Consider the following 57,671-nt stretch of genomic DNA (forward strand, 5'->3'; position numbering starts at 1 on the left):
CGGGCAGGCTTGGCGGGCGCTTTATCCGCCAGGCCTGCCCGGCTTTGGCCTGCCTGGGGTGCCCGTAAGGGCCCCATGTCAAATCGAGCCGGACTCAACCCGAGCTCACCCACCACCCCCGGCCCGAGCCGCCGCCCCGGCTCCCTCCCCAACCAGCGCCCACTGCCGCTTCCGGTGCGCCATCACGAACCCGAACACCAGCGCCGCCCCGACCGCCACCCCACCCACCGTCACCGCGAAACTCCCGATCGCCCCACCGACGAACGGCAGCACCAGCACCGCGAGCCCGACCACCGCCGCGGTCCACACGTCCGGCTCCACCCACCTCCACCGCTCGGCGCGCTCCAAGCGTTGGCGCAGGTCGTTGGCGAACCCGATCAACTCCGGATGGGGGCTCAACGCGAGGATCTCGTCGGCCAACCCCCGACACTCCACCACCTGCCGGGCATCCGTCACCACCAGCGCGCCCTCTGCCGTCACCCGCCTCACCTCGGCGCTGCGAGCCGCGAGCGCGATGGCCAGGTGCGTGCGCAGCACGTCGTCCGCCCTCGGCTCACCCCCGCCGGCCAGTTCACCACGCACCACCGCCACCGCGAGGTGGCTCTCATCGTCGTGACCGTCCCCCAGCGCGGACGTCAACGCGGTCAGGGCGCGGGCCAAGCGGACACGGTCGCGATCCGAGAATTCGGTGAGGTCGACGCGGATGATGCGGGCCGCGAGCCATTCTCGCAGTTCACTCCACTCGTTCGGCCCATTGACAACCATCGCTGGTTCTCCGATTTACTCGGCGGAGCGTTGACGTCCAGAATATCCCGATGGCGAGGCGTCCGGTGAGTGCGAGGAACCCGATCGGCGCCCTCCCGCTGGCGCTGTCCGCCGCCGCCTTGTACACCCTCATCGCCGGCACCGCGGGCTACCTCGTCCACCTCGCCGACCCCACCCCCACCGGCCCGACCACCGCCGCAGCCGCCATCCCCGTCATCACCACACCCCCACCCACCACACCCCCACCCACCACACCCCCGCCCACCAAAACCCCACTCACCACAACCCCACCGAGCTCCGGCATCACCCCACCCGACCAGCAACGAGTGGAAGCACCCGGCGGCCTGACCACCACCATCCCCGCCAAGTGGACGATCACCACCGGCACGGTCGCCACCACCCTGGTCGCCACCGACCCGACCTCACCCCACCGCGAGGTGAGACTGGGCGGGGCACCGGTCACCGACCCGTCCAAACCCCTGCTGGACCGCATCACCACCGCCGCCACCGACCGCGAACGCGAGGCAGGCCACCGGCGGGTGACCCTCACCGCGACGACGATCCGGAACCACCCGGCGGTCACCTGGGAATTCGACGAGAACGCCACCTCGGGCCCCAAACGGGTGGCCACCGCGTTCTGGGAATCGAAGGGCGTCGAGTACGTCCTCTACTCCTCGGGCCCACCCGACGAATGGGAGCAAACCAAGTCACGCCTCACCCGGATGGTCGACGCCGCAACCCCCTAAACCACCCTCCCCCACACCCTCACGCCTACACCCGACGCCCAACACCCTCACACCCGACGAGCGGTGGCAAACCGCGGCCGCCCAGCCAAATCACGGTGATCCGCGACATCCGTGAGCACGCGCCGCGCCGCGAGCAGGGCGGGCACCGCATCCCCGTGCGTGTCGTCGTGCTCGATCCCCACGTACCCCCCCGGCTTCAACAACCGCGCGGCCAACCCCACCACGTGCCGGATCACGTCCAACCCGTCCGCACCCCCGAACACGGCGTGCCGCGGGTCGTGGTCGGCGACCTCCGGCTGGACCTCCGTCCCGTCCGGCACGTACGGCGGGTTGCACAGCACCAGGTCGACCCGACCCTCCAGTTCGGACAGCCCCGACGGTTCGGACAGCAGGTCCGCCGCCGTCACGTCCCCCGCGTGCAACCTGATCGGGGTATCACCCTCCCCGATCCGCGCCTCCGCGTTGCGACGCGCCCAGGCCAGCGCACCCGGATCCCGCTCGACGGCGTGCACGACCGCCGACGGCACCCGGTGCGCCACCGCCAAGGCCAACGCGCCCGACCCGGTGCACAGGTCGACGACCACCGGGGCCGCCACCGACGAGTCCACACCGGACAGCGTCGACAGTCCCCACTCCACCATCAACTCGGTCTCCGGCCGCGGGATGAACACCCCCGGACCGACCTCCAGGTCCACCCCGCCCAGGTGCGCGCGCCCGGTGATGTGCTGCAACGGCAGCCGCGTCGTGCGCTGCCGCACGACCTTGTGCAGCGCGTCCACCACCGACGGGTCGACCAGCGGGATCAGCGGCAACCGCGACCGCTCCACCCCGAGCACGTGGGCCGCGAGCAGCTCGGCGTCCACGCGCGGACTGTCGACACCCGCCGCGGCGAGCATGCGCTCGGCTTCGATGATGGCCAGCCGCAGCGGGTGTCGGGTCATGCGCTCCAGGGTAGGGGGATCAGAAGTTGATCATGTGCCCGGCCAGGCCGTGGACCGCCTCCTTGACCGCCTCGCTCAGCGTCGGGTGCGCGTGCACGTTGCGCGCCACCTCGTGCACGGTCAGGTCCCACTGCTGCGCCAGCGTGAGCTCCGGCAGCAGCTCGGTCACGTCCGGGCCGATCATGTGCGCGCCGAGCAGCTCACCGTACTTGGCGTCGCTGATCAGCTTGACGAAGCCGTTCGGGTCCGCCAGGCCGTGCGCCTTGCCGTTCGCGGTGAACGGGAACTTCGCCACCCGGACGTCGAAGCCCTTCTCCCGGGCCTGCGCCTCGGTCCACCCGAACGACGCGATCTGCGGCTGGCAGAACGTCGCGCGCGGGATCATCGGGAAGTCCAGCTCCATGGTCTCCGCGCCCGCGATGGTCTCGGCCGCGACGATGCCCATGGACTCGGCCGCGTGCGCGAGCATCAGCTTCGCGGTCACGTCGCCGATGGCGAAGATGTGCGGGACGGTGGTGCGGCCACGCCCGTCGACCGCGATCGCGCCGCGCTCGGTCAGCCCGACGCCGGTGTTCTCCAGGCCGTAGCCCTCCACCCGCGGCTGGAAGCCGATCGCCTGCATGACCTTGTCGGCCTCCAGGACCTCTTCGTTGCCGTCCTTCGACACGGTGACGCGGACCTTCTCGCCGCTGTCGTCGATGGACTCCACGCGGGTGGACGTGCGCACGTCGATGCCCATGCGCTTGTAGCGCTTGGCCAGCTCGGCGGACACCTCCGCGTCCTCCAGCGGCACCACCCGGTCGAGGAACTCGACGATGGTGACCTTCACGCCGTAGTTGTGCAGCACGTAGCCGAACTCGACGCCGATGGCGCCCGCTCCGGCGATGACGATGCTCCCGGGCAGCTCCGCGGACAGGATCTGCTCCTCGTAGGTCACCACCCGCTCGGAGAGCTCCGTGTTCGGCAGCAGCCGGGTCTTCGCGCCCGCGGCGATGATGGCGTGGTCGAACGTGACGGTCTCGCCGTTCACCTCGATGGTGTTGGCGTCGCGGAACGTGCCGAAGCCGTTGTACTCGGTGATGCCGTTCTTCTTCATCAGGAAGTGCACGCCCTTGACGCGCCCGTCCGCGACCTTCCGGCTGCGCTCGTGGGCGACGCCGTAGTCGAACTTCACCGTGCCGTCGACCTGGATGCCGTAGGTCTTCTGCTCGTGGGTGAACAGGTGTGCGAGCTCCGCGTTGCGCAGGAGCGCCTTCGACGGGATGCAGCCCACGTTCAGGCACACCCCGCCCCAGTAACGCTCCTCGATGACCGCCGTCTTCAGCCCCAGCTGGGCCGCCCGGATCGCGGCGACGTACCCGCCTGGCCCCGCACCGAGGACCACGACGTCAAAGTGTGCGCTCATGAGCGACACATTAGGTGCCCAGTTGGTCCGACAAGAACTCAACGGTCCGACGCCACGCGTCGGCCCGTGCGGCGGCGGTGGCGGCAGGCGTGCCGCCCATCGAGAAGTCGACCCCGGGACCGGGCACCACCAGTTCCACCGGCCGGTGGGGTGGCCCCGCGATCACGTGTCCTGCCTCGGGGTACACGACGCGCTCGTGCCGGTGCGCGTGCCCGTGCCCGGTCAGCCGGCGCCAGGCGACCTCGCTCAGCCCCACCGACGGCCACGAGTCGTCCGACCCGGATGAGAGCAGCAACACACCGCCCCCGATCCGCTCGACGGGGATCTCGGTGTCCTCCGGGATGCCGTCGGAGAAGTCGAACGCCGAGCTCAGCCGCACCGGCTTGCCCGCGACCACCCGCTCGCGCAGCTCGTCGGGGATCGAGTACGGCAGGTACGGCAGCGGCCTGCCCTGCCACGTCCACGACGCCGCCTCGTGGTCGAACTTGCGCAGCAACCGGGAACCAGGCCCGATGCACTGCGTGACCACGCCGCTGCCGACCACGCTCACCACGGCCTTGACCTGCGGGAACGTCACACCGAGCAGCAACGCCGCCTCACCGCCGCGGGACCCGCCGACGACGCCCAGCCGCCCCGCCCTCGCGCCGAGCCACTCCAGCGCGGTCCCGAAGTACTCCAGCGGGATCTCCACGAGGTCCTCCGGCACGCCCGGCGCGCCGAAGTACGCCAGCGCCAGCGCCGCGAACCCGTGCCCGGCGAGCAGCGCCGCGTCCAGCTCGTGCAACCCGCCCTCGGACCCGCCCAGCACGACCACGCCGGGGTGGACCTGATCGTCGTCGGGCTCGAACAGCACGCCGACCAGGCCGTTCTCACGCACCTCGGTCCGCTTGACGCCCTCGGGCACGGTCAGCCGGTCCAGCTCCACCTCGCCGACCCCGACGACCTCGACCACCGTCCGGCCGTTCGGCTCACCCGTCCGGCTCATCGACCAGAACAACCCCATCGGGTCGACACCCGAGTAGGAGCCCTTCACCGGGGCGTGCCGGGTCAGGTCGACCACTCCGCGCTCATCGGCCAGGAACACCGCGGACGACGACCAGTCACCGGTCGACGCGCGCACCTCGACCCGCTCGTCCGGCGGCAGGTCGACCACCCGGACGTCCACCACGGCGTCCACCGGGGCGCTCCGCGGGCTCACCAAGATCTCCGCCACCGCAGCGCCCCTCTCGTCGCCGTCGCCTCACCCGCCGGCGAGTCGCTCCGCGCGGTCGGCCGCCGCCAACGCGTCCAGCACCGCGTCCATATCGCCGTCCAGCACTTGATCCAGGTTATGCGCTTTGTACCCGACCCGGTGATCGGAGATGCGTGATTCCGGGAAGTTGTAGGTGCGCACCCGCTCGGAGCGGTCGACCGTGCGGATCTGCACGCGGCGGGCGTCCGACGCCTCCTGCTGCTGCTTCTCCTCGGCCAACGCGGTCAGCCGGGCCTGCAGCACCTGCATGGCCCGCGCCTTGTTCTGCAGCTGGCTGCGCTCGTTCTGGCAGGACACCACGATGCCGGTGGGCAGGTGCGTGATGCGGACGGCCGAGTCGGTCGTGTTGACGCTCTGCCCGCCCTTGCCCGACGAGCGGAACACGTCCACCCGCAGGTCGTTCTCGTCGATCTCGACCTCGACCTCGTCGACCTCCGGGAACACCAGGACACCGGCGGCGGAGGTGTGGATGCGGCCCTGCGACTCGGTCACCGGCACCCGCTGGACGCGGTGTACGCCACCCTCGTACTTCAGCCGCGACCACACGCCGTCCGGGGTGTCGGCGCGGCTCTTGATGGCCACCGTGACGTCCTTGAACCCGCCCAGGTCGGAGTCCGTGCCGTCGAGCACTTCGGCTTTCCACCCGTGGCGTTCGGCGTACCGCAGGTACATCCGCAGCAGGTCGCCCGCGAACAGGGCCGACTCCTCGCCGCCCTCACCGGACTTGATCTCCAGCACCACGTCCGCGCTGTCGTGGGGGTCGCGCGGGAGGAGGAGCTCGGTCAGCTTCGACTCCAGCGCCGGCACGGCCTTGGACAGCTCCTCGGCCTCCTCGGCGAACACCGAGTCCTCGGCGGCCAGCTCACGGGCCGTCTCCAGGTCGGACTTCGCCTGCGCCAGCTCACGGGCGGTCTTCACGATCGGGGTCAGCTCGGCGTAGCGCTTGCCTAGCTTGCGCGCGCCCGCCTGGTCGGCGTGCACCGAGGGGTCGGCGAGCTTGGCTTCCAGCTCGGCGTGCTCGGCCAGCAGGGCGTCCAGCGTCACGATCTTGCTCCGGTCCTGGGTGTCGACGAGTGTCTTCTAGGTGCGGAGACGACAACGGCGCCCACCCGCGGATTCGGGGTGGACGCCGTTCTGGCAGCTACTTGGCGCGCTTGCCGTAGCGGGCCTCGAAGCGCGCGACCCGACCACCGGTGTCCATGATCTTCTGCTTGCCCGTGTAGAACGGGTGGCAGTTGGAGCAGATCTCGACGTGGATGGCGCCGGACGTCTGGGTGCTGCGGGTGGTGAAGGTGTTGCCGCAACCGCAGGTGACCTCGGTCGTCACGTACTCGGGGTGAATGCCGGTCTTCAACGTCTTGTCCCTTTCCTAAGTGGCCGCCGGGTCCTCGTTGGGGATTCTTCGAGGTGAACCGGAGCCGGACTCGACCCGACAGTGTGCCAGATCGGCTGTCTTCGACTGCAACGCGAGGTCCGGCACGCTTGTTCCCGGTGGCCGGCGTCACAACCGCTCGCCGATGGTGGTCGACCATTCGGCGCACGAGGTAACCGCTGGACTACAGAGAGCAGCACTGGGCGTTGCGCGGACGCCACACTGGCCGCGTGTTGTGCACCGGAGGGCGTCCGCTGCCGTTAGCCGCGTGGCTGGCCGTGCCGTTCCTGTTCAGCATCGCCGTCCTGGGTCTCACCGGGCTGGGTGGGCTGCTGGTCGGCGCCCCGGCCTACCTGGCCCTGTCGAGCCCGGTGTTCGGCGCCGGTGTCGCCGTGGGCGTCGCGACCTCGGGCACGGTCCGGTGGACCGCCCGGTGGCAGCGCGTGTGGCTGCGCTGGCCCTACCTCGCGTCCGTGCTGGCGACCGGCGTGCTCCTGGGCGGTGTGCGCGTGCCCGTGGCGGCCGTCGTGGGCCTCGGCGTGCCGGTCATCGCGCTGCTGGTGGCGCAGTACTTCCTCGAACGCCGCCGCACCGCCGCGCTGACCGCGACAGGCGCCACGCCCGCCCCGCCCTGCTGACCCGGTGCCGCCCGGCCGACCCGGTGCCGGCCTGCTGACCCCGGCGCCGGCTTGCTGACCCGTGCCGGCCCGCCCCGGCCCCCGTCGACCCTGCCCCTCTCCCCCACCCCAGGCCGAAGGCCCGCCCGGCTTGCTCGCCGGACGGGCCTTCGGTGATTCCTTCGGTGGTCCGACCCGAGGTGGGTCGGTGCGGTCAGTCGTTGTCCGCACCCGGGGTGGTCTTGGCCACCTGCATCAGGAACTCGATGTTCGTGCGGCTCTTGCGCAGGCGGTCCAGCAGCAGGTCGATGGCCTGCTGGCTGTCCAGGGCGTGCAGCACCCGGCGCAGCTTGTGCATGACCGCCAGCTCGTCCGGCGAGAGCAGCAGGTCTTCCTTGCGGGTACCGGACGAGTCCACGTCCACCGCCGGGAAGGTCCGCTTGTCCGCGATCTTCCGGTCGAGCTTGAGCTCGGCGTTGCCGGTGCCCTTGAACTCCTCGAAGATCACGCTGTCACCGGCGGACCCGGTCTCGACCAGGGCCGTCGCGATGACGGTCAGCGAGCCGCCGCCCTCGATGTTCCGGGCCGCACCCAGGAACCGCTTCGGCGGGTACAGCGCGGTCGAGTCGACACCACCGGACAGGATCCGGCCGCTCGCGGGGGCCGCGAGGTTGTAGGCACGGCCCAGCCGGGTGATCGAGTCCAGCAGCACGACCACGTCGTGACCCATCTCGACCAGGCGCTTCGCCCGCTCGATGGCCAGCTCCGAGATCGTGGTGTGGTCCGACGGCGGGCGGTCGAAGGTGGAGGCGATGACCTCGCCCTTCACCGACCGCTGCATGTCGGTGACCTCTTCGGGCCGCTCGTCCACCAGCACCACCATCAGGTGGCACTCGGGGTTGTTCTTCGTGATCGCGTTCGCGATCGACTGGAGCACCGAGGTCTTGCCCGCCTTCGGCGGCGACACGACCAGGGCTCGCTGGCCCTTGCCGATCGGCATCACCAGGTCGATGACGCGCGTGGTGAGGATGTGCGGTTCCGTCTCGAGGCGCAGGCGCTCGTTCGGGTACAGCGGCGTCAGCTTGGTGAAGTCCGGCCGGTTGCGGGACTCCTCCGGGTCGAGGCCGTTGATCTTGTCCACCCGCACCAGGGGGTTGAACTTCTGGCGCTGCTGCTCGCCGTCGCGCGGCTGCCGCACGGCGCCGATCAGGGCGTCGCCGCGGCGCAGCCCGTACTTGCGGACCAGCGACAACGACACGTACACGTCGTTCGGCCCGGCCAGGTAGCCCGAGGTGCGGACGAACGCGTAGTTCTCCAGCACGTCGAGGATGCCCGCGACGGGCAGCAGGACGTCGTCGTCCCGCACCTCGGTGTCGGTGGCGGGACCGGCCTCGTCGCCACGACCACCGCGACGGCGGCGGTCGCGGAAGCGGCGACCGCGACGGCCGCCCTCTTCGTCGTCGTCGCTCGGACCGCTCTGCTGGCGGTTGCGGTTCTGGTCGCGGTCGCGGCCACCCCGGTCGTCGCGCCCACCGCGGTCACCGCGGTCGTCACGACCACCCCGGTCGTCACGGCCACCCCGGTCCTGCCGGTCGCTGCGGTTGCCGCGCTCGCCCCGGTCCTGGCGCTGCTCGCGCTGCTCGGAGCGGTCCTGCCGGTCACCCCGGTCCTGCCGCTCGGCGCGCTCACCCTGGCGGGTGTCGCCCTGTCGGCCGTCACCCTGGGCACGCTCGCCCTGCTGACGGTCGCCCTGCTGGCGGTCTCCCCGGTCGCCCCGGTCGCCCTGGACGCGGTCGGCCTGCGGCTGGGCCTGCTGCCCGTCCGCGGCCGGTGCCTCGGGGCTGCCCGCGGGCCGGTTGGCGGAACGGCGACGGCGGTTGCCGCGGCGACCGCCCTCCTCCTCCGCCGGCCGGTCGGACACGTCGAGCTGCTGCTGGGTCGGCTTGTCCACCGGGGCCTGAGCGGACGCGGGAGCCGCGGCGGGGGCCTCGGCGGCCTTCTCCGCCACCGGAGCCTTCCCGGCGGCCGCCTTGGGCGCCTCGGCCTTCTTCTCGGCCTTGGGCGGCGTCGCGGCACTGCCCCGACCGGAGGTGCCGCCCTGCCGCTCCTTGATGGCGGCGATCAGGTCGCCCTTGCGGAGGCCGGCCGTGCCGGTGATGCCCAGCTGACCTGCGAGTTCACGGAGTTCGGCCAGCACCATTCCAGAGAGGCCCGCGCGCTTGCGCGGCGTGGCGCTGCCGTTCGAAGGGGTGGTCAGAGCGTTCTCCTCGGCTCCGGAACTGGCAGCGGGGTTGGGAGCAGCAGGAGCTTGGCTGCTCAGTACATCGGTCTTGGTCACACATGTCCTTCCTGACCGGAGCGCGCCTCCTACGCGTTCCAGCGGACCTGCCGTCCGACGGAATGCGGTGCGGCAGTTTCGTCCCGGTTCGGGCGGACCTGGCGACGGCGCGGAACGCGCACGAAAGCGGAGTCCACCGGTGCGGGACTTCGGTCACACGGCGAGCGGGTGCCTTCCAGCGTCGGCCCCGTCCATACGGCACAGAGCCAAGTCACTGGAGGAATGCGATCCGGAACGAACGTCCGGGCACCACACCGGCGCCCGTGCGCGCGGTGACTGATGGCCCCGAGGGTAGACGCCGGTCCGGCCGGGTGCAACAACCGGGGCACGGCGCGTCGCATCACTCAACCGAGTGGCGCAACCCGGACACCGGCCAGGTCGACCGGCACCCGACGCGCCTCGAAGCCGGTCAGGTCCACCCCGGACGGCAGCACGCCGTCCACCGGGAGGGCCAGGACCGTGGGCCCGGCACCGGACACCGCAGCCGGCACCCCGGCCTCCCGCAGCGACCGCACCAGGCGTGTCGTCGCAGGCCAGGCGGGTTCCCGGTACGGCTCGTGCAGGCGGTCGTCCAACGCCTCCAGCAGCAGCGAGGGGTCCGTGGCGAGCGCGTGCACGGCCAGCGCGGACCGGCCCGCGGCGAACGCCGCGTCCTCGTGCGGCACCTTCGAGGGCAGCAGCCCCCTGGTCGTCTTGGTCGACGACTCCACCTCGGGCACCAGCACGACCGGCGCTACACCCGGGTGCGGGTCCACACGGACCGCTCGGTAGCGGTCACCCTGCGTCCACGCGATCGCCACGCCGCCGAACATCGCCGCCGCCGCGTTGTCGGCGTGGCCCTCGAACTCCGAGGCGAGTTGCAACGCGCTCGTGTCCGACTCGCGACCGGCCAGGGCGAACCCGGCCGCCACGCCGGCCACGACGGCCGCCGCCGAGGAGCCGAGACCCCGCGCGTGCGGGATGGCGTTGCGGCACGTCAGCCGCAGCCCTGGCACGTCGACGCCGACCAGCTCGCAGGCCGCCCGGAACGCCCGCACGACCAGGTGTCCCCCGTCGGTGGGCACGCCGCCGGCGCCCTCGCCGGAGACCTCCACGACCAGGCCGCCGTCGGTCACCGCGAACTCCAGCTCGTCGTGCAGGCCCAACGCCATGCCCAGCGCGTCGAAGCCCGAGCCGAGGTTCGCCGTGGACGCCGGCACGGTGACGCGCACACCAGGGGCGGCCAAGCCCGTCACGCCAGCTCCAGCGCGTGCGCCACGGCGCCGGGGTCCACCGGCACCGGCTCCACCTCGCTCATGCCCAGCAGCGCGGTGTCGGGGTCCTTCAGGCCGTGGCCGGTGACCGTGCAGACGACCGTCGAGCCCTTCGGCAGCCGACCGTCGGCGGCGGTGGCCAGCAGGCCGGCCACGCTGGTCGCGGACGCGGGCTCGACGAAGATGCCCTCGGTCGAGGCCAGCAGCCGGTAGGCCTCCAGGATCTTCTCGTCCGTCACCGCCTCGAACAGGCCGCCGGACTCCTCCTTGGCCGCCACCGCGCCGGTCCACGACGCCGGGCTGCCCACCCGGATGGCGGTCGCGATGGTCTCCGGGTTCGCCACCGGCGCACCGTGCACCAGCGGCGCGGAGCCCGCGGCCTGGAAGCCGAACATGCGCGGCGTCGAGGGGACCACCCCGTCGGCGGCGTAGTCGGAGTAACCGCGCCAGTACGCGGTGATGTTGCCCGCGTTGCCGACCGGCAGGCAGTGGATGTCGGGCGCGCGGCCGAGCACGTCGCAGATCTCCCACGCGGCGGTCTTCTGGCCGATCAGCCGCACCGGGTTGACCGAGTTGACCAGCGTGATCGGGTACTCGATCGACGTCTTGGAGGCGAGCTCCAGGCAGTCGTCGAAGTTGCCGTCGATCTGCAGGATCTTCGCGCCGTGGGCGACCGCCTGGGCGAGCTTGCCCAGCGCGATCTTGCCGCGCGGCACGAGCACCGCCGCGGTCAGGCCCGCCTTGGCCGCGTACGCCGCCGCGCTGGCGGAGGTGTTGCCGGTCGACGCGCAGATCACCGCGCGGATGCCGCTGGCCAGGGCGTGCGTCATCGCCACGGTCATGCCGCGGTCCTTGAACGAGCCGGTCGGGTTCGCGCCCTCGACCTTGATGTGCACCTCGCACCCGGTCACCTCGGACAGGTGCTCGGCGAACACCAGCGGCGTGCCGCCTTCGTGGAGGGTGACGACCCTGGCACCCTCGGGGAGCGGGATCCGGTCCGCGTAGGCGCGGATGATGCCGGGCCACCCCGGCCTCACCGCGCTCCCACCCGTGGCTCCACCGGCTGAAGCCCGATCGTCGGCTCCACCGGCTGAAGCCCGATCGTCGGCTCCACCGGCTGAAGCCCGATCGTCGGCTCCACCGGCCGCTGTCCGATTGTCGACTCCGCCGAGGGCTGCTTGGGCCGCCATCATTCTTCGCCTTCCACCCGCATCACGCTGACCACTTCCCGAACCACGGGCAGCCCGCCGATTTTGTCCACGGTCGACCGCAGTGCCGCGTCGGTAGCGGCGTGGGTGACGATCACCAGGCTGGCGTCGTCGACCCGACCCTCCTGCCGCACGGCCGCGATGCTCACGTCGTGCTCCGCGAACACCGCCGCCACCTGCGACAACACGCCCGCCCGGTCGGCGACGTCGAGGCTGATGTGATAACGCGTGGGCGTCTGGCCCATCGGTCGCACGGGCAGCGCCGCGTAGGCCGACTCACGCGGGCCGCGGCCCCGGTGCACCCGGTTGCGGGCCACCGCGACGAGGTCGCCGAGGACCGCGCTGGCGGTCGGGGCGCCACCCGCGCCCTGGCCGTAGAACATCATCTCGCCGGCCGCGTCGGCCTCCACGAACACCGCGTTGAACGCGCCGTGCACGCCGGCCAGCGGGTGGGAGGTCGGGATCATCGCCGGGTGCACGCGCACCGAGATGCTCTCGCCGTCCTCCTGCGTGACCCGCTCGCAGATGGCGAGCAGCTTCACCGTGCGGCCCAGGGCCTTGGCGGCGGCGATGTCGGCGGCGCTGACCTGCGCGATGCCCTCGCGGTGCACGTCGGCGGCCGTGACCCGGCTGTGGAAGGCCAGGGACGCCAGGATCGCGGCCTTGGACGCGGCGTCGAAGCCGTCCACGTCCGCCGTCGGGTCCGCCTCGGCGTACCCGAGCCGGGTCGCCTCCTCCAGGGTCTCGCCGTAACTCGCCCCGGTGGAGTCCATGCCCGAGAGGATGAAGTTCGTGGTGCCGTTGACGATGCCCATCACCCGGGTGATGCGGTCGCCGGCCAGGGACTCGCGCAGCGGGCGCAGCAGCGGGATCGCGCCCGCCACCGCCGCCTCGAAGTACAGGTCCGCACCGGAGGAGTCGGAGGCTTCGAACAGCTCCGCCGAGTGCTCGGCCAGCAGCGCCTTGTTGGCCGTCACCACGGACTTGCCCGCGCGCAACGCGGCGAGCAGCAGGGTGCGGGCGGGCTCGATGCCGCCGATGACCTCCACGACCACGTCCACGCCGTCGGAGGTGACCAGCGCCTCGGCGTCGGTCGTCAGCAGGTGCGCGGGCACCTCGCGGTGCTTGTTGGGCCTGCGCACGGCGATGCCGGCCAGCTCGACCGGCGCGCCGACCCGCGCGGTGAGGTCGGCCGCCTGGTCGGTGAGCAGCCGGACCACCTCGGTGCCGACGGTGCCGCAGCCCAGCAGCGCGACCCTGATCGGTTTGCCCTCGTGGCTTGCCACTTCTCATACCTCCAGGCGGAACAGGTCTTCCTCGGTCTCCCGGCGCAGCAGCAACCGGGCCCGGCCGTCCGCGACCGCGGCGAGCGCGGGTCGGGGCAGTCGGTTGTAGCCGCTGGCCATGGAGTAGCAGTACGCGCCGGTGGCGGCGACCGCGATCAGGTCGCCGGGGGCGAGGTCGTCGGGCAGCCAGCAGTCGCGCACGACCACGTCACCCGACTCGCAGTGCTTGCCGACGACGCGGCACAGCACGGCGTGGGCGTCCTCGCCTGCGGCGCGTGAGACCAGCTTGCAGTCGTAGACCGCGTCGTAGAGCGCGGTGCGGATGTTGTCGCTCATGCCGCCGTCCACGCTCACGTACCGGCGGACGACGCCCGCGTCGAGCTGGACGTCCTTGATGGTGCCCACCTCGTACAGCGTCACCGTGCCGGGGCCGACGATGGCTCGGCCCGGCTCGACCGCGATCTTCGGCGTGGGCAGCCCGGCGTGCTCGCACTCCTTGCCCACGATGTTGCGCAGCTGCCTGGCCAGCTCGGCGGGCGGCGGCGGGTCGTCGTCCGGGGTGTAGGCGATGCCGAGGCCGCCACCGAGGTCGACGGTCGTGACGTGGTCGAGGATCCCGGCGCCGTGCTCGTCGCGCAGGTCCGCGAGCAGCCCGATGACCCGGCGCGCGGCGACCTCGAAGCCGCTGGCGTCGAAGATCTGCGAGCCGATGTGGCTGTGCAGGCCGATCAGCCGCAGCCCCTCGGACTTCAGCACCCGCCGCGCGGCCTCGGCCGCGTCGCCGGAGGACAGCGAGAAGCCGAACTTCTGGTCCTCGTGCGCGGTGGCGATGAACTCGTGCGTGTGCGCCTCGACGCCGACCGTGACCCGGATCATCACCGGCTGCACCCGGCCGCGCTCACGGGCGACCTGGTCGAGCCGGGCGATCTCGAAGAACGAGTCCAGCACGACCGCGCCGACACCGGCCTCGACCGCGGCGGTCAGCTCGGCGACGGACTTGTTGTTGCCGTGCAGCGCGATCCGCTCCGGCGGGAACTCCGCGCGCAGCGCGACGGCCAGCTCGCCGCCGCTGGCCACGTCGATGCTCAGGCCCTCCTCGGCGACCCACCGGGCCACCGCGACGGACAGGAACGCCTTGGACGCGTAGTGGACCCCGGTGGGGTCGCCGAACGCCTCGGCGTGCTCGCGGCAGCGGGCGCGGAAGTCGGCCTCGTCCATCACGAACAGCGGGGTGCCGTGCTCCTGGGCGAGCTGCCGCACGTCGACGCCCGCCAGGCGCACCGCGCCGTCGTCGCCGCGTTCGGCGTTGCGCGGCCACACCTGCGGGTGCAGCGGGTCCAGGTCGGCGGCCGTGGCCGGGCGGTTGCCCGCCGTGTTGGACGGGATCATGACGTCGGCGTGCCGCGGACCGGCCGGGTGCGCGCGCATCACATGCGCTCCGGCGCGGTCACGCCCAGCAGCGCGAGGCCGTTGGCGAACACCTGGCGGGTGGCGGCGCACAGGCTCAGCCGGGCCCGGTGCAGCTCGGTCGTCTCCTCGTCGCCGCGCGGCAGCACCCGGCACGCCTCGTAGAACCGGTGGTAGGTGCCCGCGAGCTCCTCCAGGTACCGCGCGACGCGGTGCGGTTCGCGCAGCTCACCGGCGGTGGCGACGACGCGCGGGAACTCACCGACGGTGCGGATCAGGTCGCCCTCGCGCTCGTGGGTGAGCAGGTCGACCGCGTCACCGGGCGTGACGCCCAGGTCGGCGGCGTTGCGCTGCACCGAGCACAGCCGCGCGTGCGCGTACTGCACGTAGAACACCGGGTTGTCGTTGCTGCGCTTGCGCAGCAGGTCGAGGTCGACGTCCAGGGACGAGTCGACCGAGGACCGGCTCATGGCGTACCGGGCGGCGTCCACGCCGACCGCGTCCACCAGGTCCTGCATGGTGATCACGGTGCCCGCGCGCTTGCTCATCCGCACCGGCTTGCCCTCGCTGACCAGGTTCACCATCTGCCCGATCAGCACCTCCACCGACGCCGGGTCGTCGCCCAGCGCCGAGGCGGCGGCCTTGAGCCTGCCGATGTAGCCGTGGTGGTCCGCGCCGAGCATGTAGATGCACAGGTCGAAGCCGCGCGACCGCTTGTCCGCCAGGTACGCGATGTCACCGGCGATGTACGCGGGGTCACCGTCGCTCTTGATGACCACGCGGTCCTTGTCGTCGCCGAACTCGGTGGACCGCAGCCACCACGCACCGTTGTCGAAGTACAGCGCGCCGGAGCCCTTGAGCTGGTCGACGGCCTTGGTCACCGCGCCGGAGCGGTGCAGCGAGTCCTCGTGGAAGTAGACGTCGAAGTCCGTGCCGAAGTCGTGCAGGTCCTTCTTGATCTCCTCGAACATGAGGTTCACGCCGATGCGGCGGAACACCTCGTGCGAGTCCTCGGCGGTGCCGGTCCCCCCGGCGAGCGCGCTCGGCTCCTGCCGCAGCACCTCGGCGGCGATGTCGCCGATGTAACCGCCCGCGTAGCCGTCCTCCGGCGCGGGCTCGCCCTTCGCGGCGGCGATCAGGGACCGGACGAACCGGTCGATCTGCGCGCCAGCGTCGTTGAAGTAGTACTCGCGGGTGACGTCGCCGCCGTTGGCCGCGAGGATCCGGCCCAGCGCGTCGCCGACCGCGGCCCAGCGGGTGCCGCCCAGGTGGATGGGGCCGGTCGGGTTCGCCGAGACGAACTCCAGGTTGATCCGGGTGCCGGCGAACTGGTCGCCGCGGCCGAAGGCCTCTCCGGCTTCGAGCACGTCGCGCACGATCGCGCCCTGGGCGTCGGCGGCGAGGCGGAGGTTGAGGAAGCCGGGGCCCGCGACCTCGACCGAGGAGATGGCATCGGTGCCGGTCAGCGCGTCGGCGAGCCAGCCGGCCAGGTCGCGGGACGTCACGCCGACCTTCTTGGCGGTCTGGAGGGCCACGTTGGTGGCGTAGTCGCCGTGCTCGGGGTTGCGGGGGCGCTCGATCGTGACCGCTGTGGGCAGGGCGGCGGGGTCGAGGCCGCGGGCGGACAGCACGTCCACGGCCGTCGCACGGACCAGTTCAGCGAGCGCAGCGGGAGTCACCCGGCAAGTCTAGGGAAGCGTTCCCGCTGGTCTCGACCGGGATGCGCGTCCCGCGAAGTGGGAATGGCAACTGTTGACGGCCACCGGCTGTGACGGGCAGTTGACGGTGATCAGACACGGTGTCCCTACACTGGCCCGCGGCATGGGCGTATGACGAGACTGAGGCGGACATGACCAGCGGCAAGAAGACGAAGGCCGCGCGCTCCAGCGTAGCGGCGGCGCGCTCCTCGGTGGTGGCGAAGAAGCCGAAGCCGTGGGGGACCATCATCGCGGTGGTGGCCGTACTGGCCTTGGCCGGCACCGTGTTCGGTTACGCGTACCAGCAGATCGCCGACCGGGACGCGAAAGAGGCGGCGCTCGCCAAGTGGAACCCGTCCGAGGAGAACAAGGACCCCTCGGACCAGATCCAGGGCGTGGTGAAGGTCGAGTACGAGCCGAGCAAGCACGTCGACGCCACCCAGCGGGTCGCCTACGACCACTCGCCGCCCTTCGGTGGTCCGCACGACAACGTGTGGGCCGACTGCACCGGCACGGTCTACGCGACCGCGGTCCGCAACGAGAACATGGTCCACCCGCTGGAGCACGGCGCCGTGTGGATCGCGTACAACCCGGACCAGATCACCGGTGAGGCGCTGGACAAGCTGAAGGCGCGCGCCGAGGGCCAGCCGTTCACCATGCTGTCGCCGTACCCGGGCCTGGACAAGCCGATCTCGCTGCAGTCGTGGGGCCACCAGCTGAAGCTGGAGAGCGCCGACGACGAGCGCATCGACCAGTTCATCCAGTCGCTGCGGCGCAACCAGTTCGCCTACCCCGAGGTCGGCGCGTCCTGCGAGTCCCCGACCTTCGACGTGGCCAACCCGCCGCCGTTCGTGGCGGAGGCCCCCGGTGCGGACGCCGTGCCGATGGACGGCGGCACGAAGGACACCGCCGAGACCGGTGCCCCGCAGGGCACCGACGCGCCCGCGGCCACCACCACGTCGGGCAGCTGACCTGTGGCCGACGTCGAGCAGGAGGGCCCCGCCCCCGCCCGCGGGGTGACCGCGACCAGGACGGTCGTCGTGTCGATCGCGGTCGTGGCCGTCCTCCTGCTCGGCGCGGCCGTCGGCCTGCTGATCAAGCTCCCCGGCTCGGACACCAGCTCCACGCCCGCGCGCGACTCGGTCGACGTCGGGTTCAGCCAGGACATGTCGGCGCACCACCTCCAGGGTGTGCAGATGGCCAACATCGCGCGGGACAAGACGGCCGACCCCGCCATCGAGCAGCTCGCGTTCGACATCGCCTCGACGCAGCTGGAGCAGGTCGGCCGGATGAAGGGCTGGCTGTTCCTCTGGGGTTACCCGGAGCAGTCGGTCGACGGCAGGCACATGTGGTGGATGACGTCGGCCACCCACGGCCACTCCGGGTCCGGCGCGGACGGTGACGGGAAGATGCCCGGCATGGCGACCGCGGAGGAGATCGCGAAGCTGCGCACGCTGACCGGTGTCGACTTCGACGTGTACTTCCTGCAACTCATGCTCCGGCACCACCGGGGCGGCGCCCCGATGGCCGAGTACGCCACCACCCACGCCGGCCAGCCGGTCGTGAGGACGCTCGCGGACAACATGCTCAAGTCCCAGACCAGCGAGGGCACCTACATGGGCCAGCTGCTCACCGAGCGCGCCGCCGCGCCCCTGCCGAGCTGACCGGCCCCGCCCGTCGCGTGACCGGCCGGGCACCGCCGGTAACGGTGCTCCCACCTGGTGTTTCACCTGGCATGATCCTCGCGGACGTGCCGAACCCCGGGGGGAACACACCATGACACCACGTCGAAGATCCGTGCGCGCGGCGGCGGCGATCGCGCTGCTGGGCGTCGCCCTCACCACCGCGGCGCCGGCCTCGGCCTACCAGGACCCGCACGGCGACGTGCCCGTCCGCGCCGTGGGCGACAGCGCCGGCCGGAACGGCGCCGGCGAGAACGGCTCGCCCGCGACACCGACCGGACACCAGGTGTGGCCGGACCTCGGCTGCGCACCGACCGCCCCCGGCACCCACCTCAACCCCGCGACGCTGAACGACGCGCAACGGATGTCGTTCGCCGCGACCCTGACCGACCCGGACGCCGGTGACGCGCTGACGGCCGAGTTCGCGCACTGGCCCGTCGCCGACCCTCCCGCCCGCGAGACGCTCCGGCGGCCCGCCGACGCGGACGGCCGGGTGGTCGCCCGGGCCGACGAGTGGCTGTTCCCGCAGGACGGTACGCACGCCTGGACGGTCCGCGCGCTGGACGCCACGTCGGCGTCCCCGGAGACCGCGCCCTGCTACTTCACCATCGACCGGACCGCGCCCTCGTCCCCGACCGTCTTCTCGAAGGTCTACCCGACCGGGGGGACGAAGGGCGGCGGCTACGGCGTGCCCGGTGACTTCACCTTCAGCACGACCTCGGACGACGTCGTCGCGTACGAGTACCGGTTCTTCGGCCAGGAGGACTGGTCGACGGTCACCCCGGCCACGCCCGCCGGGCCGGCGACGGTCACCTACACGCCCCCGGTCCCGACTTCCACCGGTGTCGCGGTGCGGACGGTCGATCGCGCGGACAACCGCTCGCCGCAGACGTGGTACTCGTTCACCGTTCTGGAGGACCGCCCGTTCGTGTGGTCCGACCTGTACGACGTCCACGGCAGCCCCAACGGTGGCGTCGGCGTGCCCGGTCGGTTCGACTTCTCCTCGTGGGTGACCGACGTGGTGAGCTACACCTTCCGCGTCGACGACGGCCCGGAGACGACGGCGGCCGCCGACGCGGAGCGCAAGGCGAGCGTCATGTACGCGCCGACCCACAGCGGGCTCAACGAGCTCAGGGTCCGCAGCACGTCGTCGACCGGCGTGTCGTCGCCCGAGCGCTTGTACCGGTTCGTGCTGGACGACGCGCCGGTCGTCACCCAGCGCGGCGGCGCGATCGTCGGGTCGTCGGTGGAGTTCGCGCTCCAGCCCCGCCAGTCCGGCGCGGTGTCCTACAGCTACTGGTTCCTGCGCTCCGACGGCACGACCACCGCCCGGGTGGCGGTGCCCGCGGCGGAGGACGGCACCGCCCGCTTCACGTGGGCGCCACTGATCACCGACCTGGACCTGCGGTCGGTGCGGGTGCGCAGCGTCGACGGGGCGGGCCGGGTGTCCGTGACCCGGGTCGTGGACCTGCGGGTGGACGGCGCCGCGCCGGCCATCGCCATCGCCGGTGCGTCGCCCGCCCGGCCGGCCGCGTTCACCTTCACCACCACGATGGTCGCGCCCGTCGAGTACGAGTACTGGTTCGACCACGAGCCCGCGGTGAAGCGCACCGCGCCCGCAGACCCGGACGGCACGACCACCGTCGGGCACACCGCCGACCGCGTCGGCGCGCTGGTGCTGCGCGCCCGCGTCCGCACCGCCGACGGCACGTGGTCGGCCGAGGGCAGCGCCGACTGGTCGGTGGGCGACAACCCGGCCGTCGTGTCGCCGGAGTTCCCCGCCGGGTCGAGCGGCCCGGAGAGGGCGGGGTCCTTCACGTTCACCACCAACCAGGCCGGCGCGACGGCGTTCGAGTACACCGCCGACGGTGTGACGACCACCGTCCCCGTCGGCCCGGACGGCACCGCGACCATCCGCTGGACCCCGGCGCACAGCGGCGACCAGCACCTCCGGGTGCTCAGCCGCACCGCGGCGGGCGTGCCGTCGACGCACACCGACCACCGGTTCCGGATCGCCTCGACCCACGTCGGCCGGGGCCCGGTGCCGGAGTGGAAGGACCCGACGCGACGCCGTTGACAGGAGCCACCAGAGGCTCCGCTGAAGGGTGGGCCGTCCGGCACGGGCGGCCACCTGCGGTTTCCCGTCACCCGGTTAGGGCTACCCGCCGGTAGTAACGTGGAACACCCGCCCGCGAGGTCGCGTCGGCCCAGCCGCCGCCTCCGGAGCAGCGGCAACCCGACCCGGAGGTCAGCGATGACCGCAGTGGATCCCGACCGGCACGTAGACGAGCGCACCGCCCGCAAGGTCGCCGAACAGGCCCGCGAGACGCGGTGGCGCCACCCCAGCTTCGGCCGCGAGCTCTTCCTCGGCCACTTCCGCCTCGACCTCATCCACCCGCACCCCGCGGGCTCCACCGAGGACCGCGAACGCGGCGAGTTGTTCCTCTCCGCACTCCGCGAGTACTGCGAGAGCACCGTCGACGGCGCGGTCATCGAGCGTGACGCCCTCATCCCCGACCACGTGCTGACGGGCCTCAAGCAGCTCGGCGCGTTCGGCATGAAGATCAAACCGGAGTACGGCGGCCTCGGCCTGTCCCAGGTCTACTACAACCGGGCGTTGATGATGGTCGGGTCGGTCAGCCCCGCGCTGGCCGCGATGCTGTCCGCGCACCAGTCCATCGGCGTGCCGCAGCCGCTGGCGCTGTTCGGCACCGACGAGCAGAAGCGCGAGTACCTGCCCCGCTGCGCGACCGGCGCGATCAGCGCGTTCCTGCTCACCGAGCCGGACGTGGGCAGCGACCCGGCGCGCCTGGGCACCACGGCCACGCCCACCGACGACGGTTACGTCCTCGACGGCGTGAAGCTGTGGACGACCAACGGCGTGGTGGCCGACCTGCTGGTGGTGATGGCCCAGGTGCCCGGCAAGGGCATCAGCGCGTTCGTGGTCGAGGGCGACTCGCCCGGCATCACGGTGGAGAACCGCAACGAGTTCATGGGCCTGCGCGGCCTGGAGAACGGCGTCACCCGGTTCCACCAGGTCCACGTGCCCCGGGCGAACCTGATCGGCAAGGAGGGCGCGGGGCTCAAGATCGCGCTCACCACGCTGAACACCGGCCGGCTGTCGTTGCCCGCCCTGTGCGCGGGCGCGGCGAAGTGGTGCCTGAAGATCGCCCGCGAGTGGTCCGCCGCCCGAGTGCAGTGGGGCCTGCCGATCGGCCGGCACGAGGCCATCGCGGGCAAGATCGCCTACATCGCGGCCACCGCCTACGCGCTGGAGGCCGTGCTCGACCTGTCCAGCGAGCTGGCCGACGCGGGTGGGCACGACATCCGCATCGAGGCCGCGCTGGCCAAGCTCTACGGCTCGGAGATGGCCTGGCTGGTCGCGGACGAGCTGGTGCAGCTGCGCGGCGGGCGCGGCTACGAGACCGCGGCGTCCATGGCGGCCCGCGGCGAGCGCGGCGTGCCCGCCGAGCAGGTGCTGCGGGACCTGCGGATCAACCGGATCTTCGAGGGCTCGACCGAGATCATGCACCTGCTGATCGCGCGGGAGGCGGTGGACGCGCACCTCGCCGTGGCCGGGGACATCATCGACCCGGAGGCCGACGCGAAGCGCAAGGCGCAGGCGTTCGCCAAGGCGGGCGGGTTCTACGCGAAGTGGCTGCCGACGCTGGTGGTCGGCAAGGGCCAGGTGCCGCGCGCGTACGCGGAGTTCGGGCCGCTGGCCGGGCACCTGCGGTTCGTCGAGCGGTCCAGCCGCAAGCTGGCCAGGCAGACGTTCTACGCGATGTCGCGCTGGCAGGGCCGGATGGAGCGCAAGCAGCGGTTCCTGGCACGGGTCGTGGACATCGGCGCGGAGCTGTTCGCGATCAGCGCGGTCTGCGTGCGGGCGGTGTCGGACGGCGACCGGGCACTGGGGTTGGCCGACGCGTTCGCCGCGCAGGCGCGGGTGCGGGTGGAGGAGCTGTTCGACCGGTTGTGGCGCAACTCCGACGACTCGGACCTGACGCTGGCGCGGCACGTGCTGGACGGGCGGCTCACCTGGTTGGAGGAAGGGGTGCTCGACCCGTCGAGCCCGGGACCGTGGATCGCCGACTCGACGCACCGGGCCTCGACCGCGACCGACGCCCACCGCAAGACGCCGTAGTCGGCGCGGTCGCCGGACCGCACGGTCCGCCGGACCTCGGGAGTCACTCGGACACCGTTGTACACGGGGCAGGTGTTTACGGGCGCGGCACCTGCCCCGTGGCACGGTCGAAAGGGGACCACGTCCCCCGTACTCCCCTTTCGACTCCCCTTGCTAACAACGGAAGGACACACACCCTCCAGGAGGAGGTAGCCGTGACGCTACGTCATTACTGACGAGTTGAGACCTACGACTTTCGAGTGAATCGCCAGGTGAGAACCACTCGACTACTCTCAGAGAGTCACAGCACCGCGGCGGTCGAACACCAGCTCGCGCGCCGAGCGCAACCCGATCGCGATGGCGCCGCTGAGCACCGCCCCGTCACCCAGCTCACCCGCCACGATCCGCGGCACGAGCGGCGTCATCCGCCGCAGCGCGGCCTCCATCGGCTCCTGGAGCAGATCGGTGTTGCTGCCGATGCCGCCGCCGAGCACCACCAGCTCGGGGTCGATCACCGCGACCACCGACGCCACCACGAACGCCAGCCGCTCCGCCTCGTCACGCACCGCCAGCAGCGCCCGCTCGTCACCGGACTTCGCCGCCGCGAACACCTCGCGGGCCGACCGCGCCACCAGACCGCGCTGCTTCGCCAGCGCCACCACGGACTCCGCCGCCGTCGCGGCCTCGGCCTGGCCGCGCTGCCGTCCGTCCTCTTCGGACTGACCGGTGTAGGGCAGGTAGCCGACCTCGCCCGCCGCGCCGTGGGCGCCGCGGAACAACCGGCCGTCCACCACGATCCCCATGCCGATCCCGGTGCCGACGGTGACGCACACGAACACGTCCACGTCCCGCGCCGCCCCGTACGCCCGCTCGCCGACGGCGGCCAGGTTCGCGTCGTTCTCCACCACCAGGCCGGCGCCCAGCTCGGCCTCCAGGTCGTCCAGCAGACCGGGGCGTTCCCAGCCGGGCAGGTTGGGCGCGTGGTGCAGGGTCCGGTCGCGCGGGTCGGGCACGCCGGGCGTGCCGACCACCTTCACCACCAGGTCGGCGGGCGACAGGCCGGCCTCGGACACCGTCCGCTCCACCAGCTCCCGCACCGTGCGGACCAGCGCCGTCGCCGAGCGGCACCGGTTGCGCTCGTCCACCCGGGCGATCACCGAACCGGCGAGGTCGGCCACGGCCACCCGGATCCGCTGCCTGCCGATGTCGACGCCGAGCACGTGCCCCGCCGCCGGGTTCGGCTCGTAGACCATCGCCGACCGGCCCGGCCCCGCCGTCGTGCGGCCGACGGGTCGCACCAGGCCGTGCTGCTCCAGGTCGAGCAACGCCTGGCCCACGGTCGGTTTCGACAGCCCGGTGTCCTTGGCGATCTGCGGCCTGGTCGCCGGACCGCCCGCCCGCAGCCGGTCGAGCACCGCGCGCTGGTTGAGCACGCGCATCCCCGCGGGGGTGCCCACCGGGGGCGGGTTCCGGGCCGTCACAGCGAGTGAGTGTAGATCGATCGGAGCAGCATCCGGACAGGCTTGCGGACAACTTGCCCGGCTCCACTTGACAACGATGTCACCTACCCCTTTGCTTCGCTAAAGATCGGGTCGGTACGGCGAAGGGCGTGCGCAATGGGGCTCATGCGGGGTAGGAGATCGCTGGTGGTCGTCTCGACCGTCGCACTGGCGATGGGAGGCGTGGGAGGCTGGTCCTCCGCGACCGCCGCACCGGGGGAGCCAGCAGTGAGCGAGACGCTCTTCGCCACCTCGTTCGAGGACGGCCAGCCGCAACCGACCTGGTCCAGCACCGTGGAAACGGGCCCGGACGGCACGCCCAGGACGTCGGGCGTCAACGGCTCGGACTCGACCGGCATCCCCGGCAACGTCACCGACCGCGTGGTCGACGTGGCGGCCAACTCGGAGAACTCCGGGTCGGGCGAGGTCAAGGAGAACCTGGTCGACGGCAACGTGTCGTCCAAGTGGCTCACCTTCACGTCGACCGGCTGGGTGCGGTTCACCTTCGCCGAGCCGGTCGCGGTCAGGCGCTACGCGATGTCCTCGGCCAACGACGCGCCCGAGCGCGACCCGAAGGACTGGACGCTGCGCGGTTCCCACGACGGCACGACGTGGACGCCGGTCGACGCCCGCACCGGCGAGGTGTTCACCGAGCGGTTCCAGACCAAGACCTACGACACCGCCAACACCGAGGCGTTCAAGCACTACCAGCTCGACATCTCCGCGAACGCGGGCGGTGTGAACCTCGTCCAGCTCGCCGAGGTGCAGTTCTCCGACGGCTCCACCACCCCGCCCGCGCAGAACATGCGCACCACCGTGGGCAAGGGCGCCAACGGCGGGTACAACGCCAAGGCGGGCGCGGGGTTCACCGGCGTGAAGGCGTTGCGGTACCAGGGAACGCACGTGGCCGCCGAGCGCGGTTACTCGTACAACAAGGTCTTCGAGGTCGACATCCCGGTCACGCCGACCACCGAGCTGTCCTACCTGATCTTCCCGTCGTTCATCACCGACGACCTGAACTACCCCTCGACGTTCGTGTCGCTCGACCTCGCGTTCTCCGACGGCACCTACCTCAGCGACCTCGGCGCGCGCGACCAGCACGGGTTCGAGCTGTCACCGCGCGGCCAGGGCGCGGCGAAGTCGCTCTACACCAACCAGTGGAACCGGATCGCGTCGGTCGTCGGCGCGGTCGCGGCGGGCAAGACGATCAAGCGGATCCTGGTCGCCTACGACAACCCCGACGGGCCGGCCGGGTTCAACGGCTGGATCGACGACATCGCGGTCAAGTCCGCGCCCGCGGTGGTCGAGCGCCCGCGGCCGTCGGACTGGGTGCTGACCAACCGCGGCACGAACTCCAGCGGCTCGTTCTCGCGGGGCAACAACTTCCCGGCCACGGCGGTGCCGCACGGCTTCAACTTCTGGTCGCCCATGACCAACGCGGGCTCGATCAGCTGGCTGTACGAGTACGCGAAGAACAACAACCGGGACAACCTGCCGACGTTGCAGGCGTTCACCGCGAGCCACGAGCCGAGCCCGTGGATGGGTGACCGGCAGACGTTCCAGGTGATGCCGTCCACCGGCACGCCGACCGCCGACCGGGCCGTGCGCGCGCTGCCGTTCAAGCACGAGAACGAGACCGCGCAGGCGCACTACTACGGGGTGAAGTTCGAGAACGGGATGCGCACCGAGATCGCGCCGACCGACCACGCCGCGCTGTTCCGCTTCACGTTCGTCGACGACACGTCCAACCTGGTGTTCGACAACGTCAACAACAGCGGCGGGCTGACCCTGGACCCGGCCACGGGTGTGGTGACGGGCTTCTCCGACGTCAAGAGCGGCCTGTCGACCGGCGCCACCCGGCTGTTCGTGTACGGCGTGGTGGACAAGCCGGTGCGGTCGAGCGGTCGGCTGACCGGCGTGGGCCGGGACGACGTGGCGGGCTTCTTCCAGTTCGACACCTCGGGCGACAAGACGGTGACGATGAAGATCGCCACGTCGTTGCTGGGCGTCGACCAGGCGAAGCGCAACCTGGAGCTGGAGGTGTCCGCTTCGGACACGTTCGAGTCGGTGCGCGACCGCGCGCAGCAGGCGTGGGACCGGGTCCTGGGCATGGTCGAGGTGGAGGGCGCCTCGGAGGACCAGCTGACCACCCTGTACTCGAACCTCTACCGGCTCTACCTCTACCCGAACTCGGGCTTCGAGAACACCGGCACCGCCGACGCGCCCAAGCACCAGTACGCCTCCCCCGTGCAGGCGGCCGGGCCGTCCACGCCGACGCGGACCGGCGCGAAGGTCGTGGACGGCAGGATCTACGTCAACAACGGGTTCTGGGACACCTACCGGACCACCTGGCCCGCCTACAGCCTGTTCACGCCCGAGCGCGCGGCCGAGCTCGCCGACGGGTTCGTGCAGCAGTACCGGGACGGCGGGTGGATCTCGCGCTGGTCGTCACCCGGTTACGCGAACCTGATGACCGGCACGAGCTCCGACGTGGCGTTCGCGGACGCGTTCGTGAAGGGCGTGCCGCTGCCCGACGCCAAGGCCGCCTACGACGCGGCGGTGAAGAACGCGACGGTCGCACCGCCGAACGCGGGCGTCGGCCGCAAGGGCCTGGACACCTCGATCTTCACCGGTTACACGTCCACCGCCACCGGCGAGGGCATGTCGTGGGCGATCGAGGGCTACGTCAACGACTACGGCATCGCGAACATGGCGCAGGCGCTGCACGAGCGGACCGGGGACGCGCAGTACCAGGCGTCGTACGAGTACTTCTCGAACCGGGCGCAGAACTACATCCACATGTTCGACCCCTCGACGGGCTTCTTCCAGGGCCGCAACCCCGACGGCACGTGGCGGGCGCCCACCGACGAGTACGACCCGCGCGAGTGGGGCCACGACTACACCGAGACCGACGGCTGGAACATGGCGTTCTCCGTGCCGCACGACGGGCAGGGCCTGGCCAACCTGTACGGCGGTCGCGAAGGGTTGGCGAAGAAGCTGGACGAGTTCTTCGCCACGCCGGAGACGGCGAAGTTCCCCGGCTCGTACGGCGGCGTCATCCACGAGATGACCGAGGCGCGTGACGTGCGGATGGGACAGCTGGGGCACTCCAACCAGGTGTCGCACCACATCACCTACATGTACGACTACGCCGGTCAGCCGTGGAAGACGCAGGAGAAGGTGCGCGAGATCCTGTCCCGGCTCTACCTGGGCAGCGAGATCGGCCAGGGCTACCCCGGTGACGAGGACAACGGCGAGCAGTCGGCGTGGTGGCTGTTCAGCGCGATGGGCTTCTACCCGCTGCAGATGGGCAACGACTCGTACGCGATCGGGTCGCCGCTGTTCAAGAAGTTGACCGTGCACCTGGAGAACGGGCGCGAGCTGGTGGTCAACGCGCCCGCGAACTCGGCGGAGAACATCTACGTGCAGTCGCTGAAGGTCAACGGGAAGAAGTGGGACAAGTCCTACCTGCCGCACGCGGAGATCGCCTCCGGTGGCGTGCTGGACTTCGAGATGGGGTCCGCGCCGTCCCGCTGGGCCACCGGTCCGGACGCCGCGCCGCCGTCGTTGACCAAGGGTGCCGAGGTGCCGGCGCCGCTGCGGGACGTGACGCTGCTCGGGACCGTGACCGGGGCCCCGGCCTCGGTGGTGGACAACACCTCGCAGACGTCCGGTGCGCTGTCGTGGTTGCAGGTGGACCTGCCGTCGAAGAAGGAGAGCGCCACCTACTACACGTTGACCTCCGGCAAGGCGGGCGGCGACCCGGCCGCGTGGGTGCTGAAGGGCTCGTACGACGGTGTCGCCTGGTCGACCGTGGACGAGCGGTCGGGCGAGGCGTTCCCGTGGCGGCAGCAGACCCGGGCGTTCAAGATCGCCCGACCCGGTCACTACCAGCACTACCGGCTGGAGTTCCCGGGATCGGTGACGGTGGCCGAGTTCGAGCTGCTGGCCAAGCCGTTCGTGACGTGCTCGGCCACGGTGACCGGTGAGCACGCCGGGCCGTTGCGCGTGCAGTCGGGCGTCACGTGCGTGGACGGGGCCACGGTGACCGGTCCGGTGACGGTGGCCGCGGGCGCGTCGCTGTACGTCTTCGGCGGGAAGGTGGAGGGCCCGGTGAACGCGACCGGCGCGGCGGCGGTCGTGCTGGTGGGGACGTCGGTCGGCGGGCCGGTGAACGTCACCGGCACCACCGGTGAGGTGTCACTGGAGCAGGTGAACGCCGGCGGGCCGGTGCGGCTGGTGGACAACAAGGGCGGCACGCTCGTCGCCGGCAACACGGTCGGCGGGCCGCTGTCGTGCACGGGCAGCGACCCGGCGCCGGTGGACAACGGCTGGGCGAACACGGTGAGCGGGCCCAAGACCGGTCAGTGCGCCGAGCTGTAGGCATCCCTGGTCCGGCATCCCGGGTCGGGCATTCCGGGTCGGGCATCTCTGGTGGGTCACCAGGAGATTCCGCGGCACCTCTGCGCGGAATCTCCTGGTTCGACCTGGAGCGTGGCGTGCTCGATGCGGTAGCGCTGGGCCAGCAGCGTCTGCGCCGCGCGCAGCACCTCCGCCGGATCGGCGTCGTCGCAGGTCGTCAGGTGCACGGAGGCGACCTCCATGCCGGAGGTGAGCGTCCAGACGTGCAGGTCGTGCGCCTCGGCCACGCCCGGCACGCGGTTCAGGTCGGCCTGCACCTCGGCCACGTCGAGGCGTTCCGGGGCGTGCTGGAAGAGGATGCGCAGCGCGCTCGCGGCCAGCTTGTAGGTGCGCGGGAGGACGAACAGGCCGATCGCGACACCCATGACGGGGTCGGCGTAGCGCCACCCGAAGATCAACGTGACGGCGCCGCTGACGAGCACGCCGACCGACCCGACCAGGTCGGCGAGGACCTCCAGGTACGCGCCGCGGACGTTGATGCTCTCCTTCGCGCCGCCTCGGAGCATCAGGAACGAGACGACGTTCGCGGCCAGGCCGCCCGCGGCGACCAGGACGACGGGCAGGCCGGCCACCTCGGGCGGGTTGCCGAACCGGCCGACGGCCTCGTAGACGACGTACCCGGCGACGCCGAACAGCAGCACGGCGTTGGCCAGCGCGGCCAGCACCTCGGCCCGGTAGAGGCCGAACGTGCGGCTGCCGCCCGTTCTCGCGCGGCGGGCCAGCATGATGGCGGCCAGCGCCATGCCGACGCCGAGGACGTCGGTGAGCATGTGGGCGGCGTCGGAGATCAGGGCCAGCGAGCCGGTGGCGATGCCGACGACGAACTCCGCCGCCATGAACGCCGCGCCGATGGCGAACGCCGTCCACAGCCGGCCGAGGTGCTTGGCGCTCCCGCTCCTCGACGGCACGCCGTGGCCGTGTCCGTGACCCATGGCCGGAACATATAGTCACATGCGCATGAGTGCAACCTGAGTGTCAGAGGCGCCACAACCGTCCCACTGCGCGGACCAGGCCCGGCGCGATCCGGTTGCCCAGGTGCGCCGCTTTCGCCTCCACCGTCACGGGTACCACGGTCTTGCCCTTGTTCACCGCGTCGAGGACCTCGGCCGCGACCTTCTCCGGCCCGAAGCCCCGCAGCCGGTAGGCCTTGGTGGCCCTCTCCCGCTGTTCGTCCTGCTCGGCACCCGTGGTGCCGGCGAACGTGAAGGTCTTGGTGATGTTCGTGCGCACGATGCCGGGGCAGATGGCGCTGACCCGGATGCCGTGCTCCCGCAGTTCGGCGTCCAGGCACTGGGCGAGCATGAGCACGGCGGCCTTCGTCGTCGAGTACGCCGACAGGGCGGCGGTCGGGAAGTAGCCCGCGGCGGACGCCGTGACGACCAGGTGGCCGCCTTCGGCGCGGTCCACCAGCTGCGGCGCGAAGGCCCTCAACGTGTGCACGACGCCCCAGAGGTTGACGTCCACGACCCGCCGCCAGTCCTCCTCGGAGGTCTTGAGGAACGAGCCGGCCACCCCGATGCCCGCGTTGGCCATGACGACGTCGGGCACCCCGTGCCGCGCCTTGATCCGTTCGGCCACCTCTCGTGTCGCCGCCGCGTCCGCCACGTCGAGCCGGTACGCGTGCCCGCCGACCTGCTCCGCCGTCGCCCGGGCGCTCTCCTCGTCCACGTCCAGCGCGACCACCTCGGCGCCCTGCTGCGCGAAGGCCAGCGCCGTCGCCCGCCCGATACCGCTGCCCGCACCCGTGATGACGACCAGCCGCCGTCGTCGCCTGCCGTCGATCGCGTCCTCGATGTGGCGGGCGACCTGCTCGGGGTGCGTCCGCGGCGCCCAGTGGCCGGCGTGCAGCCGACTGCGGGTCAGGTGGGGCGCCCAGGGCTCGGCGGCCTCCAGGTGCTGCCGCACCACGTACGGGTCATTGGTCAACTCGACCTGGTGCACCCGCACCGACACCGCCGCCGGCGGCTGACCGCGTCCCACGTTCGCCCGGTACAACCCCAACCCGTTGACCAACTCCCGCAACCCGGCGTGCAACCTCCTCCGCACCCAGGGCAACCGCCACACCACCTCCGCCGCCCCAGGCACCTGGAAACAGGCGATGTACCACGATCGCCGGAGCACACCGAACACGCGCACCGGCCGCAAACGATTGCGCTTCACCCAGTCACTGACGTGCCCCAGATCCGGCCCGGAAATACTGGTGAACGACAGGAACAAGTCGGGCCGAGCCGCCACCGCCGCCCACCCCTGCGTGGACCCCCAGTCGTGCCCCACCAGGTGAACCGGTCCCCCGACCTCCCCCACCACCGCCGCCAGGTCCTCGACCAACCGCTCAACCCGGTACCCCTCCACCCCCGCCGCCGCGTCCGACCGCCCACTGCCCCGGACGTCGTACCGAACGACCCGGAACCGCCTCCCCAACCTCTCCACGACCCCGTTCCACACGTCGGACGTGTCCGGGAACCCGTGCACCAACACCACGGGAACCCCGCCGTCCACCCCCTCCTCCCGAACCCGAATCCGCAGGTCACCACTTCGAACCGCCCACTCACGCCCCAGGTCCACAACCAACGAGGGTAGGCGGTGAAACCACCTGGCGGACATGCGCTAAGCTTCCTCCCGTAGCTGCGGCCCCCGTAGCTCAGGGGATAGAGCACCGCCCTCCGGAGGCGGGTGCGCAGGTTCGAATCCTGCCGGGGGCACCATCTCTCACCAGCACGACAAGGCCCTTGACCAGCGCAACCGCGGTCAAGGGCTTACTTGTGCGTCGGGCCGTTTCCGGTCAGCCCGCTGGACGATCGTGCCGCCCGGTGGCGGGAGTGGGTGGACGCCGTTCGGCGGGGAGGGCTTGGCGGCGGTTGTGGCGGGCGCCCGGTGTTCGCGCGCTGGATGATGGGTATCCGTTCGCCGGAAGTCCAGACTGGATTGGTCGTTCGTTCAACGTTGCGGTCGATCCCGCAGCGGTTGTCCGGTTTTCCTCACGTAGTCGGAGGGATTCGATGGTGGACGAGCTCAAGGGGCACGAGGTGCGTGACCCCCGCCGACTGCATGCCCCGGTCGAGGTCCAGCTGGACCAGGCCGCCGAGGAATTGACCCGCAGGTTGGCGGGCCGGATCGGTTACCAGGACGTCCGCGAGGCCGTGACCGACGCCTACCAGCGACTCGCCCGTCAAGCCAAGGTGCACCGCTTCCTGCCGATCCTGGCCGCCCGGTCGGCGCAGAACAGGTTGCAGGCAACGCCCTGAACAGTGGCGACACCACCCATGTCCGGTCACACGGGACGTCCATTGTGGAGAGTGGTGCGCCGGTTGTCCGGCTAGTGGTGCGGTCGGCGGATCAGGGTGGTGGCGTAGACGACGATCCAGGCCACCCACAGGAGCCAGCCGCCCAGGCCGAGCAGGCCCAGGGGACCTGGGGCGGCGGTGATCAGCGGGGTGAGGGTGGCGGAGGTGAAGAGGAGGGTGGCCGCGAGGTGGCCCAGGGTGGCGTGCCACCGGGGGATCAGGTTGGCGTGGCGGCCGCTGATGGACAGGCCCACGAGCGCCATGGCCAGGAAGACGCCGTTCAGGGTGAACAGGGTGTCGTGCAGGGACCAGAGGGCGCCGGTGGCGTCCGGGGCGGTTCGGGTGGTCGGCGGTAGGGCGAGGCGCAGGGCGATCACGGCGGCGAAGGTGCCGTTCTGGAGCAGGACACCGGCGAAGCCGACGAGGGACCAGGCCTCGCCCCGATCCCGGTCGGACTGCCGGGTTGCCACCACGACACCCGCGGCGAAGAGGGTGGACAGGGCCCAGGCCGTCGGCGTCAGGGCGGATGACAGACCGACGGTGGCTTGGTTGCCCGAGAAGTACGCGACGACGTCCGCGGTGCCGGCGCCGGTTCGAGGTGGGCCGGTGGGCACCATGATGGCGTTGGCCAGGACGATCAGGGAGGCGAAGCCCAGGCCGGCGAACCCGGCGATGCGGACGAACGGCCTGGTCGGCGCACCGACCGCATTCGTTTTACGCGGCATATATTCAATATAGAGGACGGCAAGAGGTGGGTGTGGGCGGGACGGGCAAGCGTCGTTACGACTCGTTGCGGCGGGTGGCGCAGGCGCAGGAGACGCGGGTCGAGATCGCTCGTGCGGCTCGCCGCCTGTTCGTCACCAAGGGCTGGGCGGCGACGACCGTGCGCGCGGTGGCCGAGGAGGCGCAGGTGTCCGTGCCGACGGTCTACGCGGCCTACGGGGACAAGGCGGGGCTCGTGCGGGCGGTCGCCGACGCGGCCACGACGTCCGCCGACATCACGGAGATGGTGGCCGAACTGGAGGACGCGTCGGGCGAACCGGAACGGCAGCTCGCGGCGATGGCGGCGTACGACCGGCGGCTGTTCGAGCGGTCGGGGGACGTGATCGCGCTGGTGCGCGAGGCCGGGCGGACGGAGCCGGAGTTGGCGGCGGCGTACGACGAGGGCCGCCGGCGTGGCGACGACACCCGCGTCCAGGTGTTCTCGTCCTGGCCGGACGGGGTGCTGCGGGAGGGGTTGGACGTGCCGTCGGCCGTCGACGTCTACGCGGCGCTGTGCAACATCGACGTCTACACCACGCTCACCGTCGAACGGGGTTGGACCCCGGACCGGGTCGAGCGGTGGTGGGGTGCGGCGCTGGCCCGTGAGCTCCTGGGTCGGTGAGGGCCCGGGTGGCGAGCCACTTCCCGTCGACGCGCACGGGTCGGCCGCGCAGGATCACCGCGATCGGGTGGGCCAGCTGGTCGAGGTCCGCGCGCGGGTCCTCGGCGTAGACCACGGCGTCGGCGGGCGCGCCCGGCGCCAGGCCGGGCAGCCCGAGGTACGAGCGGGCGTCCCAGGAAGCGGCGGCCAGGGCGTCGTGGGCGCGCATCCCGGCCGCGACGAGGGCGCGGACCTCGTCGACGATCCGGCCGTGCGGCAGCGAGTCCGTGCCCGCCAGCACCCGGACGCCCGCCTCGGCCGCGGCGGCGACCAGCGGTGCGTGGGCCTGCGCGCCCCGCAGGTACCACCGCTTGCCGGGGCTGTCCGGTCTGCCGCGCACTTCCGGCAACGTCCGCTCGAAGATCGACAACGTCGGCGTCAACGCGGTGCCCTGCTCGGCCATGCGCGCGAGCAGCTCCGGGTCCAGGCACATGCCGTGCTCGACCGAGTCGACGCCCGCCGCCACGGCGACCTCGCCACCCGCGGCCTGCTGGGTGTGCACCGCCACGCGCCCTCCCACCGCGTGCACCGCCCGCACCACGGCGGTCAGCACGTCGAGCGGGACCGGTTCGCCGGCGGGACCCCAGTCGCCGATGACCTTGGCCCAACCGGTGCGCGCGGCCTGGGCCGCGGCGAGCGCGGGCAGTTCGTCGTGGTCGGCCCGACGTCCCCAGCCGTCGAGGAACTGGTCGTGCTGCGCCAACCACGGACCGGCGTGCCGGGCGCGCGGCGTGTCGGGGTCGACGCCGAACCACGGCGGCGGGTCGCCGGCCAGGCCGGGCGCGCGGATCAGGGTCACGCCGGCGTCGACGTGCTGCCGGAGGTGCTCGCGCAGCATCGCGTGGTCGAGCGGAGCGCCGGGCGCCTCGGCGCCGGGGTGGGTGTGCGCGTCGACCAACCCCGGCAGCAGCCACCCCTCGGCCACCAGCTCGGCGTTCGGGACCGGGTCGGTGGTCCACCGGTCGCCGTCGGCGTAGAGGTCGACGTGCTCTCCGTGCGGGAGGGCACGACCACGAATCCGCACTACCACCACGGCACCCCCGTTCTACGGCCGAGCGATCCGCGCGGGGGCAGCGTCCCACCCGACACCGACAATCCGGTGGACTCGCGCCACGGGGAACCGGCTTGAGTCTCCGGTAGGGGGAGGCACGAGGGTGGTGCGCATGGACGGCGACGCGGTCTGCACGATCGGTGAGCTGGCTCGGCGGACCGGGTTGACGGTCAAGGCGATCCGGTTCTACTCCGACGCGGGGATCGTGCCGCCGTCCGGTCGCAGCCCGGCCGGTTACCGGCTCTACGGCCACGACGCCGTCGCCCGCCTCGACCTGCTGCGGACGTTGCGCGAGCTGGGACTGGACCTGCCGACGATCCGGCGGGTGCTGGACCGCGAGCTCACGGTGGCGGAGGTCGCGGCGGCGCACGCGGACGCGCTGGCGGCGCAGATCGGCGTGCTGCGGTTGCGCCGGGCGGTGCTGGTGGCCGTGGCCGAGCGCGGTGCCGGCCCCGAGGAGATGGGTCTCATGCACAGACTGGCCAAGCTTTCCGAGGACGGTCGCCGGCAGCTCGTCGACGAGTTCCTCGACGGCGCGTTCGGGGAACTGGCGGATGATCCCGCCTTCGCGGGGATCGTGCGGTCCTTGACGCCGGAGTTGCCCGAGCAGCCGGAGCCGGCGCAGGTCGAGGCCTGGGTCGAGTTGGCGCGGCTCGCGCAGGACCCGGGTTTCCGGGCGGCCGTGCGACGGCTGGCCGAGCACCACGTCCTGGTCCGCGATGGCCTGCGGCCCGATCCGGCGGCGGTGGTCCGCGACGCGGTGGGCCCGGCGTTGGCCGCGGCCGTCGAGCCGACGTCGGCGCAGGCCGGTCGGGTGGTCGCCGCGGTCCTGGCCCGGCTGCCGACCGTGCCGGTCGAACGGCTGGCGGCGTTGCTCCACGCCGCCGAGGACCCGCGCCGCGAGCGCTACCTGCGACTGCTGGCCGTGGTGAACGGGTGGGGCCCGCCGGAGAGCACGGCTCCGGCGTTCACCTGGTTCCTCCGGGCATTGGCCCACGACGCAACCGGCGCCGGTTGGTCGTGCGTCTCCCGATCCCGCGCCACCCGCGGGGTCGCGTCGGCGCCATCCGACACGGCGATCTTCCGGTCGGTGACGGCGGTCAGGCCGACGAGCGTCACGAGCGAGACCGCGGTCATGATCACGAAGACGGCGCGCAGGCCTAACGCGTGGGCCAGCGCGCCGCCGATCGCCGCACCCAGCGGCATCGTGCCCCAGGCGACCAGGCGGTAGGCGCTGTTGACGCGGCCGAGCAGGCGGTCCGGGGTGATGTGCTGCCGCAACGAGACCGCGACCACGTTGAGCACCGCGATCCCGCCGCCCGCGACCGTGAACGCGGCCGCGACCGCGTACGGGTCGGCGGTCACCGCCGGTGCCGCGACCATCAGCGTCCCGGCGGTGAACCCGACCGCCAGGGAACGCCCGCGACCCAGCTTGGCGATCACGCGTTCGGCGGCCAGGGACCCGACCAGGCTGCCGATGGCCGTGGTGGTGAGGAGCAGGCCGAAGAGCTGCCCGGTCAGTCCCATCGCCGATGCCGGGCCCACGGCGTACAGGACGAGGACCGCGCCCGACGCGGTGTTGGCTACGTTGAAGAGGCCCACCATGACGGCGAGGCTGCGCAGCACTCGGTGGCGGACCAGGAACCGCAGGCCTTCCGCGATGTCGGCACGCAGGGTGGTGCGGTGCTCGCGGTGGATCTTGAACGTGCCCCGGACCGACCACAGGGCGGCCAGCGCGACCAGCCAGAGCGCGGCGGGCGCGGTGAAGGCGGCCAACGCGCCCGCGGCGACCAGCAGACCGGCCAGCGGTGGGCCGACGAACTCGTTGGCGGTGAGCTCCACGGCGAACAGGCGGGCGTTGGCGCGGGGCAGGCGATCGCGGTCGACCAGCTGCGGCAGCAGGGAGTGGGCCGAGGTGTCGTAGAGCGTCTCGGCGACGCCCGCGGCGAACGCGATCGCGTACAGGAGCCAGATGTCCGTCCAGCCGAACGCCACCGCGGCGGCGAGGACTGCCAGCAGGAACGCCCTGGTGGCGTTGGCCCGGAGCATGGTGCGGCGGCGGTCGAGGCGGTCGACCAGCGCGCCCGCCGGGAGCGCGAAGACCAGCCACGGCAGGGTCAGGGCGAACGCCAGGCCCGCGATCAACGTCGGTTCGCGGGTGGTCTGGATCGCGACCAGCGGCAGGGCCACCTTGAACGTGCCGTCGGCGAGGTTCGACACGCCGGACGACGCCCAGAGGCGCCAGAAGGCCGTGCCCAGGGGTGTCGTCGATGCCACCGGTCGAGGATCGCACATCGATGGATTTTTCTCCATCGATGGAGTGGTCCACCGGTCGGCTAAGTTGTGCGCATGGCTGATCGGCGACGGCGCCCGGCGACGGTCGAGGAGACGAAAGCGCTGGCCCACCCGTTGCGGCTGCGGATCGTGCGGCTGTGCGCGCAGCAGGAGTTGACCAACAAGCAGTTGGCCGAGCGGTTGGGCCGCGACCCGGGAACCGTGCTCTACCACGTGCGGCAGCTGGCGTCGGCGGGCTTCCTGGAGCCGGGCGAGGTGCGCACGGGCGCCGGCGGGGCGTTGGAGAAGCCCTACCGGTCGACCGGGGTGTCGTGGTGGCTGGACGGCCCGCTGGCCGACAGCGGGCCGGTACCGAGCACGGCGCCGCTGGAGGCGTTCCAGGAGGAGTTGCGGGAGGCCGGGCCCGAGTCGGTGCGGACCTACGCCCGGTTCGCGCTGCACCTGTCGCCGGAGGACGTGGTCGAGCTGGACCGCCGGATCAGCGCCGTGCTGGACGAGTACGTGGCCACCGACGAGCAACGCCGGCACCTGCCGCTGCACGGCGGGTTCGTCGTCGTGCACCGGCTGAAGGAGTAGCGCTCACGGGTCGCGCCTGAGCTCCTCGGTCCGGCTCTGCAAGGCGTCGGCCCGCTCGTGCTCGCCCAAGCCGCGCAGGGTGTTGACCAGGTTCCCGGCCGACTGCAGCGCCTGCGGGTGCCCTTCGCCCAGCACCCGTTGGCAACGTGCCAGCGTGTCCTCGTGCAGCTCGCGAGCCCGTTCGAACTCGCCGAGCACTTGCAGGGCGAACCCGAGGTTGTTCGCGGACGCGAGGGTGTCGGGGTGGTCCTCGCCCAAGAGCCTGCGGCGACGGGTGAAGGTGTCCTCGTGCAGTTCCCGCGCGAGCTCCCCCTCGCCCAGTCCCCGGAGGATGTTCGCCAGGCTGTTCGCCGCCACGAGGGTGCTCGCGTCGTCCTGGCCCGACACGCTCCGCCGGTAGGCCAGGACCTCCTCCCCCAGTGCGCGGGCGGCCTCGAACTCGTGCATCCTCCACATCACCGTCGCGAGGTCGTTCATCGAGTTCATGGTGTGCGCGTCGTGCTCGCCGAGCACCGCCCTGCTGCGCGCCAACGTCGTCTCGTGCAGCTCACGGGCGCGCTGGTAGTCGCGGACGTCGGAGAGGCAGTTCGCGAGGTTGCGAGCGGACGCGAGAGTTCTCCGGTGGTCGTCGCCGTGCCGCGTGCGGAGCATCTCGTGGATGCGTTCGTGCAGCGGCAGCGCCTGACCGGGTTCACCCCGGCTGCGCAGGTACGACGCGGCCCGCTCCACCAGCTCCAGGACGAGGTCGACGTCCCGCCCCAGGTCGGCCGCGGTCAGCACGTGCGGTAGGAGTTGCCGCCAGACCGGCCATTGCGCCGGGTTGTTCCACGGATCTCCGGGTGCGGCGGCGAACACGACTCGGAGCGCGACGTCGGCCCAGCTCTGCTCCGATCGAGCGCGCAACAGCGCGGCCGGCACCCGGTGCAGGTGCAGGCTGTCGGGGCTGACGCGGGCCATGGCGCGGCGGCGGATGGTCCCCAGCGTGGCGGCGAGCGCGAGCGGGTCGGCGACGACGGTCGCGAGCGGGCCGGAGAGGTGCTCGCGCTGTTCGGCGATCATGGTCAACGGCACCGGCTCAGGTGCCAGCCAGGAGATCAGGGTGAGCAGCTGCGCCGCGGCCGGGTCGTCGGCAGCGAGGCGGTCCAGCGCCACCGTCCACGAGGCAGCCGCCGAGGTCTGCCCCCGGGCGAGGAGGTCGTGGGTCCGCTCGGCCAGCAGGGCCAGGTAGGTCTCGGCGGTGATGTTGGTGTCGGCCAGCAGCGCGGCGGCCTGGTCGACGGCCAGCGGCAGGTCGCCCAGCGCCTCGGCGATCCGGTCCGCGTCCGACTCCGTCAGCCGTGCGCGTTCGCGCAGCAGGCGGACCGACTCCGCTCTGGTGAACTCGGCGACGCCCAGGGGGTGCGCGATGTCGGTCCAGTCGGGGTTGCGGGACGTGATCACCACGTGACCGGGTCCGGTGGGCAGGTACTCGGTGAGCGCGGCCGGGTCCTCGGCGTTGTCGAAGATGACGAGCCAGCGGTCGCGGGTGCGGAGCTCCCCCAGCAGTCGGGCTATCGCGATGTCGGCCGTTTCGGTGGGGTCGGCCAGGCGCAGGGCCCTCGCCAGCTCGGCCAACCGGTCCGGGATCAGCTCGGCTGCTCCGGACGGGACCCACCAGGCGATGTCGTACTCGTCCGCGTGGCGGTGGGCGTGTTCGATGGCCGTGGTGGTCTTGCCGACGCCGCCCATGCCGTGCACGGCCTGCACCACCGTGGGCACGCGGGACAGGAGCGCGTTGCGGAGGTCGTCCAGCAGTTGCCCGCGGCCGGTGAAGCGGGCCAGGCGGGCGGGGATGCTCCACACGCGGGCGGACGGGCCGTGCGGGCGGCGCAGTTCGGTCAGGGCCTGGTAGACGGCGGTCTCCGCCTCGGCCGGTGACGAGACCGTGGCCGCGGTGACGCCGCTGTCGCGCAGGCGCTCGCGGAAACCCTCCTGCCGCGCGCCGTGCTGCGGGTCGCGGAACAGACCGGCCGGACCTTCCGCCTCGTCGTGCAGCAGGAACACCAGCCGGGGTAGTCCCGCGTCGCCCGCGGCCTCGTACTCCAGTTCGGTGTAGGACAGCTCCGGCCGGCCCCGCACCGGGGAGCCGTAGCGGAAACCGGCCAGCAGCACGTAGACGTCGGCGGCGGCCACCGCGTCGCGGCACACCTGCTCCGGCTGCTCGTCCCGGGCGGCGAAGTACCGCATGTCCGAGACCACGTCACCCGCACGGGTGATCGCGGATTCGACGGCGGCCACGAACGACGTGCCTGCCGGGTAGCGGCGCAGCTCGGAGGTGTGGCTGATGAAGACCCGGCGCGGCACTCCGGAGTTGTCCGGCATGCGCCGATGCTAACCGTGCCGGCCGCCCCGGACCCGCGAGGTCCACAGTGGACCGTGACTGCGCGGTTGCCGGGGCGGCGGGGGCGTTCAGTCGTTGACGCGACGCCGGTAGAGGGCGGTGGCCAGGACGAACGAGGCGAGCAGCAGGCCCACCGACCAGGCGGTCGCGATCCAGCCCTGGTCGCCGATCGGCGTGCCGGTGAGCAGGCCGCGCACGGTCTCGATGACGGGCGTGATCGGCTGGTGCTCGCTCACGCCCCGCAGGAACGACGGCATGGTGTTCGTCGGCACGAACGCGCTGCTCAGGTAGGGCAGGAACAGCATGAAGAAGCTCAACGCGCTGGCCGACTCGACCGACTTCGCCACCGCGCCCAACCCCGCCGCCAGCCAGGACAGCGCCAGCACGTAGAGCAGGAGCAGCCCGGCCACCGCCACCCACTCCGACAGGGACGCGGACGGGCGGAACCCCATCGCGATCGCCGCGCCCACCACGATGGTGGTGGACAGGGCGTTGCGGGCCAGGCTCGCGGTCACGTGCCCGGTCAGCACGGCGAAGCTGCGGATCGGCATGGAGCGCAGCCGGTCGATCATGCCGCTGGTCATGTCGTCGGCCACGGACATCGCGGTGGCCGCGGCGCCGTAACCGGTGCACAGCAGGATGATGCCGGGCACCACGTAGTTGATGTAGCCGGTGCCGGTGTTGATCGCGCCGCCGAAGACGTACACGAACAGGGCCATCATCAGCAGCGGCAGGACGATGGACATGATCAGCGTGTCGACGTTGCGCCTGCCCAGCCTGATGCTGCGGCCGATCATGGTCATCGAGTCGGTGATCGCGTGGCTCATGCGGGCACCCCTTCCCGGGCGGTGAGGGCGAGGAAGACGTCGTCGAGGGTCGGGCGGTGCGAGGAGACCTGGGCCGGTACGACGGCGGCGGCGCGCAGGTCGTCCAGCACGGTGTGCAGGTGCGTCGCGGTGCCGTCGGACGGCACGCTGAGCACGAGCCGCTCGTGGTCGCTGAAGCCGCCGAGCAACGCGGTCGCCGCGTCGAGCGCGGCGGCGGAGGTGAAGCGCAGGTCGAGCCGGTCGCCGCCGACCCTCGCCTTGAGGTCGTCCGCGGTGCCGTGGGCGGCCACCTTCCCCCGGTCCAGCACCATGATCCGGTCGGCGAGGCGGTCGGCCTCCTCCAGGTACTGGGTGGTGAGGAAGATCGTGGTGCCGGTGCGGACCAGGTCCCGGATGGCGTCCCACATGGTCGTGCGGCTGGCCGGGTCCAGGCCGGTGGTCGGCTCGTCCAGGAAGATCACCTTCGGCGCCGCGACCAGGCTCATCGCCAGGTCCAGCCGCCGTTGCATGCCGCCGGAGTAGGTCTTGACCCGGCGGTCGCCCGCGGCGACGAGGTCGAACCGCTCCAGCAGCTCGGCGGCGCGGACCTTGGCCGCCGACCGGCCCAGGTGCATGAGCCGGCCGACCATGACCAGGTTCTCCCGGCCGGTCTGCTCGGCGTCCACGGCGGCGTACTGGCCGGTCAGGCTGATCACGCCGCGCACCTTGGCCGGCTCGCGGACCACGTCGAACCCGGCCACCCGCAACTGCCCGCCGTCCGGGCGCGTCAGCGTGGACAGGATCCGGATGGTGGTCGTCTTGCCCGCGCCGTTGGGACCGAGCAACGCGAAGACCGACCCCTCGGCGACCTCCAGGTCTATCCCGTCCAGCACCGCGGTCGAGCCGTACGCCTTGCGCAGGCCGGTCGCCTCGACGATCATCACTGCCCCCTTATGTGTATCAGGTACGCTAAAAAGCGTAGCTCATACGCAGTTACCGGCGGAAGCCCTAGACTCGGTCGGCGCGGCGACGAGAGGGTGGAGATGACCGAGGAAGACCGCCTACCGGCGGAGATCGCCCTGCTCTGGGGCCTGCGCGAGACACCGCGACGTGGCCGCAAACCGGCGCTCACGGTCGGCGAGATCACCCGGGCGGCGATCGCGGTCGCCGACGCCGAGGGGCTCGGTGCGGTGTCCATGGCGCGGGTGGCCCAGGAGCTCGGCAACTCGACGATGGCGCTCTACCGGCACGTGGACAGCAAGGACGCGCTGCTCAAGCTGATGGCCGACGCCGCGTTGGACGACCCGCCGGAACTGCCCGCGCACGGCGACTGGCGCGAGGGGCTCACGGTGTGGACGCACAGCGTGCTCGCCACGCTGCGCAAGCACCCGTGGTACGCCCGGATCCCGATGGACGGGCCGCCGCTCGGGCCGAGGAACCTGGCGTGGTTCGACCGCGCGCTGACCGCGCTGGCCGCCACACCGCTGCGGGAGGACGAGAAGGTCGGCGTGGTGATGGGGCTGCTGACGTTCGTGCACGGCGAGGTGCGGTTGACCGCGGAGCTGGCGGCGGGGTTCCAGGAGAACCCCGAGGCGTTCGGGCGGGCGTACGCGCGGGCGTTGCGGCTGGTGGTCGACCCGCGGCGGATGCCCGCGCTCGGCCGGGTGGTCGACGCCGGCGTGTTCGACCTGGACAACCTGCTCGACGACCAGGAGGTCGACGCCGACTTCGCGTTCGGCCTGAACCTCTACTTCGACGGCGTGGCCGCGTACCTCGCCCGGCGCGGCGACCCGCGGTGACGGTGCTGCGGGGCCGGTCGGGGCCCCGCAGCACCCGGGATCACCGCCGGCGCGACCCGGCCCGCGCCACCCGCTGCCGCACGGGTGCGTCGGCCGACATGACCGCGAGGCCCGCGGTGATCAGGACCAGGTTCTTGACCACGAACTCGCCGGTCATGGTCAACAGCAGCGGGTTGCCCGTCTGGAACGCGACGGACGGCTGCACGACGAGCGTGGAGAACGTGCCGACGAGGTGGAGCACCACCAGCAACGCCACCCAGCGCAACCGGCGACCCACCACCAGGGCGATCCCCAGCGCCACTTCCACCACTCCGAGCGTGAGCACGAAGACGCCCGGGTCGAGCCACGGGACGGTCTGCGCGACCAACTCGGCCACGGGCGTCGTGCCGGCCACCTTGAGGGCGCCGAACCAGACGAAGACCACGCCGAGCGAACCCCGCAGGAGGGGGATGCTCAGCGTCCGCAAGGCGTTAGCGGGCGCATCCGGACGGGACGAGAGTTCCGTCATCCACATCACTTCCTTCGCGAGCGGGACCACGTCGACCTGCCTGCCGGAGGCCGCCCGTCGCGTGGTCCACACTGACCGGAACTGGACTGGGAGCGCTCCCAGAACTGTAACGGTAAGGAAACGCGGTGTGAAGGGCCGATTCCAAGCCGTCCCAGATGGCGGCTGTTCGTACCGCTAGTCGTACCATTCGATCGGGTTGTCGAACGCACCCGCGGGCATCGGGTCGCCGAAGAACGAGCCCGTGCCGGCGACCACGCCCGCGGCGCGCCACCACTCGGCCTGCTCACGCGTCGCCAGCCCGTCGACGAGCACCTCGACGCCGGCCCGTCGGGCCAACGGCACCAGGTCCGCCAGGAACTCCGCCTCGCCCCGCGCCTGCCGCTCGACCAGCCGCCGCGCCACCCGCACCGACCTGACCGGCAGCTCCGCGGCCACCGCCAGGTCGTCCGGGCCGAGCCCGAAGTCGTCCAGCGACGTGCCGACGCCCAGCTCCGCCAGCACGGTCAGGTTGTCCACGGCGTCGGACTCCGCCGATACCGCCACCGGCATCCCGATCGTCAACCGCGACGCGGGCAGGCCGGTGTCGTCGAGCACCCGCCGCACCCGGCGGACCAGGTCGCCGTCGAGCGACTGGTGCTTGGTCAAGCCCACGTGCAGCGGCACGGTGGGCCGCCCCGAGCGCTGGCCCCACCACCTCACCTGGCCGCACGCGGTGGCCAACTGCCACTCGCCCAACGACAGGATCAACCCGGTCCGCTCCGCCAACGCCGCGCACGTGGAGTGGTCCAGCGACTCGTCCCCGCGGTCCCAGTGCAGCCCCGCGTCCACGCCGACCAGCGCACGCCCGGCCAGGTCGACCACCGGCCGGTACCGCACGTCGACCTCGCCCTGCTCCCACGCGCCGGGCATGGCCACGGCGAGCTCGTCCACCCGCCGCACGGCCGCGTCCTGCCCGGGGTGGTACAGCTCCCACTGGCCGCGACCGTCCGACTTGGCCTGCCGCAACGCCTGCTCCGCGGCGCGCATCACCTCCGCGGGACCCCAGTCCGGCGACGGTCGGCGCACCACGCCGACGCTGACCGACACGGCCAAGCCGCGCTCGTCGAAGTACACCGGCTCCGAGAGCTCGCGGTTGAGGTCGGCCACGGTGGTGGCGACGTCCGGCGTGGTGGCGGTGTTCTCGACCAGGATGGCGAACTCGTCGCCGTCGAACCGGGCGATCATCGCCTTCTCCCGCGCCACCGCGGCCTTCAGCCGCTGCGACACGTGCACGAGCAGCCGTTCACCGGCCTGCCGGCCGAGGCTGTTGCACACCATCCCGAACGCGTCGACGTCGAGGTGGAACAGGCTGACGCCCCGCACCGGGTCGGCCCGGCGCAGCGCGCTCTCCAGGTGGGTGGTGAAGTACTGCCGGTTCGGCAGCCCGGTCGACACGTCGTGCAGCGCCTGCCGGTTCAGCTCGGACTGCAGCAGCATCAGCTCGGTGCCGTCCTCGACCACGGCGACGAAGTGCCCCGGCTGGTCGTCGGCGCCCCGCACCAGCGACACCGTCAACGAGATCCGCGCGACGTCGCCGTCCTTGCGCAGCAACCGCTGGGGCTGCCGGACCCGTTCCTGCCTGCCGTCCACCAGCGCCCGCATCGCCTCGGCGAGGACGCGGGCCGAGTCGGGGTGCACGAGCTCGTCCAGGGCGAAGCCGGTCAGCTCCTCGGTCGTGTACCCGAGGATGTCGCCGATCGCGGCGTTGGCCCGCACCAGTCGCCCGTCCAGGTCGACCACCAGGATCCCGCTGGCGGACGACGTGGCGACCTCCTCGAACCGCGACTCGCTCTCCCTCAGGTTCCACTGCGCGTCGCGCACCGCCTTGAGCAGCGACAGCTGCATGGACTCCTGCTGCTCGAACACCGCCCGCCTGCTGGCCGCGAGGAACCCGGACGACATCGAGCCGAGGACCGTGACGATTCCCCTGGCGTAGCGCTCGACGGGCTGGAACTCCGGCAGCGCGAGCAGGCCCTTGCCGAGCACGTCGAGGGTGACGCGCAAGCCGTCCTCGGTGACGTAGCCGAGTCCGACGAGCTGTTCGCCGATCCGCTCGGCCCGCCGGGCCGAGGACCGCTCGGTGGACGACTCGTCGTGCACCGCGGCGCACAGCTCGTCGAGGCGGTCGCGCATTTCACGGTCGAGTTCGTTCCTGCCCAGCGCGATGACGACGACTCCGCTGAGCAGGTACGACCACTTCCGTGCCAAGAGATCGCGACCACGTTCGGGTGGTGGCATGGCCGCTGGTCTTTGAGTGGGGATCGACATTCCCGTTGCCTTGCCGTGATATTGAGGTCGGCGGCAGTTTACCCACCCCCCACTGGCCAAGACTCGACCGGACGTGTGAATCCCGAACACTTACAGTGACTTTCGCCGACAGGAATTCATCCCTTTCGGCCGACCCCCGCGTAGACCAGCATGTTCATGTCGGGCTGGGCGGAGATGTCGCCCGGACCTCCGGGGTGCCATTCGCCACACCCGACCAGTCCCGGTTCCACCAGTTCGAATCCGGCGAACATCCGGGTGATCTCGGCGTGGGAACGCAGGTTCACCTGGTCGCGGCTGTTGCTCTGCTTGATCGCGTCGGTCGCCCCGGTCAGGTTCTCGCCCTGGTTGTCCCCGGTCGCGTGGGTGACGGCCAGGTAGCTGCCGGGCGCCAGCACGTCCCGGTAGCGGGCGAGCAGGGCGAGGGGGTCGGCCTCGTCGGGCACCCAGTGCAACATCAACAGCATGAGTACTCCGATCGGCTGATCGAAGTCGAGCAGCCGACGGGCCGCGTCGCTGCCCAGCACCGAGTCCGGCTCACGCATGTCGGCGTGCACGACGGCCGCGTCGTCGTTGTTGACCAGCAGCAACTCGCTGTGCGCGACCGCGACCGGGTCCCGGTCGACGTACACCACGCGGGATCCCGGCGCCGCCGCCTGGGCGACCTCGTGCACGTTGCCGACGGTCGGGATGCCCGAGCCGATGTCGAGGAACTGGCGCACGCCCTGGTCGACCATGTACCGCACGACGCGGCCGAGGAACGCCCGGTTGACGCGGGCGGCGTTGCGCAGGCCCGGCATGGTGGCCTCGATCTGCTCGCCGAGCGCGCGGTCCACGGCGAAGTTGTGCGCCCCGCCGAGCATGTAGTCGTACGTGCGGGCCACACTCGGCACGGAAATGTCCACACCGGATGGAATCCATTCGCTTTGCGTCATGTGCGAACACCTCTCGACGTCCCCAGGGCGGGACCGGGACAGTACAGGCTGGCGGAGACCAACACGCAGCCAGCCATCGGTGTGACACCAACCCACCCGAATGGACCCTGTCAGCCGCCACCGAACGGGCCCTATCGTGAGCCGTCCCTTTCGGCGCCCGAGAGGAGCGGACATGGATGTCCCGGTGGCGCCCGGCCGCCTCCCGTTCCTCGGGCACTCGGTGGAGATGATGCGCCGACGGCACGAGTTCACCTCATCACTGCGCGATCACGGCGATGTGGTAAGGGTCGACCTCGGCCCGTTGTCGACGTTTTTCGTGACCAGTCCTCGACTTGTGCACCAGGTCCTGGTCACCGATGGTCCGCGTTTCCGCAAAGGCGCGATGTTCGACAAGTTCCGCCCCTATCTGGGCAATGGTCTGGTGCTTTCCGACGGCGCGTTCCACCTGCGGCAGCGGCGGATGATGCAGCCCGCGTTCCACCGCGAGCGCATCTCCGGCTACGCCGGGACGATGGTGCGCGCGGCCACCGCGTTGACCCGGTCGTGGACGCCCGGCGAGGTGCGGGTGGTCGAGGACGACATGCAGGGCCTGGCGGTCACGGTCGTGGGCGAGGCGCTGTTCTCCACCGAGCTGGGGCAGCGGGTGATCGCCGAGGTGCGGCGGTCGGTGTTCGTGGTGATCAAGCAGGGCATGGTGCGCGCGTTGGCGCCGTCGTTCGTGGAGAAGCTCCCGCTGCCGGGCAACCGCAAGTTCGACCAGGCCATCGCCCGGATGCGCGCGATCGTGCTGGAGGTCATCACGAGCAGGCGTGCGGAGGGCGGGCAGGACCACGGCGACCTGCTGTCGGTGCTGTTGCGGGCGCAGGACGAGTCGGGCCGCGGGATGACCGACCAGCAGACCTACGACGAGGTGCTGACCCTGCTCACCGCCGGCATCGAGACGACGGCGCTGGCGCTGGCCTGGGCGTTCCACGAGGTCGCGCGGCACCCGGAAGTCGAACGGCGGGTGGTCGCCGAGGTCGACGAGGTGCTGGGCGGGCGCCCGATCACCTTCGCCGACGTGCCCCGGCTGAAGTACACCGCGGCCGTGGTGAACGAGGTGCTGCGGATGTACCCGATCTGGATCCTGATGCGCCGGACCGTCGCTCCGGTCGACCTCGACGGGGTGGAGCTGGGCGTGGGCGCCGAGGTCATCGTCAGCCCGCACGCCCTGCACCACGACCCGGCGTCCTTCCCCGACCCGCACCGGTTCGACCCCGACCGGTGGCTGTCCGCGTCCACCGAGGTGCCGCGCGGCGCGTTCGTGCCGTTCGCGGCGGGTGCGCGCCAGTGCCTGGGCAACGTGTTCGCCCAGACCGAGATCGTGATCACCCTCGCCACCGTGCTGTCGCGGTGGCGGCTCGTGCCGGTGCCCGGCAAGCCCGTGCGCACCAAGTTCACCTCCGCCGCCTACCCCAGCGGTCTGCTGATGACGGCGGTTCCCCGTTGACTCCCCCGGAGGTTGTCAGTCGTGCGTTGGTCGCGTTTGCGGTTGTCCGCGGTCGCCCTGCTCACCGCGTCGATCGGGCTGGTGCCCGCACCCGCGAGCGCCGCGTCGGTCACGTGTGAGGACTTGCGCGTGCCGGTGACGGTGCTCGGCACGCCGCACGCCATGCACGGCAGGCTGTGCACGCCGGCGGGTGCGTCCACGGTGCAGGTGCTGGTCCCGGGCGGCACGTACAACAGCTCGTACTGGGACATCTCGTACGCGCCGGACATCCGGTCGTACCGCCAGGCCATGAACCGGGCGGGCATCGCCACGCTCGCCGTGGACCGGCTCGGCACCGGCCGCAGCACGCGACCGCTGAGCGCGCTGGTGACCGCGTCGACCCAGGCCCGCGCGGTGCACCAGGTGATCAGGGCGGTTCGGCCGCGGTTCGGGAAGGTGCTCGTGGGTGGCCACTCGATCGGGTCGGCGATGGCGTTGATCGAGGCCGGGACGTACCACGACGTGGACGGCGTGCTGGTCACCGGTTTCACGCACCGGATGGACTTCGTCACGGTGGTCCCGACGTTGGCCGGCATGATCCCGGCGGTGCTGGACCCGCAGCTGCGCCGGTCCGGGTTGGACCTGGGTTACCTGACGACCGCGCCCGGCACCCGTTACGGCGCGTTCCACTCGCCCGGTCCGCTGGTGTCGGGGGCGATCTCGCACGACGAGGCCGGCAAGGACGTGTTCGCGGCGTCGGAGGCGGTGGACACGATCGCGCTGAACAACGTGGTCGTCCCGTTCACGCGGCTGATCGACGTGCCGGTGATGATCGTGGTCGGTGCCCGTGACACCAACTTCTGCGGGCGGCCGCTGGGCAGCGACTGCACGTCCGCGCGGGCGTTGCTGGCTTCCGAGGCGCCGTACTTCTCCGCCCCGGCGCGGCTGCACACCTACGTGCTCGACGGCTACGGGCACTCGATCAACTACGCGCCCAACGCCCCCGACTACCACCGCGCCGTCGCCGACTGGACCAACACCCTCTGACCCTCCCGCGTGTCCTACCTCCAGACCGCGCGTGTCCAACACTCGGAACGCGCGTGTCCTACGTTCGGAACGCGTGAGTTCAACGCTCAGAACGTCCGAAGGCCGCGTCCGCCCGTGCCCGGATGAACCTGAGCGTTGAATTCGGGGGTCCTGAACGTAGGACACGCGCGACCTGGACGTAGGACACGCGCGTTCTGAAGGTAGGACACGCGCGGGGTGGGGGTTGGGCTCTCGCGGTCAGGTGGGGATGGGGAGGTGGCGGTAGGACTTGGCGGCGGTGGTGGGGACCTCGTGGTGGACGGTGGCCGCGCGGGTGGTGCAGGTGGTGTCCGAGTAGAGCACCAGGCCGCTGCCGTCGCCGAAGCCGCGGGCCGCCGAACGGGCCGTCGTGAAGCCGAGGTCGCTGACGGGGTGGCAGCCGTAGGCAGCGGGCAGGACCGCACGGGTGCCGGTGAACGAACTGCCCGAGAACAGGCAGTAGCCGGGTTCCTGGCAGTGCGGGCTCACCTCGGAAGCGGAAGCCGATGCCGCGGTGGCGGGGAAGAGGGCGGCGGCGAGGAGCAGTGCGCCTGCCACGGCGAAGCGTCGTTGCGTCACGGTTGTCCCCCATCGGATCATCGGCACCCCAAGCCAACCGAACGCGGGCGGTCGTGACAATCGGCCGAATGGAACCGCCCGCGTGCGCGCCGGGCATGGGGCGGCGCACGCGGGCGGGGTCGGGGGGCGGGGCTAGCTCACCCGGATGTCGTCCAGGTAGAACGTCCCGCTCACCACGGGGTTGCCCTCGACCTGGTTGATGAAGACGTTGAACTGGGACAGGTTCTTCAGGTCCTCCGGCGTGATCCGCCGGTGCGCGTTGCCGGTGTCCCACGGCGCCGGCCGCCAGTCCGCGAACGGGATCGTCACCACGCCGCCGGACGTGCCGGCCATCGACGGGTACGCCTCGTACGCCACCCCACCGGCGTTGAGCTGCAGCACCAGCTTGTGGTTCGACCCGTCGGGCCGCAGCCAGAACGACAGGCCCGCGTAGGTCGACCAGTCACCCGAGATCCGCTTGCCCACACCGGTGTAGGTCTGGAAGGCGAAGTCGTAGTCGAACCTCAGCGCCTTGCCGCCGTTCTCCGCCGCCAACGAGATCCGGTTCGTCCCGTACGGGCTGTACTCCGCGCCCAGCGCCACGTCGTCCACGTGGCCCTCGAAGTCGTCCACCACGCCGGGCGCGAGCGGCGGCTTCGGGCCGAGGATGACCCGGTTGGTCACCACCAGCGGCTTGCCGGTCGACGTCAACGCGGTCACCTTGAGCCGCGTCACCTTGTTGGTCAGGTTCTCCGCGCCGATGTGCCACGTCCCGGTGTGGTACCCGGTGCGCCGGTCCAGCCTCAACAGGTGCCTGGTCGGGTCGTCGCCGACGGTGTAGTAGACGACGGCGGGCCTGGCGTCGAGCAGTCGCACGCGGACCGTCGTGGTCGGCGTGGTGATCCGCTCGCCGTCCGGCGGCGACACGATGTGCAGGAACGGCTGGTGCGCCGCCGCCTTCACCTTGCGCCCGTAGACGTCGCGCAGGTCGAGCTCCGAGCTGAAGACCGCGAACGGGTCGTCGTGCAGCCGCCGCAGGTCGGGCAGCAACTCGTGCTCGGGCTCGGTGGCGGTCGCCGGGTAGGGCAGGAAGAACTGCTCGGTGCCGAAGTTCACCCATGTCAGCATGAACGCGCTGCGGCCGGCCCACGGGTCGGCCTTGATGGCGTTGAACATCGTGGTGAACCAGTTCAGGTTCCCGTTCTGCCCGTTGGGCTTCAGCGCGCCGCTGATGCCGTACTCGGTGAACGCAGAGACCTTGCCCTTCTCCTGCGCGATGCGCGCGATCATGCCCAGGTCGGCCACGACGCCGTCCAGCCACTGCTGCGACGCGTTGCTGCCGTCGTAGCTGTCGATGCCGAGCACGTCGACGTAGTTGTCACCCGGGTACGTGCGCATGTAGACGTCGTCCACGCCGCCGTAGCCGCCGCCCGGCGAGTACGCGTACAGGAAGTTGTGCACGTCCTTGACGTCGCGCAGGTACTCGACGGTGTACCGGAACAGCTCGATGTACTTCGCCGGTGACGCGTGCGCGGCGCCCCACCAGAACCACGAGCCGCTGTTCTCGTGGAACGGTCGGTAGATCATCGGGATCGGGTTGCCGTCGGCGTCGTCGACCTCGTGCGCGAGGCGGGCGACGCGGTCGAGGTAGGCGTTGAACTGGGCGTGGTGGTCGCCGCCGGGCAGGATGCGGGTGACGACGTCGCCGTTGGTGTCGTAGAAGTCCCCGCCGGTGACGAAGTTGTCCATGTGGGACGCGAGCGTGTGCACGCCGCCGATCCGGTTGTGCGCGGTCTCGATCAGCTTCACCGTGGCCTGGAAGTTCTCCTCCGGGGCGGGATCGCCGGGCGAGGAGCCGTGGCCGAGGTGGCCGGTGTCCCAGCCGAACAGCGCCGGGTGGTCGCCCACGCCCGCCTTCACGTCGGACTTCAGCCCGTCGGTCTCGGTGAACTCGTCCCACGTGACGCCGAACTCGGTCGTCTGCTGGTGGCCGAACAGCACGCCCTTGCCCTGCTGCTCGCGCAGGTACGAGAACAGGGACCGGGTCTGCGGGGTGGCGTCCTGGTCGGAGATCTTCACCGTCTCCGGCCGGTGCTGCCGCTCGTCCGGTGCGGCGGTGGCCGTGGTCGTGACCGTGGCCGTGGCCGTGGTGCCGAGCAGTGCCGCGGCGAGGACCGCGACGGTCACGCGTCTGGCGGTGGGACGTCTTCTCATGGCTACCGGACCTCTCGGCGTCGAGCGGCATTCGCTGGGAACGCACGATAGCGCCCTAAGTTTGGTAAGTGAAGAAACTTGGCCCAACACAGTCGCCCGGCGTCTCAAGTGAGCACCGCTCACTTGTCCCCGAGCGACTCCAGCAACTGCTTCAACGTGGCCGCCAACGCCGTGCGCTCGCGCTTGGATAACGCGCCGAGCAGCCGGTTCTCCGTGGCCAGGTGGTCCGGCAGGGTCCGGTCGACCAGGTCTCGACCCGCGTCGGTGAGCGCGACGACCACACCCCGACCGTCGTGCTCGTTCGGGGTCCTGACGACGAGGCCGCGCGCTTCGAGGCGGTCGAGCCGTTGCGTGACCGCGCCCGAGGTGACCATCGAGGCACGCATCAGCTCGGTCGGGGTCAGCCGGTGCGGCGGCGCGCTGCGGCGCAGGGTGGCCAGGACGTCGAACGAGGCGCGGTCCAGGTCGTGCGCGGCGAACGTCTTGCCCAGCTCGCCGTCGACCAGGCGCGCGAGGCGGCTGAGCCTGCCGATCACGGCCATGGGTGAGACGTCCAGGTCCGGGCGCTGCGCGTGCCACTGGCCGAGGACCAGGTCGACGTGGTCTGCCATCCAACTAGCTTAGCGGTGAGGTAAGTCACCACCGAGATAGCTTAGCGGTGAGCTACTTTGTCTTAGTGCTAAGCAAATGGGTGACCGCGTTCGCCCCCGCCGTGTGGGGCACGACCTACTTCGTCACCACCGAGTACCTGCCGCCGGACCGGCCGCTGCTGGCGGGCCTGCTGCGGGCGCTGCCGGCCGGGTTGGTGCTGGTCGCGATCACGCGGCAGCTGCCGCGCGGCGACTGGTGGTGGCGATCGCTGGTCCTGGGCACGCTCAACATCGGGATCTTCCTGCCGCTGCTGTTCCTGGCCGCGTACCGGCTGCCCGGCGGTGTCGCGGCGACCGTCGGCGCGGTGCAGCCGCTGATGGTGGCGGGGCTCGCGGCGTTGCTGCTCGGGCACCGGATGACGACGCGCACCGCGCTCGCGGCCATCGCGGGCATCGTCGGCGTCGCGCTGCTCGTGCTGCGGGCGGACGCACAGCTCGACGCGGTCGGCGTGGCGGCCGCGCTCGGCGGCGCGGTCGCGATGGCGGCCGGCGTGGTGCTGAGCAAGCGCTGGACGTCGCCGGCGCCGCTGCTGGCCCTCACCGGGTGGCAGCTGGTGGCGGGCGGTGTGGTGCTGCTGCCGGTGACGCTGCTGGTCGAGGGCCCGCCGCCGGCGCTGACCGCGACGAACGTCGGCGGCTTCGCCTACCTGGGGATCATCGGCGGCGCGCTGGCCTACGCCCTGTGGTTCCGCGGCATCCGGGTGCTGCAGGCCACCCAGGTGACGTTCCTCGGCCTGCTCAGCCCGGTCGTCGCCACGCTCGTCGGGTGGTCGGTGCTCGACCAGGGGTTGACCGCGTCCCAGGTGCTCGGCGCGGTGGTCGTGCTGGGCGCGCTCGTCGTGGCGCAGCGGAAATCAGTCGAACCGAAGGGGGAAAGCCATGCGGATCACGGTGTTCGGAGCGTTCGGCGTCGTCGGCGGCAGGGTGGTGGAGGAGGCCCGGCGGCGCGGCCACGAGGTCACGCCCGTCAGCCGTCGGCCCGGTCCGGGCAGTGAGGTCGGCGACGCGCGTGCCGTCGAGGACGTCGTCCGGCTCGGCGCGGGCCGCGACCTGGTGATCAGCGCGACCAGGCCGGCACCGGGCCAGGAGGTCGAGCTGGTCGCGGCCACCCGTGCGCTGCTCGCGGGCGCGGCGCGGCTGGGTGTGCGGCTGCTCGTCGTGGGCGGCGCGGCCACGCTCGTCACGCCCGCGGGTCACACGGTCGAGGAGGCGCCCGACTTCCCGGACGCGCTGAAGCCGATCGCGCGGGCGTGCGCCGAGCAGTTGGCGGTGTGCCTGGCCGATCCGGCCGCGGACTGGACCTATCTCAGCCCGCCTTCCGTGCTGGAGCCCGGTGAGCGGACCGGCGCGTTCCGGCTCGGTGGTGACGACCAGGTCGGCACGACGATCTCGGTGGAGGACCTGGCGGTCGCGTTGCTCGACGAGGCGGAGACGCCGAGGCACCGGCGGCAGCGGTTCACCGTCGGGTACTGAACCACGCGGTCGACGCGCGACGACCCCGTTCGGCCGGCCGGGCCGATCCGGGGCACGGGCAGGGGGCGGCCGATGTCCGACCCGCCCCCTGCTCCGATCAACCAGGTTCCCGATCAGCCTGGTTCCCGATGCTCCCGGTTTCCGATCAGCCCAGCTCGGCGCACGTCCTGGCGTCCGGGTCGGCCGCCGCCTTGGGCACCCAGCGCACGTTCGCGAACGACGCCTGGAACGCGCCCTCGGTGTAGACCAGGAACGGCGTGTTGACGTTCTCCAGGTCGAGCCCGCCGTTGGCGAAGCACGAGATCGGGATCTTCACGGTCGACTTCACGCCGGTCGGCAACCCGCTGAACACGCCGGTCGCGTTGACCTCCGCGAAGCACGGGTACTGGCAGTGCGCGCTCACCACGGTCCGCGCGGCGGGCGCCTGGTGCACGATCACGTCGAACACCAGCGCCGCGTTGGCGTTGAGGTAACCGCGCAGGTCGCTGCCTCCCGCCGGGTCCTGCGCGTAGACCTGACCCGGCCCGGTGCCGGTCCACGTCGTCTTCATCGCGTCACCCTGCACGTTCACGTCCGCCGGCACGACGTTGATCGAGCCGTGCGCCGCCTCGCCGTCCGGGCCGAGCTCGGTGCCGCCCCAGTTGTCCGGCGAGCCGATGAAGCTCTTGTACGGCGCCACGTCGGTCCGCACGTGGACCTCCAGGTCCTCGGTCGCGGTGCCACCGCCGCCGTTGCCGGAGCAGCCGAACTCGGGCGAGGTCTCGTCGAGCCGGCCGACGTTGCCGGTCTGCCAGCTCCTCAGGCCGTAACCCGGCTTGAACAGCGGGTCGCCGTCCGCGTTCAGCGGGGTCTGGCAGGCGCTGCGCGGCCAGGAGAACGACAACCTGCCGGTGAAGCCCGGGTACGTGTGCCTGCCGCGGACCAGCAGGTCGGCCACGCCGCCGCCCTCGGTGCCGGGCAGCCACGCCGCCACGAACGCGTCCGAGCGGTTGAGCTCCTTGTTGACGTGCAGCGGACGTCCGGACACGAACACCGTCACGACCGGCGCGCCCTTGCCGCTGACCTTGTCCAGCACGGCCAGGTCGTTCGGGTACAGCTTCGCCGCCTCCAGCGAGCGCTTGCCGATGTCGCCGACGCCCTCCGCGTACGGGGTCTCGCCGATCACCGCGACCACCGCGTCGAACCCGGCCGGGTCGACGTCACCGGTCTCGCTGAACACCACGTTCTCGGCGCCGAGCGCTTCCCGCAGCCCGCCCAGGACGGTGGTGCCGTTCGGGAAGTCGGCGTTGGTGTTGCCGGTGCCCTGCCAGGTCAGCGTCCAGCCGCCGGTCTGGTTCTGCATGCTGTCCGCGCTCTTGCCCACGACCAGCACCTTCGACCGCGGGCTCAGCGGCAGCACCCGGTTGTCGTTCTTGAGCAGCACCTGCGACTCGCGCACCGCCTGACGGGCAAGCTTGCGCGCCTCCAACGCGTCCGCGGAGCCCGCGTGCTCGCGCTGCGACGGCTTCTCGCCGTCCAGCACGCCCGAGCGGAGCTTGACGCGCAGGATGCGGGTGACCGCGTCGTCGATGCGGGCCATCGGGATCTGGCCGCCCTCGACCTGGGCGATCGTGTTGGCGATGAACGCCTTCCACTCGTTGGGCACCATCACCACGTCGATGCCCGCGTTGATCGCCTGGGGGCACGACGAGTTGGTGCAGCCCGCGACCTGGCCGATGCCGTTCCAGTCCGAGACCACCAGGCCGTCGAAGCCCATCTTGCCCTTGAGGATGTCGTTCACCGCGAGCTTGCTGCCGTGCAGCTTGCCCTCGGTGATGCCCAGCTCCTCGTTGGTCCAGCTGTTGAACGACACCATCACGGTCTGGGCGCCGGCGGCGAGCGCGCCGTAGTAGCCCTGGCCGTGCACGTTGATCATCTCGGCCTCGGAGGACGGGTTGACGCCCTGGTCCTTGCCGCCGATCGTGCCGCCGTCACCGATGAAGTGCTTGGCGGTCGCGAGCACGCCGACCCGCCGCTTGCCGTTGCCCTGAAGACCCAGGGTGGCCTCGTAGCCGTACGCGCGGGTGATGCGCGGGTCCTCGGAGAAGCCCTCGTACGTGCGGCCCCACCGGTCGTCCAGCGGCACGGCCAGCGTCGGCGCGAACGCCCAGTCCTGGCCGGTGGCGCGGATCTGCTCGGCGGTCGCCTTGCCGATGTCCCTGATCAGGCAGGGGTCGTGCGCCGCGCCGAGGCCGATGTTGTGCGGGAAGACCGTCGTGCCGTAGACGTTGTTGTTGCCGTGCACGGCGTCGATGCCCCAGATCACGGGCACCTGCGTGCGGCTGGCCTTGGACGCGTCCCAATAGGCGTCGGCCAGGGCCAGCCACGCCTCGGGCGCGGCGTGCTTGTCGCGGTTCGGCCACGAGCCGCCGCCGTTGAGGACCGAGCCGATGCCGTACTCGCGCACCTCGTCCGGGGTGATCGCGCCGATCTCCGGCTGGGTCATCTGGCCGACCTTCTCGGCCAGCGTCATGCCGGCCAGGATCCGCCTGACCCGCCGTTCGTCGGCCGGGTTGGACTTGACCCGGCTGTCGACCTTCGGCCACTGGGCCAGTTCGGGGAGGTCGTGCTCGATCCGGGCGCAGCCGTGCTCGGTGCGCGGCTCACCGATGACCGGTTGGCGCGAGGCCGTCTCCGGGGCGGCGGCTGCCGCGCCTGCGGTGATGAGACCGGCGGCGAGCACCGCGGCCAGCGCGGCGCTCAGGTGTCTGCGGGGCATCGGCGGTTCCGTTCGTCTTCTGGTGCGACGGCTCTGTCGCGCCCGATCCTGGTGACCGCGCCGGTCCCGGTCAAGACCTTCGTGGGAGCGCTTCCTCGCAGGTGGGCGTTCCGGTCCCGGGGTCGTTCCCGGTACCGGCCGGGCCGTCGCCGCGACGACCTGATGAGACAGTGACCGAGCGCTACTTGACCCGCGAGTAGGTAGTGGGCCAGACTCCGAACCGGTAAGTGCAGTCCACACAGGACTTTCTCCGCCAGGTCCTTACCACCGCTGGGAAGAGCACAATCATGTCCTTGAGGTCACCCCTGTCCCGTCGCGCCCTGATCCTCGCCGCGACGGTCGCCCTCACCACTTCCGGCGCGGTCGCGCAGGCCGCCGAGAACCCGTACGAGCGGGGTCCCGCCCCCACCACGGCGAGCATCGAGGCCACTCGCGGCCCGTTCGCCACCAGCCAGACCGCCGTGTCCGCGACGAGCGTGCGCGGCTTCGGCGGCGGCACGATCTACTACCCGACCAGCACCGCGGAAGGCACGTTCGGCGCGGTCGCGGTCTCGCCCGGCTACACCGCGAGCCAGTCCAGCCTGTCCTGGCTCGGCCCGCGCCTGGCCTCGCAGGGCTTCGTCATCTTCATCATCGACACCAACTCCCGCTACGACCAGCCCGCCTCGCGCGGCGACCAGCTGCTGGCCGCGCTGGACTACCTCACGACCAGCAGCAGCGTGCGCGCCCGCATCGACGCCACCCGCCTCGGCGTGATGGGCCACTCGATGGGCGGCGGTGGCGCGCTGGAAGCCACCAAGGACCGACCGAGCCTGCAGGCGTCGATCCCCCTGACCGCCTGGAACACCACGAAGACGTGGTCGACCGTGCAGACGCCGACCCTGATCGTGGGCGCGGAGAACGACTCCGTGGCCTCCGTCTCGTCGCACTCCGAGCGGTTCTACACCGGCCTGCCGTCCACCCTGGACAAGGCCTACCTGGAGCTGGAGGGCGCCAGCCACTACGCGCCGAACAGCTCGAACACGACGATCGCGAAGTACAGCATCTCGTGGCTCAAGCGGTTCATCGACGACGACGTGCGGTACGAGCAGTTCCTCTGCCCCGCGCCGCGCGGCGCGGCGATCTCGGAGTACCGCGACACCTGCCCGCACTCCGCGAGCGCGTGAGGCCGGGTGCCCGCCGCTCGGGACGCGGGAGGAGGCAACACCTCCTCGACCGGCGGGCACAAGTGGGACATGACGACCGATGACCCTGACGACCGCACCCTGTGGTCACAGGCCGCGGCAGGGAGTGGACCCGCCTTCGGCGTGCTGTTCGACCGGCACGCCAAGGCGGTCTACAACCACTGCTTCCGGCTGACCGCGTCGTGGGCGGCGGCCGAGGACCACCTGCAGAACACGTTCCTGGTGGCCTGGCGCAAGCGCGACCGGCTGCGGCTGGAGCACGACTCGGCCCTGCCGTGGCTGCTGGCCGTGGCCACGAACGTGGTGCGCAGCGATCGGCGCACGGTGGCGCGGAGGCTGCGCCTGTTCCGCAAGGCGCCGGTGGAGACCTCGGTGCCCGACCACGCCGACCAGGTGGCCGAACGGGTCGACGACCAGCGGCGGATGGCGTTGCTGCTGGCCGCCGTGGCGGATCTGCCGCGCAACGAACGGGAAGCGCTCGCGCTGTGCGTGTGGTCCGGCGTGTCGTACGCCGACGCCGCCGGTGTGCTCGGCATCGCCGAGGGGAGCGTCCGGGCCAGGGTCAGCAAGGCGAAGGCCCGGCTGACCCGCAGGCTCGGCCCGGCGCCGGTCGTCGCCGTCCCCGCGCTCACCCTGGAGGACCGTTGAACACCACACTCCCCCCGGCCCGGGACCTGCCGCCGCACCGCCGGGCACAGCTGCGCGCGCGACTGGAGCAGGAGGTCACCGGCGGTCGCCGGGCAGTCCGGTTCGCGCCCCTGGTCGTCGCCGGTCTCGCGGCGGCGGCCGTGGTCGTGCTGGTCGCGGTCGTCGCGCCGTGGCGGCAGACGAGCGGCGACGCCGCGGTCGGCGACCCGGTCGTGGTGACCACCACGACGTCCGCCTCACCGGCGTGGCAGGGACCGGTCATCCCCGGCCTGTCGCCGC

At 71.7% G+C, this 57,671-nt stretch carries 46 protein-coding genes, 1 tRNA gene and 1 pseudogene (1 of these 48 running past the window's edge); 20 read left to right on the forward strand and 28 right to left on the reverse strand.

The features are described from left to right. Positions 1-105 precede the first annotated feature (105 nt). Positions 106-660 (reverse strand): hypothetical protein, encoded by a 555-nt coding sequence (locus tag AB0K14_RS29220; RefSeq protein WP_360446766.1) that lies wholly within the window; start codon positions 658-660, stop codon positions 106-108. 170 nt (positions 661-830) lie between these two features. Here AB0K14_RS29220 and AB0K14_RS29225 point away from each other — a divergent pair, with 170 nt between their 5' ends. After that, positions 831-1,511: a hypothetical protein gene (locus tag AB0K14_RS29225; protein ID WP_364339324.1), complete on the forward strand. Its 681-nt coding sequence runs from the start codon at positions 831-833 to the stop codon at positions 1,509-1,511. 47 nt (positions 1,512-1,558) lie between these two features. Here AB0K14_RS29225 and prmC read toward each other — a convergent pair whose 3' ends face one another. The 5 genes from prmC to rpmE form a co-directional block, all read right to left on the reverse strand. Beyond that, positions 1,559-2,452 (reverse strand): peptide chain release factor N(5)-glutamine methyltransferase, encoded by an 894-nt coding sequence (gene prmC / locus AB0K14_RS29230; RefSeq protein WP_360446762.1) that lies wholly within the window; start codon positions 2,450-2,452, stop codon positions 1,559-1,561. 19 nt (positions 2,453-2,471) lie between these two features. Next, positions 2,472-3,857, reverse strand: a complete 1,386-nt coding sequence (gene lpdA / locus AB0K14_RS29235; protein ID WP_360446760.1) for a dihydrolipoyl dehydrogenase — start codon at positions 3,855-3,857, stop codon at positions 2,472-2,474. Positions 3,858-3,867: 10 nt separating this feature from the next. After that, positions 3,868-5,055 carry an acyl-CoA thioester hydrolase/BAAT C-terminal domain-containing protein gene (locus AB0K14_RS29240; RefSeq protein WP_360446757.1) on the reverse strand — a complete coding sequence of 396 codons (1,188 nt, stop codon included), beginning with the start codon at positions 5,053-5,055 and terminating at the stop codon, positions 3,868-3,870. A 42-nt stretch (positions 5,056-5,097) separates the two neighbouring features. Beyond that, complete coding sequence (prfA, locus tag AB0K14_RS29245) at positions 5,098-6,153, reverse strand: peptide chain release factor 1 (protein WP_360446755.1); 1,056 nt, start codon at positions 6,151-6,153, stop codon at positions 5,098-5,100. A 97-nt stretch (positions 6,154-6,250) separates the two neighbouring features. Beyond that, on the reverse strand, positions 6,251-6,463 hold the full coding sequence (rpmE, locus tag AB0K14_RS29250) for a 50S ribosomal protein L31 (protein ID WP_360446753.1): 213 nt from the start codon (positions 6,461-6,463) through the stop codon (positions 6,251-6,253). A 248-nt stretch (positions 6,464-6,711) separates the two neighbouring features. Between rpmE and AB0K14_RS29255 the strand changes: the two genes are divergently transcribed. Continuing rightward, the gene (locus AB0K14_RS29255) at positions 6,712-7,119 is read left to right on the forward strand and encodes a hypothetical protein (RefSeq protein ID WP_360446751.1); all 408 of its coding nucleotides are present in this window, start codon (positions 6,712-6,714) and stop codon (positions 7,117-7,119) included. Between the two features lie 193 nt (positions 7,120-7,312). Here the strand turns inward: AB0K14_RS29255 and rho are convergent, their stop codons facing one another. The 6 genes from rho to argS all read right to left on the reverse strand — a co-directional run bounded on the left by rho (position 7,313) and on the right by argS (position 16,269). Next, complete coding sequence (gene rho / locus AB0K14_RS29260; RefSeq protein ID WP_360447587.1) at positions 7,313-9,355, reverse strand: transcription termination factor Rho; 2,043 nt, start codon at positions 9,353-9,355, stop codon at positions 7,313-7,315. A gap of 425 nt (positions 9,356-9,780) precedes the next feature. Continuing rightward, entirely contained in the window at positions 9,781-10,671 is an 891-nt protein-coding gene (thrB, locus tag AB0K14_RS29265; protein WP_360446749.1) for a homoserine kinase, read from the reverse strand. Then, complete coding sequence (thrC, locus tag AB0K14_RS29270; RefSeq protein ID WP_360446747.1) at positions 10,668-11,726, reverse strand: threonine synthase; 1,059 nt, start codon at positions 11,724-11,726, stop codon at positions 10,668-10,670. Before thrC ends, thrB begins: the two co-directional genes overlap by 4 nt. A gap of 152 nt (positions 11,727-11,878) precedes the next feature. Then, positions 11,879-13,183, reverse strand: a complete 1,305-nt coding sequence (locus tag AB0K14_RS29275; RefSeq protein ID WP_360446746.1) for a homoserine dehydrogenase — start codon at positions 13,181-13,183, stop codon at positions 11,879-11,881. Positions 13,184-13,186: 3 nt separating this feature from the next. Next, on the reverse strand, positions 13,187-14,611 hold the full coding sequence (gene lysA, locus AB0K14_RS29280) for a diaminopimelate decarboxylase (protein ID WP_360446744.1): 1,425 nt from the start codon (positions 14,609-14,611) through the stop codon (positions 13,187-13,189). Beyond that, positions 14,611-16,269 carry an arginine--tRNA ligase gene (gene argS, locus AB0K14_RS29285; protein WP_360446742.1) on the reverse strand — a complete coding sequence of 553 codons (1,659 nt, stop codon included), beginning with the start codon at positions 16,267-16,269 and terminating at the stop codon, positions 14,611-14,613. The genes lysA and argS overlap by 1 nt, the downstream gene beginning before the upstream one ends. A 170-nt stretch (positions 16,270-16,439) precedes the next feature. On the opposite strand from argS, the gene AB0K14_RS29290 reads away from it, so the two are divergent. The 4 genes from AB0K14_RS29290 to AB0K14_RS29305 all read left to right on the forward strand — a co-directional run bounded on the left by AB0K14_RS29290 (position 16,440) and on the right by AB0K14_RS29305 (position 22,113). Continuing rightward, on the forward strand, positions 16,440-17,258 hold the full coding sequence (locus tag AB0K14_RS29290; protein WP_360446740.1) for a DUF3105 domain-containing protein: 819 nt from the start codon (positions 16,440-16,442) through the stop codon (positions 17,256-17,258). Between the two features lie 3 nt (positions 17,259-17,261). Continuing rightward, entirely contained in the window at positions 17,262-17,951 is a 690-nt protein-coding gene (locus tag AB0K14_RS29295) for a DUF305 domain-containing protein (RefSeq protein WP_360446738.1), read from the forward strand. A 112-nt stretch (positions 17,952-18,063) separates the two neighbouring features. Further along, complete coding sequence (locus tag AB0K14_RS29300; protein ID WP_360446736.1) at positions 18,064-20,046, forward strand: hypothetical protein; 1,983 nt, start codon at positions 18,064-18,066, stop codon at positions 20,044-20,046. A 177-nt stretch (positions 20,047-20,223) separates the two neighbouring features. Then, entirely contained in the window at positions 20,224-22,113 is a 1,890-nt protein-coding gene (locus AB0K14_RS29305) for an acyl-CoA dehydrogenase family protein (RefSeq protein ID WP_360446734.1), read from the forward strand. A gap of 272 nt (positions 22,114-22,385) precedes the next feature. Here AB0K14_RS29305 and AB0K14_RS29310 read toward each other — a convergent pair whose 3' ends face one another. Then, complete coding sequence (locus AB0K14_RS29310; RefSeq protein ID WP_360447585.1) at positions 22,386-23,531, reverse strand: ROK family protein; 1,146 nt, start codon at positions 23,529-23,531, stop codon at positions 22,386-22,388. Positions 23,532-23,708: 177 nt separating this feature from the next. On the opposite strand from AB0K14_RS29310, the gene AB0K14_RS29315 reads away from it, so the two are divergent. Next, entirely contained in the window at positions 23,709-27,974 is a 4,266-nt protein-coding gene (locus tag AB0K14_RS29315) for a GH92 family glycosyl hydrolase (RefSeq protein WP_360446732.1), read from the forward strand. A 56-nt stretch (positions 27,975-28,030) separates the two neighbouring features. On the opposite strand, the gene AB0K14_RS29320 is transcribed toward AB0K14_RS29315, so the two are convergent. Continuing rightward, positions 28,031-28,945 (reverse strand): cation diffusion facilitator family transporter, encoded by a 915-nt coding sequence (locus tag AB0K14_RS29320; protein WP_360446730.1) that lies wholly within the window; start codon positions 28,943-28,945, stop codon positions 28,031-28,033. A gap of 43 nt (positions 28,946-28,988) precedes the next feature. Then, positions 28,989-30,617, reverse strand: coding sequence for an SDR family oxidoreductase (locus AB0K14_RS29325; RefSeq protein ID WP_360446728.1), 1,629 nt, complete (start codon positions 30,615-30,617; stop codon positions 28,989-28,991). Between the two features lie 26 nt (positions 30,618-30,643). Here AB0K14_RS29325 and AB0K14_RS29330 point away from each other — a divergent pair. After that, positions 30,644-30,718 (forward strand) — tRNA-Arg (locus AB0K14_RS29330). 294 nt (positions 30,719-31,012) lie between these two features. Beyond that, a complete protein-coding gene (locus AB0K14_RS29335) occupies positions 31,013-31,258 on the forward strand; it encodes a three-helix bundle dimerization domain-containing protein (protein WP_364339336.1) in 246 nt (81 codons plus the stop codon). Positions 31,259-31,329: 71 nt separating this feature from the next. On the opposite strand, the gene AB0K14_RS29340 is transcribed toward AB0K14_RS29335, so the two are convergent. Further along, the gene (locus AB0K14_RS29340; RefSeq protein ID WP_360446724.1) at positions 31,330-32,022 is read right to left on the reverse strand and encodes a hypothetical protein; all 693 of its coding nucleotides are present in this window, start codon (positions 32,020-32,022) and stop codon (positions 31,330-31,332) included. Positions 32,023-32,048: 26 nt separating this feature from the next. Here AB0K14_RS29340 and AB0K14_RS29345 point away from each other — a divergent pair, with 26 nt between their 5' ends. Further along, entirely contained in the window at positions 32,049-32,681 is a 633-nt protein-coding gene (locus AB0K14_RS29345) for a helix-turn-helix domain-containing protein (protein ID WP_360446722.1), read from the forward strand. Here AB0K14_RS29345 and AB0K14_RS29350 read toward each other — a convergent pair. Further along, entirely contained in the window at positions 32,599-33,744 is a 1,146-nt protein-coding gene (locus AB0K14_RS29350; RefSeq protein WP_360446720.1) for an amidohydrolase family protein, read from the reverse strand. The genes AB0K14_RS29345 and AB0K14_RS29350 overlap by 83 nt on opposite strands. A gap of 139 nt (positions 33,745-33,883) precedes the next feature. Here AB0K14_RS29350 and AB0K14_RS29355 point away from each other — a divergent pair. Then, positions 33,884-34,096 (forward strand): annotated as a pseudogene (locus AB0K14_RS29355) (MerR family transcriptional regulator); the annotation flags it as partial. Positions 34,097-34,677: 581 nt separating this feature from the next. On the opposite strand, the gene AB0K14_RS29360 reads toward AB0K14_RS29355, so the two are convergent. After that, positions 34,678-36,048 (reverse strand): MFS transporter, encoded by a 1,371-nt coding sequence (locus AB0K14_RS29360; protein ID WP_360446718.1) that lies wholly within the window; start codon positions 36,046-36,048, stop codon positions 34,678-34,680. Between the two features lie 72 nt (positions 36,049-36,120). Between AB0K14_RS29360 and AB0K14_RS29365 the strand changes: the two genes are divergently transcribed. Beyond that, on the forward strand, positions 36,121-36,642 hold the full coding sequence (locus tag AB0K14_RS29365; RefSeq protein ID WP_360446716.1) for a winged helix-turn-helix domain-containing protein: 522 nt from the start codon (positions 36,121-36,123) through the stop codon (positions 36,640-36,642). Positions 36,643-36,645: 3 nt separating this feature from the next. Here AB0K14_RS29365 and fxsT read toward each other — a convergent pair whose 3' ends face one another. From fxsT to AB0K14_RS29380, 3 genes are all read right to left on the reverse strand, one after another. Next, positions 36,646-39,003: an FxSxx-COOH system tetratricopeptide repeat protein gene (gene fxsT / locus AB0K14_RS29370; RefSeq protein ID WP_360446714.1), complete on the reverse strand. Its 2,358-nt coding sequence runs from the start codon at positions 39,001-39,003 to the stop codon at positions 36,646-36,648. A gap of 87 nt (positions 39,004-39,090) precedes the next feature. Continuing rightward, on the reverse strand, positions 39,091-39,849 hold the full coding sequence (locus AB0K14_RS29375; protein ID WP_360446712.1) for an ABC transporter permease: 759 nt from the start codon (positions 39,847-39,849) through the stop codon (positions 39,091-39,093). Then, on the reverse strand, positions 39,846-40,769 hold the full coding sequence (locus AB0K14_RS29380; RefSeq protein ID WP_360446710.1) for an ATP-binding cassette domain-containing protein: 924 nt from the start codon (positions 40,767-40,769) through the stop codon (positions 39,846-39,848). The genes AB0K14_RS29375 and AB0K14_RS29380 overlap by 4 nt, the downstream gene beginning before the upstream one ends. A 102-nt stretch (positions 40,770-40,871) precedes the next feature. On the opposite strand from AB0K14_RS29380, the gene AB0K14_RS29385 reads away from it, so the two are divergent. After that, positions 40,872-41,627, forward strand: coding sequence for a TetR/AcrR family transcriptional regulator (locus AB0K14_RS29385; protein ID WP_360446708.1), 756 nt, complete (start codon positions 40,872-40,874; stop codon positions 41,625-41,627). 40 nt (positions 41,628-41,667) lie between these two features. Here the strand turns inward: AB0K14_RS29385 and AB0K14_RS29390 are convergent, their stop codons facing one another. From AB0K14_RS29390 to AB0K14_RS29400, 3 genes are all read right to left on the reverse strand, one after another. Continuing rightward, positions 41,668-42,135: a DUF417 family protein gene (locus AB0K14_RS29390; protein WP_360446706.1), complete on the reverse strand. Its 468-nt coding sequence runs from the start codon at positions 42,133-42,135 to the stop codon at positions 41,668-41,670. 174 nt (positions 42,136-42,309) lie between these two features. Next, positions 42,310-44,382: an EAL domain-containing protein gene (locus tag AB0K14_RS29395; RefSeq protein ID WP_360446704.1), complete on the reverse strand. Its 2,073-nt coding sequence runs from the start codon at positions 44,380-44,382 to the stop codon at positions 42,310-42,312. Positions 44,383-44,558: 176 nt separating this feature from the next. After that, positions 44,559-45,374: an SAM-dependent methyltransferase gene (locus AB0K14_RS29400; protein WP_360446702.1), complete on the reverse strand. Its 816-nt coding sequence runs from the start codon at positions 45,372-45,374 to the stop codon at positions 44,559-44,561. A gap of 172 nt (positions 45,375-45,546) precedes the next feature. Here AB0K14_RS29400 and AB0K14_RS29405 point away from each other — a divergent pair, with 172 nt between their 5' ends. Continuing rightward, complete coding sequence (locus AB0K14_RS29405) at positions 45,547-46,863, forward strand: cytochrome P450 (RefSeq protein ID WP_360446700.1); 1,317 nt, start codon at positions 45,547-45,549, stop codon at positions 46,861-46,863. A 21-nt stretch (positions 46,864-46,884) separates the two neighbouring features. Beyond that, complete coding sequence (locus AB0K14_RS29410) at positions 46,885-47,889, forward strand: alpha/beta fold hydrolase (protein WP_360446698.1); 1,005 nt, start codon at positions 46,885-46,887, stop codon at positions 47,887-47,889. Between the two features lie 237 nt (positions 47,890-48,126). Here the strand turns inward: AB0K14_RS29410 and AB0K14_RS29415 are convergent, their stop codons facing one another. The 3 genes from AB0K14_RS29415 to AB0K14_RS29425 form a co-directional block, all read right to left on the reverse strand. Continuing rightward, positions 48,127-48,486 (reverse strand): hypothetical protein, encoded by a 360-nt coding sequence (locus AB0K14_RS29415; RefSeq protein ID WP_360446696.1) that lies wholly within the window; start codon positions 48,484-48,486, stop codon positions 48,127-48,129. Between the two features lie 132 nt (positions 48,487-48,618). After that, entirely contained in the window at positions 48,619-50,679 is a 2,061-nt protein-coding gene (locus tag AB0K14_RS29420; protein ID WP_360446694.1) for a glycosyl hydrolase, read from the reverse strand. 119 nt (positions 50,680-50,798) lie between these two features. Next, positions 50,799-51,290 carry a MarR family transcriptional regulator gene (locus AB0K14_RS29425; protein ID WP_360446692.1) on the reverse strand — a complete coding sequence of 164 codons (492 nt, stop codon included), beginning with the start codon at positions 51,288-51,290 and terminating at the stop codon, positions 50,799-50,801. A 65-nt stretch (positions 51,291-51,355) separates the two neighbouring features. Between AB0K14_RS29425 and AB0K14_RS29430 the strand changes: the two genes are divergently transcribed. Together AB0K14_RS29430 and AB0K14_RS29435 are read left to right on the forward strand one after the other, a co-directional pair. After that, the gene (locus AB0K14_RS29430; protein ID WP_360446690.1) at positions 51,356-52,324 is read left to right on the forward strand and encodes an EamA family transporter; all 969 of its coding nucleotides are present in this window, start codon (positions 51,356-51,358) and stop codon (positions 52,322-52,324) included. Further along, the gene (locus tag AB0K14_RS29435) at positions 52,209-52,802 is read left to right on the forward strand and encodes an NAD(P)H-binding protein (protein WP_360446688.1); all 594 of its coding nucleotides are present in this window, start codon (positions 52,209-52,211) and stop codon (positions 52,800-52,802) included. The genes AB0K14_RS29430 and AB0K14_RS29435 overlap by 116 nt, the downstream gene beginning before the upstream one ends. 145 nt (positions 52,803-52,947) lie before the next feature. Here AB0K14_RS29435 and AB0K14_RS29440 read toward each other — a convergent pair whose 3' ends face one another. Further along, positions 52,948-55,560, reverse strand: a complete 2,613-nt coding sequence (locus tag AB0K14_RS29440; RefSeq protein ID WP_360446686.1) for an exo 1,3/1,4-beta-D-glucan glucohydrolase — start codon at positions 55,558-55,560, stop codon at positions 52,948-52,950. A gap of 287 nt (positions 55,561-55,847) precedes the next feature. On the opposite strand from AB0K14_RS29440, the gene AB0K14_RS29445 reads away from it, so the two are divergent. From AB0K14_RS29445 to AB0K14_RS29455, 3 genes are all read left to right on the forward strand, one after another. Then, positions 55,848-56,726, forward strand: a complete 879-nt coding sequence (locus AB0K14_RS29445) for an alpha/beta hydrolase (RefSeq protein WP_360446683.1) — start codon at positions 55,848-55,850, stop codon at positions 56,724-56,726. Between the two features lie 69 nt (positions 56,727-56,795). After that, a complete protein-coding gene (locus AB0K14_RS29450; RefSeq protein WP_360446681.1) occupies positions 56,796-57,392 on the forward strand; it encodes an RNA polymerase sigma factor in 597 nt (198 codons plus the stop codon). Beyond that, positions 57,389-57,671: the 5' end (the start) of a hypothetical protein gene (locus tag AB0K14_RS29455; protein WP_360446679.1), read on the forward strand. Its footprint extends 596 nt past the window's final position; only the first 283 of its 879 coding nucleotides appear in the window; the start codon lies at positions 57,389-57,391; its stop codon lies off the right edge, out of view. The genes AB0K14_RS29450 and AB0K14_RS29455 overlap by 4 nt, the downstream gene beginning before the upstream one ends.

Origin of the sequence: Actinosynnema sp. NPDC050801 (assembly GCF_040673975.1) — a bacterium.
Lineage (GTDB): Bacteria > Actinomycetota > Actinomycetes > Mycobacteriales > Pseudonocardiaceae > Actinosynnema.

What these genes read in the sequence shown, in the direction of transcription:
- prmC (WP_360446762.1), bottom strand. Translation starts at nt 2,452, where the DNA reads ATGACCCGACACCCGCTGCGGCTGGCCATCATCGAAGCCGAGCGCATG.
- lpdA (WP_360446760.1), bottom strand. Translation starts at nt 3,857, where the DNA reads ATGAGCGCACACTTTGACGTCGTGGTCCTCGGTGCGGGGCCAGGCGGG.
- lysA (WP_360446744.1), bottom strand. Translation starts at nt 14,611, where the DNA reads ATGCGCGCGCACCCGGCCGGTCCGCGGCACGCCGACGTCATGATCCCG.
- AB0K14_RS29290 (WP_360446740.1), top strand. Translation starts at nt 16,440, where the DNA reads ATGACCAGCGGCAAGAAGACGAAGGCCGCGCGCTCCAGCGTAGCGGCG.
- AB0K14_RS29300 (WP_360446736.1), top strand. Translation starts at nt 18,064, where the DNA reads ATGACACCACGTCGAAGATCCGTGCGCGCGGCGGCGGCGATCGCGCTG.
- AB0K14_RS29305 (WP_360446734.1), top strand. Translation starts at nt 20,224, where the DNA reads ATGACCGCAGTGGATCCCGACCGGCACGTAGACGAGCGCACCGCCCGC.
- AB0K14_RS29310 (WP_360447585.1), bottom strand. Translation starts at nt 23,531, where the DNA reads ATGCGCGTGCTCAACCAGCGCGCGGTGCTCGACCGGCTGCGGGCGGGC.
- AB0K14_RS29315 (WP_360446732.1), top strand. Translation starts at nt 23,709, where the DNA reads ATGGGGCTCATGCGGGGTAGGAGATCGCTGGTGGTCGTCTCGACCGTC.
- AB0K14_RS29320 (WP_360446730.1), bottom strand. Translation starts at nt 28,945, where the DNA reads ATGGGTCACGGACACGGCCACGGCGTGCCGTCGAGGAGCGGGAGCGCC.
- AB0K14_RS29325 (WP_360446728.1), bottom strand. Translation starts at nt 30,617, where the DNA reads ATGTCCGCCAGGTGGTTTCACCGCCTACCCTCGTTGGTTGTGGACCTG.
- AB0K14_RS29335 (WP_364339336.1), top strand. Translation starts at nt 31,013, where the DNA reads ATGGTGGACGAGCTCAAGGGGCACGAGGTGCGTGACCCCCGCCGACTG.
- AB0K14_RS29340 (WP_360446724.1), bottom strand. Translation starts at nt 32,022, where the DNA reads ATGCCGCGTAAAACGAATGCGGTCGGTGCGCCGACCAGGCCGTTCGTC.
- AB0K14_RS29365 (WP_360446716.1), top strand. Translation starts at nt 36,121, where the DNA reads ATGGCTGATCGGCGACGGCGCCCGGCGACGGTCGAGGAGACGAAAGCG.
- fxsT (WP_360446714.1), bottom strand. Translation starts at nt 39,003, where the DNA reads ATGCCGGACAACTCCGGAGTGCCGCGCCGGGTCTTCATCAGCCACACC.
- AB0K14_RS29375 (WP_360446712.1), bottom strand. Translation starts at nt 39,849, where the DNA reads ATGAGCCACGCGATCACCGACTCGATGACCATGATCGGCCGCAGCATC.
- AB0K14_RS29380 (WP_360446710.1), bottom strand. Translation starts at nt 40,769, where the DNA reads ATGATCGTCGAGGCGACCGGCCTGCGCAAGGCGTACGGCTCGACCGCG.
- AB0K14_RS29385 (WP_360446708.1), top strand. Translation starts at nt 40,872, where the DNA reads ATGACCGAGGAAGACCGCCTACCGGCGGAGATCGCCCTGCTCTGGGGC.
- AB0K14_RS29390 (WP_360446706.1), bottom strand. Translation starts at nt 42,135, where the DNA reads ATGACGGAACTCTCGTCCCGTCCGGATGCGCCCGCTAACGCCTTGCGG.
- AB0K14_RS29400 (WP_360446702.1), bottom strand. Translation starts at nt 45,374, where the DNA reads ATGACGCAAAGCGAATGGATTCCATCCGGTGTGGACATTTCCGTGCCG.
- AB0K14_RS29405 (WP_360446700.1), top strand. Translation starts at nt 45,547, where the DNA reads ATGGATGTCCCGGTGGCGCCCGGCCGCCTCCCGTTCCTCGGGCACTCG.
- AB0K14_RS29420 (WP_360446694.1), bottom strand. Translation starts at nt 50,679, where the DNA reads ATGAGAAGACGTCCCACCGCCAGACGCGTGACCGTCGCGGTCCTCGCC.
- AB0K14_RS29425 (WP_360446692.1), bottom strand. Translation starts at nt 51,290, where the DNA reads ATGGCAGACCACGTCGACCTGGTCCTCGGCCAGTGGCACGCGCAGCGC.
- AB0K14_RS29435 (WP_360446688.1), top strand. Translation starts at nt 52,209, where the DNA reads ATGCGGATCACGGTGTTCGGAGCGTTCGGCGTCGTCGGCGGCAGGGTG.
- AB0K14_RS29440 (WP_360446686.1), bottom strand. Translation starts at nt 55,560, where the DNA reads ATGCCCCGCAGACACCTGAGCGCCGCGCTGGCCGCGGTGCTCGCCGCC.
- AB0K14_RS29445 (WP_360446683.1), top strand. Translation starts at nt 55,848, where the DNA reads ATGTCCTTGAGGTCACCCCTGTCCCGTCGCGCCCTGATCCTCGCCGCG.
- AB0K14_RS29450 (WP_360446681.1), top strand. Translation starts at nt 56,796, where the DNA reads ATGACGACCGATGACCCTGACGACCGCACCCTGTGGTCACAGGCCGCG.